The following is a 48,798-nucleotide window of genomic DNA, read 5'->3' as shown; positions in this document are numbered from 1 at the left end:
TTAACACCAATAACCACCTCTTTTTAAAGTTACCTCACTTTTAGGGTGCACTTATTACAACACGTTTAGCTCCAGCCAGCAAATGCTTTTTTGCACCATCCTCATTGGCAAATTTTCCGCTTGATTCGATAACCAAATCAATTTTATGATTGGCGTGTGGCAAAAGTTGCGGATCTTTTTCCTGAGTGAGCAAAATTTCTTTTCCATTTACTATAAGCTTGTGTTGCCCTGATTCAATGGTGGCGGGGAAAATGCCATGCACCGAATCGTATTTTAGCAAATGCGCAAGTGTAGCAGCATCTGCCAAATCATTTATGATGGCAACTTCAAGTTCATCATCGTTTATCATTTGTTTAAAAACTGTGCGGCCTATCCTGCCAAAACCATTTATTGCTATACGCATATCTGTAATTTTAATTTATTAAGATGTTTTCAAAAGTAGTTGAATTTTTCTGATAATTCAGAAGTTGAAAACGAATCAACATAAAATTTGTTGTGCCTGAAAAGATGATATGCTCCCCCTTTGTTTTAATTAGTTGAAATGCGCAACGCATTATGAAGCAACTAAAAACCGAATACCTCAATCAGGCCTAATGTGGTTAACTGCGCATTGCTGGCACCCTTGCTGTAGCTTATTACTGTTTAAAACTTTTACTGCCCTAAGATATTAGACATGAGCATCGTTCTAACTTTGCATAACAATAGAATAAAACCGATGGGAAGTAATCGCTTAGAGCACGAAATAGAGCACGGCAAAAAGTTGCGTGAAGGTGGTGCCGAAGATATTTGGAATTGGGCATCGCCCGCAGGGCAAGTGCGTGCCACACGCAGAGCACAATTGTTAGTAGCTGCTGCCAAAATAAAATCTACCGACAAATGCCTGGAGATAGGCTGTGGTACAGGCCTGTTTACCGGAAAAATATACGATGATACCCGTGCTGATATTACGGCTATCGATATTTCGGAAGATTTGCTTGAAGAGGCTCGTACCAAACATCCGCAAAACAAATTTATTATTGGCGATGCAATGAATCTTGATTTTCCAGATAATAGCTTTGATGTCGTTTTTGGAAGTAGTGTGCTGCACCACCTCGATATGCAAAAGTCGATGTCTGAAATATACAGGGTACTAAAACCGGGAGGACGCATAGCCTTTGCCGAGCCAAACATGATTAACCCTCAGATTTTTATCCAAAAGAATATTCCTTTTATTAAAAAAATGCTTGGCGACTCGCCTGACGAAACAGCCATTGTGCGTTGGTCTTTTGCAACCATGTTGCAAAATATCGGATACAAAGAAGTAGTTATTTATCCTTACGACTTTCTACACCCTATTGTTCCAAAGCCATTGATAAGCATGGTTAATGGCATAGGCAAAGCCGTAGAAAAAATTCCAATCCTAAAAGAAATTGCTGGAAGTGTGGTTATTGCCGGGCAAAAATAAAACTTGCTGCTAACACGTGTGCAATGCTAATTTTTTTCGGCTAAAAAAAATTTTATACAGAGTAAACTACTTCTTGCAGTTGCATGATGGCGAAAAATAAACTTTGCATTCGGGAAGTAAAGATTTTACACGTTGCTGCTCTTTTTCGTCAAATAATATTCCACGTAGTTCCAACACTTTAAGGTTGTAGAGGTTTTTTATTTCGGCCGGAATAATGCTTATCTCGTTATCCCATAAATAAATTTCTTCGAGTTCTTTTATTTGAGTAAGCACCACCGGAATTTCTTCAATTAGATTATTGGTTCAGGTTTAATACTTTTAATTGCGTAAGCGCATTGATGGTAGAAGGAATTACTTTGATTTTATTATTGACCGCATGTAACTCGCGCAAATGTTGCAACTTCGAAATCTCGTTCGGTATGCTTGTTAATTTATTCTTGTTTACAATAAGCACTTCCAGATTAGCTAATTGAAATACCTGCTCCGGAATTTGTGTCAGTTTAGTTTTGCTTAGATCAAGATATTTTGCCGAATCGCGGTTATTTAAAGCATCCTGCAGGTTATCGTATTTGACATACGTGTGGGTAAGTTTGTCTTCTTCTTGCGCATGCACCAAAGGTGCCTGAAGAAAAAATAATAAGATGAATATAATTAGACGTTTCAAATTTACTTTCTCGAAAACAAACGTTTGAAAAATCCGGGACGCTTGGTTACATAAGGAGTTCCTTTGCTTCGCCTGTGTTTTTTCATTCGCTTGCGGGTTTCCTTATCTTGTATGGACATGTTCCTTTTTTGAAATTTCTTTACCGCCTTTAACTCTGCTTCCTTTTGCTTTTGTTTCTTTTTCTCGGCCGCTTCAATTTTCTTGCGAGTTCTGCGGCTTTGGGCATCGGCAGTTTGAGCTACTAGCGTAGTAAGCAGTATGCTTAGCAATATGTATTTTAAAAATTGCATTTTTACTATTGAAATTTGGTGCAAATATTATCCTATTTTTCAATAATCAACTTACTCACATACGTTTTCTCTTCTGCTTTTATTGTAACAAGGTACATGCCTGAGGTAATATTATTTACAAATATAGGAATATCCTGACGGAGGTTGTACACCTGTTTTTGATACAACAATATTTGCCCTTGCATGTCTGTTACAGTAACGGTATACGTATCAGCAAAAAATGTATGCGGAAATTTTATGTAGAAAATTTCTTTTGCAGGGTTTGGGTATAACCCGACCTCCTGCCTTGTACCATTGGAAGTGGTAGTATGAGGCAAAGCCGTGTAGATGGCGCACCCTGCGCTATCGCAGCCTGCACTATCGAGTTTTACAAGCCAGGCATCTTGACCTCCGCTGGTACCTTCAAAACAAAAACCGGCACATATAAATCCGCTATCGCTTGTTTCTATTACATCACGAAAATAGGCATGGTCGTTGCCTTGTGCAAATGACCGCTCCCATTTTAAGTTGCCTACGCTATCCAATAAAAAAATTGAACCCTCATCCAAATTGTTGTTAGCATTGCGGCAACTGCCTGCACTCACTATATCACCAGTACTGATTTCTTTGGCCCACCAAGGGTTGCACATTCCCGCGATAGGCACTTTTGTTTGCCATACTATATTTCCTCCGGTATCTACTTTTATTATCCAAGGGTTTTCTATTGAAGTGCTTGGGTCAAACTGTGTACAAGCCAATAAATAATTTCCATCTTTAGTTGCTGTTATTCCAATACCAATTTCAGTTACAGGCGAGCCAAAAGTTTTATGCCATAGTTTATTACCAAGCGAATCCCACTTTACAAGCAATACATCGCGGTTGCTATTGTTGCCAAACCCAAATGAGCGAGTCCATCCAATAGTGAGGATTGATGCATCGGGGAGCTCGATGGAGGAGTAGGCCGCATCATATTTTGGTCCTCCGAATGTACTTGTCCACAACATATTGCCTTGTTTGTCAATCATCCTAATGTAGCAATCGCCTGTAGTATGAGCCGTATCATTTATTTGGCCTGTGATTAATATTTGGCCATTAATTGTTTTTAAAATATACTGGCCAGCAACAGCAAAACCAATTGGTGAAGGAAAATATCGAATATCAATACTATCCATTTTTTTATTTAAAAAAAATAAAAAATCGTAAAATAAATTGTTGGTTGTATTATAAGCAAAACTCCCGACAACCATAGTATCATTATTTAATTTCAATAATCCATAAGGCAATTCGTAATTAGGTGTATTGTAAATCTTTTTTTTTTGTAATTATTCCTTGGGGTTCTATTTTCAAAATGCTCAATGACCTTGGCCAATATGGGTATCCAGTTGTCATCATTGCATAATTACTTGAGTCAAAAGGAATTATATTAAATAAATTATCTATGCCTTCATGTAAGGTATAATTAAATGATTGACCAATCGTATTTTGAATTGTAGCATAAAAAACCAAGAGGGTTAGCAACCCCCTTGGAATAAATAATATTTTATTCATTACTTACCTACAATTAATTTTTGCGTGCCAACTTTCACCATATTAGCATCTAATGCTTCAATTATGTACACACCATTTTTAAATAATGAAGTTGAGAAATTGAATTCAACTGCGATGTTCTGAACTAAAATAGTTTCAATTTGCTTTCCGGTAATGTCTTTTACATGCAACTCACCTGTACCCTTATGTACATTTGTGATTTTTATATTTACTGTTTCGTTTGCAGGTTGCGGATAAAGTAAAATATCTGATGCTGTTTCACTTTTATCGACATTAAAGGCAATCTTTGGTATTTTGCCTCCAATAGTTTCCGGCATAAATTTTTGTGTTTTGCCAAAATTATTTTTCATATAGCCTTGTGCAATGGCTCCATCCATGTTGTTGTTATTTGAGTATGAACTTAAACTTGCTTTATCTTTTTTGGTTAACTCCAATTTGCCCTTGTTAATTTTTTGTAAACAAATAAGTGTACAAATTGAAAATGGAATTGTATTTTGTATTGCCTTTAATAGTGCCAAATGGTATGCTGCTTGCGTATAATTTTCATTATTAAAATGATGCATCAATAACAAAACATTTTTATTTTCTTGTGTTGAGTTCGCAATAAAATCTATTACCAGCGAATCGTTATACAAACTATCATTCATAATATTTTTGCTAATCCATTCATTGAAAAATTGCTTTTTAAGTTGCGGGGTCGGTTTCGTGTGTCTGTGCAGGTTGGTGAAAACACCAACCTGAGGCAGATGCGGCAGCACTCCACTGTTTTTGCGAATCATAAACACTAAATTTATTCTCCATTTGTGTTTGTTTTTTAATGTTTCTATTTTTCAATAATCAACTTACTTACATACGCTTTCTCTTCTGCCTTTATTGTAACAAGGTACATGCCTGAGGTAATATTATTTACAAATATAGGAATATCCTGACGGAGGTTGTACACCTGTTTTTGATACAACAATATTTGCCCTTGCATGTCTGTTACAGTAACGGTATATGTATCTGCAAAAAATGCGTGGGGAAATTTTATGTAGAAAATTTCTTTTGCAGGGTTTGGGTATAACCTGACTTCCTGCCTTGTACCATTGGAAGTGGTAGTATGAGGCAAAGCCGTATATGTAGCACAACCTACGCTATCACAGCCGAGGCTATCGAGTTTTACGAGCCAGGCATCTTGCCCGCCACTTGCACCCTCAAAGCAAAAACCGGCACAAATAAATCCTTTATCGCTTGTTTCTATTACATCTCGAAAATAGGCGTGGTCGTTGCCTTGTGGAAATGACCGCTCCCATTTTAAGTTGCCTATACTATCTAATAAAAAAATTGAACCCTCATCCAAATTGTTGCTTAGATTACGACAACTCCCTGCGCATACAATATTGCCTGTTTTGGTTTCTTTTGCCCACCATGGGTTGCACATTCCTGTAATAAGCACTTTTGTTTGCCATACTATATTTCCTCCAGTATCTACTTTTATTATCCAAGGGTTTTCTATCATTGTGTTGGGGTTATACTGTGTGCATGCCAACAAGTAATTTCCATCTTTGGTAGCTGAAATACCAATACCGCCCTCTGTTACAGGTGTCCCAAAAGTTTTGTGCCACAGTTTATTGCCAAGTGAATCCCACTTTACAAGCAATACATCGCGGTTGCTATTGTTGCCAAACCCAAATGAGCGTGTCCATCCTAAAGTAAGAATACTTGCATCAGGGAGCTCGATGGAGGAGTAGGCAGCATCATATTTAGGGCCACCAAAAAGTACTTGTCCAGAGCAAATTTCCTTGATCATCAATTTTACTTAAATAACAATCGCCTGTGGTATGGTTAGTATCAGTTATTTGGCCCGTAATTATTATTTGTCCGTTCATGGATTTTAAAATGTATAATCCTATTAAAGAATTGCCGAGAGGTGATGCAAAAAATTTAGTATCTAAACTATCCATATTTTCATTGAAATAAAACAGATAATTTGAATACAAATTATTTGAGTTGTTGTATGCAAAACTACCGGCAACCATAGTATCACTATTCAATTTTATCAATCCGTAAGGAACATCGCAAGCAGATCCATAGCTAATTTTTTTCTTTGTGATGAAACTTTGAGTGTTTATTTTCAAAATGCTTAGTGATTTAGGCCAAAAAGGATATCCACTTGTCATAACCCCAAAATAGGATGAGTCGTTTTCCAAAATATTGAATAATCCATCCACACCTTCATGAATTGTTTTATTAAATGTTTGAGCAGCAACAAAATTAAACGCAAAGCAAAAAACCCAAAGGCAAAAGCCTTTGGGTTTTAATAATATTGAGGTCATCATTTGGCTACTACTAATTTATGAATGCCAATAGTTTCGCCTCTATTATTTTGCACTGTCATTACATATACACCATTGAGATAATTCTCCAATGAGAAATTAATTTCATTGTGTATGTTTTCTAAAACTAAATATGATATTTTCTTTCCTGTTAAATCACAAACATTTAGTGTGCCTTTGCCATCATTTGTTGTTTTTACCATCACAACAACCAAGTTGGAAGCTGGTTGTGGTTTTAAATTAAGGGTTGTCTCCAATGTGCTATTACTTTCAGTGAAGGCAAATCGCGGTATTTTACCACCCATTGTTTCAGGAATAAATTTTTGAGTTTTGCCGAAATTATTTTTCATATAGCCCTGCGCTATAGCGCCATCCATATTCTTATTATTTGAAAGGCTACTAAGTGTGACTTTATCTTTTTTGTTTAGTTCTAATTTGCCCTTGTTAATTTTGGTGAACAAATAAGTATACAAGTTGAAAATTGCACTGTATTTTGTGTTGCCCTTAATTTGATTCAAATGCATGGCAGCTTGCGTATAATTTTCATTATTAAAATGATGCATTAATAACAAAACATTTTTATTGTCTTGTGTTGAGTTTGCAATAAAAGCTATTACCAATGAATCGTTATACAAACTATCGTTCATAATATTTTTGGTAATCCATTTATTGAATAATTGGTTTTTTAATTGCGGATTTGTTTCTTTTTGGTAAGCAAGTTTTAAGTGGTCGCATGGTGGTGGGCAAGGGTCATCGTCTGCACATGAAACTAAATCATCTAACGGATTATTACAATTTTCAACATCCTCAAAATTCCCATTAGCAAGTATTGGGCTAATTAATGCAGGTATAGTTACACTAGGTGTACCATTTGCATAATATTTAAACTCAACAAGTGGCGAGTAAATATGGCTTTCGGCTCCATTGGTATTTACATTAAAAGTATTGCCTGCGCGCACTTCGGTGAAAGGGTCACAGCCGGTACCTTGCGTAGCTAATGTGCCAAGTGTAGGAAACTCGGGGCTTATGGACCAGTCGTAATTATTATCGTAATAGTCGTTGCAACTTATTTGGAGAAAATCGTTATTTAGTTCGGTTTGGGTGGCAACTTCTAAACTGTCAAAGTTATTAAACTTGCCTGCAAGGCCACCCATTTGGTCGGTATTGTGTACTATTAGTCCAAAATTTTTAAATTTTGATGCTCCTATAAAAGTATTGCTCTCTATATTGAATGCAGGGCTGCTAATCATGGCAATGCCATAGGTTGCATCGCTACCTGTGCCTGATGGTATATTAAAAATATTTTCTTTTATCTGATGAAATGCCCTGACAACGCCCGTACACCATACTGTGCCCGTATCTCATTATTTACCACACTTACAGGTGTAAGAACGGCACTGCCATCCACCATTTCGATACCGGTAGTTAAATCGGTAATTGTATTATCTTTAATAATTACTCTGGCATCGTAAGAGCCTACCGCGGTGCCCCTTATATCGGCCGGATAAGCATAGTTGATAGAAAATTGGTTATTGTCTATAAGTAATCCATGTCTATTGTAATCAGAAATGAATGTATTATTTCCAACAGGTCTTTTAAGTGGATCTACAAATTGCTCATAATATTTATCGCGCATGGGACTGCCATTTATAAAGTTGGAATTAAATACGAAGTTAAAAGTAGAACCATTATAATAAGGCGCATAGTGAATACTTCTTCGGTTATTAATAAAGTTTGCATCCGTTACTCTAATATATCCACCACCGTCTGTTTCCCTTGGGTCTAAATGTAAGAGGCCATCACGCTGCCCTGCAGATGCCATCACGCCAATACGTGCATTGGTAATGGTTGCGCCATCTTGTATATAACACACGCCCTGACTACCAAAGCCGCTGTTGCCGTTGGGGTCGCCCCAAACCTCTATACCATCCCACATCGAGTTATCATCGCATCCATTTCCTTGTACCACATCAAGTATTGTATTACCTTGTACATTAAGTTGGCCACCTGGTTGTATATGTATATATGTAGGAATTCCTGTTTGCCTACTATCGGCAAAATATAATGCCCCTGCGTCAATTGTAAAATTAGTACCGGATGGAATATGCAAAATGCCCAGAATTTTTTTTGTGCCTGTTAATGGGTTTGGTAAGGTGGATGCATCTATGGGGGTAATGATTCCGTTATCATATCCGTCATAATCATAGGTCAGATTATTTTGACAATTTGGATATAATTTGGCTAAGTAGGCATCGTCAAAATTGGAACTATAATTTCCGCTTATTACAAAACCACCATCCTCTGCTTCAGTTATTCCATACATACATTCTTGTTTTTTAAAGTCGCCAGGATAATCCTCTGGTGGTTCAGTAGAATTTTCATCAAAAGTTATTTCCCATTCAGGTGTTCCATTCAAAGCAAATTTTTTTACAAATGCATCAGTGTTCCAATAGTCGTCATAAATAAATCCCGGTTGGTTTGTACAAATTTGCGGTCCATTGTTGCATGTCCAGCATTGATCCCAATATTGTGTAGTATAATGCTGTGGCCTTTTTGAAGAAACCGCTGCAAAGCCACCATCGGCAGTAGTTGTTACACCAACCTTGAGGTCGTAGGCATATAACTGGTCATCAACTTGCCCAATACCAAGCGTTAATGGATAATTGGTGGGAGTGCCGATAATGCCAGTATTCAATGGGAACTCACTTACATATCCTTCAGCAATATTCCCAATATTAGTACTTCCTCCGGCTAACCCATAGTCACTTGAGTTGTAGGTTACACCAACAATGATATGATTGTCATCCCGAAAACTAACATCATAGGCTGCGTCATTTAGTGGAGAAAAATTTTCGGTACGCTCGATTGGTGCAACGTAGTTAGTGTTAGCACCTTCCCACATCATTACATTTACTTCAGTACCAGCACCATTTATTTCATCACGCCCCACTGCGACTATGCGTTGGCTTGTACCTGTACCTCTTGCAGCAATACCATATAAATCGCGACCATAATTAACGCCTTGCACTGTAGAAGGAAACTCCTGAATCCAATTTGCATCACCATTAGTTTTTAAATCAACAACTAATGCATTTAATGGATACTTTAAACCTGGATTTTGCCCAATGCCACATACTAATCGGTATGCTGGTAGTCCGTTTGCATCTTCATATTCACATACATCATATACACCATGATAATAATCTAAACCATTTCCATAGAGTCGGTTCCACAATATATTGCCGTTAATGTCAAATTTAACTGCATTTATATGCCATGGAATATAAGGAGTTGGATCTGGCAAGCCGGGACAATCGTAGGTGTAATTATCTAATCCAGGATTATACACCAAGGCTTGCGGTAGCGTATTGGCATTGTAATCAGGTTCGCGCGTACTGGCTGTTATACCAACCGCCAAAAATCCTCCATCAGTAGTTTGTATTACATTTTGAAACCAATTTTGATTCACAACCTTTGTCCAAATATCGTGGCCATATAAGTCTTTGCGCGAAATAAATTGGAAAGCACTTCTACCAGTATAGGTAGGACTAATTCCCGTTATAGGGTAATCATCGAAAATACAATCGGTTCCTCCCGGATATTGCAATTCGGTTAAAATACAACCGTCATTCCGCTCAATGTAAAAGTAATTTGAAAAAGAAGAATAACCAACTGCAATGTATCCTGTGTGTACGCCACTTTCATATACATTTTTATGATTGTACCACCAATCTTCGTTACTATTATCTTTAGTTTGTGGTACTTGTGCTTGAGTTGGAAACGGTGGATTAAATGGATAAAAATCTTCAGTAGTCCATTCAATACCCGGTGGGTGGGTTTGTGCCTGCATGCCTTTATGTAAAAATAAAAATACAATGGCCAACACAACTGATCCGAATAGGATTTGTGATTTGTGATTTGTGATTTGTGATTTGTGATTTCATTTGGTAAATTTTTAAATTGTTGAACTTAGAAAGATATTATTTCATAAAGATAAAGGAAAAATTTATTAAATGTACAACTATTTAACATAATTTGTTTTCAACAATACAATTCAATGGTGCATTATTCTAAAAGTAATACACATTACTTTATTGGAATAAACAATCGGCACGGTTACTTCATATATGGTAACCGATACAATGCAAGAATGATAGTTTAGAAATTCAACGTTGGAATTCATTTAAATTAAGCCTAAAATTTACTTCTAAATACTCAATTTAAATCAGCATTTCAATTCTCTTTCCCCTCGCGCCTTTTAATCAAATCTTCAACTTGTTCTATTTCAAGTTTCTTGGCTATAAGTTTTTTATCGGTATCGAGCAAAAATATTTGTGGGGTGGTGCTAATATCAAAATCATGTCGGAAATTATCACGAAATTTAAAGTCGGCCACATTAATCCAATTCAAGTTTTTTTCGCGCATATATTTTTTCCACTTCTCAACTTCAGCTTCGGTACAAACTCCATATACTTCCAAATCAATTCCGTTTTGTTTTGTCTTATCATAAAAATCGCGCACCTTAGGTACTACCTTTTGGCAATGCCCACAATCAGGATCCCAAAATAACAGAAGCGTGTACTTATTTCGTATATCATACATTGATCGATAATGCTCTAACGAATCTTGCAAAACGATATTGCGCACTTTTTTTCCAAGTAAGATGGGATCGAGTTGTTTGGCACGTTCCTGTATTTTGTACAAGCCGTCATCGCTTAGCCAGTAAGCCTTTGGGCGTTTGTAATAATTGTTTACCATGTGCACAAATACTGCATCAAGACCCATAATCTTGCTGGTTTCGAAATGATAGGTGATAAACCATACGGTATACTTCCACACTTCGGTATCGGCTTCTGCCTTTATTACCATCATATCGGCTTCTTTATTAATGGAGTCAGGAATTTGATAAACCAGTTTATCAAAATACTCCACTAACTTTTGATGATAAATGGGAGTGCGCAACATGCGGGCATCGGCAAAATTTATTTTATCCCAAAAATGACCTTTGTAATAGTTATAGGCAAAATTGCTATCGATACTTCCATCGGGATTAACAGGGGGCTCAGGCACGTCAGGACTTTCGCTATAATTAAATATGGCGGTAAGAAATGCCTGTGGATTCTTTTTCATAAAATCATCTTTATAATTTGCCACATCATCATCAATGGCTTTCATCTGCTCGCGCACGTGCGAAGTTTTTTGCTCTTCGGCACTGAGGGCATTGTAACGGTCGCGCAGGGGTTGTATGGCTTTGTTTTTTGCGCTTATATAGGCAAGGTAATCGTAAAACTGCTTATTGTCCGTACTGCCTTTTACTTTTACCATTTCGGGGCTCAGTGTTGAATCTCCTTCGATAGAAAAAAACTGTTCCTTATCAATCATCACCTCCAGGTATCTTTTGCTGGGCAATACCACCAGATACATACCACCGGGCAAGGACTTGGATCCTTGAAAGACAAAATTACCCGATCGATCAGCTTCACAGCTATCCTGAATGTATTGCTTATCGCCAAAATGATTTGCCAGAAAACATTTTTCGGCAGGAATGCCGCTGAACTTACACGTGATTTTGTAACCTTCCTTAGCTATGCACCATTGCATGGCAAGGGTAAGAATTCCTAAACTGATTAACTTAATTCGCATACAAATTTTAATATTCAAAAAAAAACGTGTCAAAAATAATTTTTGTCAAGTAAAGTACGAATGACAAACTTATGAACATTGGATTAGAATTACTTTCGTTCAGAGTCTCTGGCAAGCCTTTCAAGCACGGCATTTATGATAGAAATAACAATGCTAAACAACATAGCCCACCAAAATCCATCTACCTTAAAACCATCGAGCAAATAATCTGCAATCAATACCAAAGCAGCATTGATAACTAGCAGAAACAAGCCAAAAGTAAAAATGGTTGCCGGCAAGGTAAATAATATCAATGCAGGTTTTACCAACATATTAAGTGCCGTCATAACCACTGCAAACAAAATTGCATGCAAGGGACTATCAACGTGCACATGCGGAAGCAGGTAGCAAGCAGCAATAACAGCAAGCGATTCGGTAATAAGTTTTAGAAAGAATTTCATACTGCGAAGGAAGGGAAAATTTTTAGAACAATAATTTTTGCCTATACTTGCCATACCATTTTAAAACAAATTTAATAAATGAAGCAGACGTATATTTTTTTAGCAGGAATATTGTTAATTAGTTCCTTGTTGCAGGCGCAACCAAAAATTCAATTTCAGATTTATGCAAGCGGATTAAGTGTTCCTGTAGATATTAAATCTGCTGGTGATGATCGGTTATTTGTAGTAGAGCAATCTGGCAAAATAAAGATTATAAAAAACGGTGTAGTTAATGCACAACCTTTTATCAACTTAGCTACCAAAATCGGGTACACTCCTGGTAGCGAGCAAGGTTTGCTTGGTATGGCTTTTCCGCCCGACTATGCTTATACAGGAAAATTCTATGTAAACCTTACTAATCAATCTGGCGATACACGCGTGGTGCGATACAAGGTATCGGCAACCAATCCCGATAGTGCAGTATTGAGTAGCGAGCAAGTCATTATGAGCATCAACCAAGACTATGCAAATCATAACGGTGGCAACCTGGCCTTTGGGCCTGATGGCTATCTCTACATTGGCACAGGCGATGGTGGTTCGTTTGGCGATCCGCTAAATCGTTCTCAAAACATGCTCTCTTTTCTGGGAAAAATGTTGCGCATAGATGTTAGTGGAAACACTGCCGGTTATGCCATACCTGCAGACAATCCTTATGTACCCCTATCTTCGATATTAAATGAAATATGGTCGAGCGGTATGCGCAACCCATGGAAATATAGCTTTGACAAACTAACGGGAGATTTATGGGTGGGCGATGTAGGTCAAAACGCCTGGGAAGAAATTGACATGGAACCAGCCAATAGCCCCGGAGGTTACAATTATGGATGGCGCTGCTACGAGGGCAATCATAATTACAATACAAATGGCTGCCAGGGAATGAGCAATTACGATGGACCCATATACGAATATCAACAGGCAGGAAATGGTTGTTCGGTAACTGGAGGTTTTGTTTATCGTGGAACTAAATTTGGAAAAATGTTTGGCAAATATTTTTTTGGAGATTACTGTTTTGGTAAAATGTGGTATCTCGAAAAAGTAAACAATGCCTGGGTAAGAACCGATATTGGAGTGATACCTGCGGTAACTACTTTTGGCGAAGATAAGCATGGTGAGCTTTACGCTGCTAATTACAACAATGGCAGTGTTTATCACCTAGTTGATACCAGCCAATGTCAACCTACGGCATTTATCACCAATGATTCTGTAATTAATAGCTGTACAAACTCGTACACGTTAGTTGCCCTTTCGGGTCAGGGACTTAGCTACCAATGGTATTACAACGGAGCACCGGTTGTTAATACGGTGCATACACTTGCAGCTACCCAAAGCGGCTCATACTATGCAGAAGTTACTGATTCTGTTACCGGTTGTTCGGCATTGAGTGCAAGTGTGTACTTAAATCTTGGCACAGCAACGCAAGCAACCATTATTGGTTTAGACACGCTTTATTGTAATACCAGTGCAGTTGTTTCAATGCAAGCCATTCCTGCAGGAGGTGTGTTTAGCGGCTCAGGTGTTAATGGCACTAACTTCCATCCCAACCTGGCTAAGCCAGGTTATAACACTGTAACTTATATGTACTACGATACACTAAACAATTGCACCAATACCACAACTGCCAGCGTATTTGTAAGTGGATGTACCGGCATGGCCACCGCCAGCCAGCAAGCGCCCTTTGCAACTATTACCACTGTTGAAAACGGGCTATATCAACTACAGTTTATTAACGAAGTAAAAGAACATGTAACCCTGCATGTATATGATGTAAGTGGAAAACAAATTTTGCAAAAGCATCTACTTGCTGAATCCAAAGTTTTAGTTGATATAAAAAATCAACCTAACGGAATGTATATTTTGAAAGTTACAGACAATGAACAGCAAGCACAATTTAAGTTGATGCGCTAATAAATTACAGAACCATATAGTTTATTGGACTCTGAACAGGCAAACAACCGTATATCGTTATTACATCAGAATTGCAACATGCACCCCTTCTATTTGCGGGGGAATGTGTACTTTCGCGTTTTCTTAAAATCGGGAGATGTTAGTATTAAATGATATTACGTTTGAATTTGGTTCGCGAGCACTGTTTAGTAATGCTTCGTGGCATATAAAACCTAACGAAAAAATCGGATTGATAGGCCGTAATGGCACAGGAAAATCTACCCTGTTGCGGGTTATTGCCGGAGAATATCAACTTAACGGTGGTTCGTTGCAAGGGCGCAAAGACCTTAGCATTGGTTTTTTAAATCAGGATTTGTTGTCGTTTCAAAGCGATGAGCCAATTATAGATGTTGCCATGCAGGCATTTGACAAAGCACTGGCAATTGAAAAAGAAATTGATAAGGTGTTGCATGAAATGGAAACCAATCATGATGACAAATTGCTACACCGCCTGCACGACCTTCAGCACGAATTTGAAATATTAGACGGTTACAATATACGTAGCAAGAGCGAATCGGTGCTCGAAGGATTGGGTTTCACAACCGAACAACTATCGCGCCCGTTACAAACCTTTAGTGGCGGATGGCGCATGCGCGTTATACTTGCCAAAATACTGCTAAACAAACCTGACCTTTTATTGTTGGATGAGCCTACCAACCACCTCGATCTCCCTTCCATACAATGGCTCGAAAGCTACCTGCAGAATTACGAAGGCACCTTTATTGTGGTGTCGCACGATCGCTATTTTCTTGATAAGGTAGTTACCAAGATTGCAGAAGTGTTTTCTGAAAAAATTAATTTGTACACCGGCAATTATAGTTTTTACTTAAAGGAAAAAGCTGAACGCGATGCATTGCAGTCGAACCGTTTTGCCAATCAGCAAAAGTTTATAAAAGAACAGGAGCGATTGATTGACAGATTCAGGGCCAAAGCAAGTAAAGCATCGTTTGCACAATCGCGAATAAAAATGCTTGACCGCATTGACCTTATAGAAGATGTAGAAAGCGACAATGCCGAGATGCGGCTAAAGTTTAACTTTGATGTGCAGCCGGGTAAAGTTATTGCCAAAGGATTGGTTCGCAGCAAAAAATACGATGACCTGGAAGTGTTGCATAATAGCAACATCGAAATAGAACGTGGCGATAAAATAGCATTAATAGGAGCAAATGGACGAGGCAAGAGTACCTTACTGCGCATGATAAATGGCAGCGAAAAGTTTGATGGTCATATAGAAATGGGACATAATGTGATACAATCCTTTTTTGCGCAGCATCAATTAGAATCGCTTGGCCTGAATAACGATCTGATGCAAGAGTTGGCACACCACGCACCTACCGAAACCGACAACACTTTTCGTGCACTGCTTGGCGCTTTCTTATTTGCTGGCGATGATGTTTTTAAAAAGATAAAATCACTTTCGGGAGGCGAAAAATCGCGGGTGGCATTGGCCAAAACTATTCTTACCAAAGCCAACTTCTTGTTGCTTGATGAGCCTACCAACCACCTGGATATGAAAAGCGTAAATATTCTGATAAAAGTATTGCAGGAATATGAAGGTTCTTTTGTAGTGGTATCGCACGACCGATACTTTCTTGAAAGTATTGCAACCAAAATTTGGTATATCGAAAACAAAACTCTTAAAGTATATCCCGGCACTTACGATGAATACGAATACACTCGGCAACAACAATTAAAGCAAGCATCGCAGCAAGCTGAGCAAAAAGTAAAACAAGAAAAAGCTGCAGCAAAAAATAATTCGGGCGATAAGTCGTTAGAAAAAGACCGTAAGAAATTGCAAAATAAATTGCAAAATCAGGTGAAGCAATTGGACGAAAAAATTATAAAGGCTAAAAGTGAACTCGAAGAAATTTCGGTAGATATGGGCCGTGAAGAAAACATGGCAGTTGCCGAAAAAATAAAAGCCTTGAACAGTTTATATGCAATGAAAGAAAAAGAAATTGCGGCACTCAACTCCGAATGGGAGCAAGCCTACACCCAAATGATGGAAATGCAATAAGTACATGGTGCCACTACCTATAAAACTTCTGGTATGCCTTCTGCTTATCTTGCAGTTGGTTAGCGTAGCACAAGATGATTATGCCAACCAACAAACGTTGCGCTATCACAATCACTGTTACAAATCAAATATTAAAACCATCTTGCTCGAAGCAGAAGGTGCCCCACTCAGCTTTCCCATGTATGATATTAACAGTAATGTAAAACTTATAGTGCGCTTTGATGACCTTGATGCCGATTTTAAAAACTACAACTATACCGTAGAGCATTGCGATGCCAACTGGCAACCTAGCAACATACCACAGGACTTATATGTGAAGGGCTTTAACAACGAACCCATATTGAATTACAAGACTTCGTTCAATACACTGGTAAAGTACACGCATTACACCTTTTCGTTTCCTAACGAAAATATGCAGCTACTAATTACCGGAAATTATTTGCTCAAAATAGTTGATCGCGATTATCCTGACAACTTTATTTTTGTTAGAAGATTTTTGGTTTTCGAAAACAGGTTGCAAATAAAGGAAGACATTCACAGACCTGTAAACCCTGAATTTAGAAGAGAAAAACAGGAAATTGATTTTGTAGTTAATACCGCAGGGCTTACACTTCCCAACCCTTACACCGATTTAAAAGTAAAGATATTGCAAAACGATAATTGGAATACAGCGTTAGAAACTCTGCGACCTCTTTACGTAAAACAAGAAGAGTTAGAGTATAATTACGAAAGCGAAAACCTATTTAACGGAGGCAATCAATTCCGATGGTTTGATATACGCAGCATACGATATCATGGCGAAGGTGTAAATACGATTGAATACAACGAAACCGAAAAAAACTATGCGGTACAATTATTTACAGACAATAAACGGAGTGCCGACCGCTATGTATCTGACAACGACATTAACGGCAACTACCTGATAAAATACAACGAAGGCAGCGATGATCATTTGATGGGTGATTATGTATCTGTTACCTTCCGGCTTAAGGTAACAGCAAAGGATGATTGTGGAAATATTTATGTGCATGGCGCACTTAGTGCCTGGGAGCAAGAAGAAAACAACCGTATGAAGTATGACTCGCTTACCAACACCTATACACGCACGCTTCTACTCAAGCAAGGATACTATAACTACCTGTACACATGCGATGGCAACGAGTCTTTACCCTTTGATATAGAAGGCAATCATTGGGAAACCGAAAACAATTACATGATTTTGGTTTATAATATGCAACCGGGCAAACGCTATTACGAATTGCTTGGTGTGCGTAGGTTTAATTCGTTGCGGATTTATTAAACACCGTACCTAAGCAATACCGCGCTATTTGCAAGAGAATTGCAAGTTTCTTTTTGAAAATAATACCTTTGCACTCCGAAAAAAAATTATTAAAAAATAAAAATATGAATTTATTCGAAACAGACCTCATGGAAGACATGAGAAAGACCAGCGAGAAACTTACAAAGGGATATCAGACACTTCAGGAAATAAAAGAAGTAGATGTGGCCATTACTCCTAAAACACTGGTATGGCAGCGCGATAAGGTAAAATTGTATCATTATAATCGCAGCACGGCACCAAAAACAAAAATCCCGGTATTGGTATCATTTGCTATTATGAACCGCCACGATGTGCTCGACTTACAACAAGATCGCAGCTTAATGAAAAAACTTCTGGATGAGGGTCTTGATATCTACATTATGGATTGGGGATATCCAACCAAAATGGATCGCTACCTGACTATGGAAGATTATATATTGGGATATATGAACGATGCGGTTGATTTTGTACGCGAGAAGCACGGCATGCAGAAAATTCATAAAATGGGAATTTGCCAGGCAGGCACATTTAGCACCATCTACGCAGCCTTGTATCCCGAAAAACTTGCTTCGCTTACCGTATATGTTGCTCCATTTGATTTTACCAGCACCAAATGCATGCTTTACAAATGGACCAAAGATTTGGATGTTGATACCATGGTCGATTCGCTTGGTGTCATTCCTGCAGGCATGTTAAATATGGGTTTTGGCATGTTAAAACCATCTATGGACATCAACAAATATTTTGGCATTATGGATTCGCTTGAAGATAAAGAAAAGTTATTAAACTTTTTACGTATGGAAAAATGGAAAGCAGATTGTCCTGACCTCGCTGGCGAAATGTTCCGCAAATACATTAAAGACCTCTTTAGAGATAACAAACTTATAAAGGGAGAATTTGAACTGGGTGGCCGACAGGTTGATCTAAAAAAGGTGACTATGCCTTTTTTAAACATATACGCTACCGAAGACAATATTATACCCAACGAATCAACCACCGTAATAAATAACTACATTGGCAGTAAAGACAAGGAACTCTATGCTTTTCCGGGTGGGCATATTGGGGTATTTGTAGGTGCCAAATCGCAAAAAGAACTTGCACCTAAGGTAGCAAGTTGGGTAATCAGTAAAAAAGGTTGATAACAACGTATATTGTTATAGTTACAAAATGGGAGGGAGTGAATTATTCACTCCCTTTTTTACTTAATGAAGACGTGTATTTCAAATTAGGGACAATATAAATTACGCTACAATGCAGAGAACAAGCAACTATTTTTGCAATTAATAGCTCCATTCCCTACATTTACAATGGCATTATTAATGCAGCAATAAATTAACGAACTACTTAACATGCAGTCTTATGAAATAACACGCACTACTGCTTCTGTTTTCTTGTATATTTCTTTATACAAACAAAGCCCAATATGATACCATCCCCGACCCCTATTTTGTAGCATGGTTAAACAACAATGACTATGCAACTTGCACGGATAGTACAAATAAAATGTTGGGGTGCGTTTATGAATACAGTGAGTGTTGTGTTTCACAAAAATGTATATATCTTTGAATTATTACTATTGAATCTTATGAATGTAATAACAATTGATAAAAAGGATTACGTTGTAATACCGAAAAGTGAATATAAGCAACTAAAAAATAAATTGCAGCCAACAGAAACAAAAAAAATGACACTTGCATAAGGTAAGGCTCATTCATACAAATTGATTGATAAATGGGCGAAGGCAGAGAAGTAACAATAACAGATTTAGCTGCATCGAAAATTGCAGAGGTAGCGTGGTTTTTAGAAAACAAAGGATTGCCTGCCACAGCAAAGAAATTTGTGGATGATGTATTTATAATTTTGAAAGTATTGGTGCTAGAAGAATAAGAAATCGAAACTGCATATATAAAGAATGGCGCGAGGCTGGTTACTTGTGTATCAATTTTAGAAAAAAGTATGTAATTGCATCTTACGATTGGGAGGATGAAATAGTTGTTTGCGATTTTAGCCATGTTGCATTTTTGGTTTAGTGCATTTTAGTTTTTAGTTTATTAATGCGAATATTAAAAGGAAAATCGTGATTCACAGATTAGAAAACGAATTTGTTTAGAGCCATAAAATAACATCCATGCCATGGGCATTTAACCAAAAACTTTCTCGCACGATTGTTGCCAAAAAAAAATATATTTACATCACTTTAAAAAACGTTACCCTTTTTAAAATTGAAAAAATATGAATCAACCATTTACAAAATTATCGCGCGCAAACCCCTTCAAGCCTGTGCCGACCGAAGTGTCGGTAGGTTTCAAATCTATTAAGCGATTAACACGCCAACAAAACATCACCAAATCATTCATCCGCTTTGCGCTTTTTATTTTACTTTTATGTTGCACCACGCAAAAAACACAAGCCCAATACGTAACCATCCCCGACACCAACTTTGTAGTATGGTTAAATAACAACGGCTACGCAGGTTGCATGAATGGCAATATGATGGATACTACTTGTGGGGCGGTGGTGAATGCTACGAATGTTATTTTTTCAAATAAAAATATAAGTGATTTAACTGGGATACAATATTTTGATAATTTGACTTATTTATATTGCTCTTACAACCAATTAACAAGCCTGCCTAACTTGCCAAATTCTTTGACATATTTAGATTGCTTCTTCAACCAACTCACAAGTCTGCCAACCTTGCCAAGTTCTTTAACATATTTATATTGCAGCCACAACCAACTCACAAACCTGCCAACCTTGCCAAATTCATTGACTTTTTTAGATTGCTATGACAATCAATTAACAAGCCTGCCAACATTGCCAAATTCATTGACTTATTTATATTGCGATAACAACCAATTAACAAGCCTGCCAACCTTGCCAAATTCATTGACTAATTTAGGTTGCAGCAACAACCAATTAACCAGCCTGCCAACATTGCCAAATTCTTTGACTGATTTACATTGCTATAACAACCAATTAACAAGCCTGCCAACATTGCCAAATTCTTTGACTGATTTACATTGCTATAACAACCAACTCACAAGCCTGCCAACCTTGCCAAATTCATTGACTTATTTATATTGCGATAACAACCAACTCACAAGCCTGCCTGCTTTGCCCGACTCGTTGTATTATTTATATTGCAATAACAACCCCAATTTGTATTGCCTGCCTAAGCTAAATGCGATTTATGATTTTAATTTCACTAATACCGGTATCCAATGTATTCCCAATTATGGCAATGTTACAAATAGCAATCCACCACTTTCAACACTTCCACTTTGCAACATATTCAATTCTGATGGTTGCCCCTCATACTGGAATATAAGTGGGAACGTTTATGCTGATACAAATTCCAATTGCATTTCGAATGGTCCCGAACCAAAATACTCAAACATAAAATTGAACTTGTATTCTGATGGTTTCATAGAGCAAAGCACTTTCACCAATTTTGAAGGAGTTTATTCCTTTGATACGGATACAGGATTATATACTATAGAAGTTGATACAACTAATTTAGCACTTTTAGTGGTTTGCCCTTCCACTTTTTACGATACAGCGTATATTGAAAGTAACAATCTGCAAAATGAAAATAATAATTTTGCTCTCGGCTGTAAACCCGGCTTTGATGTAGGTGTAAAAACCGTGTTGCGCGATTCCGGCATCTTCCGCCCTGCCAACTTTGCTAATGTAAAAATATTTGCCGGAGATATTAGCAATCATTACGGCCTTCATTGTGCCGCAGGCACAAGTGGTGCGGTGCAAATAATTATCACCGGCCCGGCATCGTATATAGTCACAGTTAATGGCGCACTCACACCAACCTTAAATGGCGATACCCTCACGTACACAATTGCAGATTTTGGTTTGGTTGATTTTGATAATGATTTTCAAATACAAGTGCAAACGGATACGCTTGCACAACTTGGCCAACAAGTTTGTTTTGAGGTAAATGTAACACCAACCATAGGCGACAACATTCCTGCAAACAACACACTCACACATTGCTTTACAGTTGTAAATAGTTATGACCCAAATTCACAATCGGTTTATCCAATTGATAGAATAGAAAATGCCGATGGTAAACTCACCTACACCATACAATTTCAAAATACAGGCAATGCACCTGCACAACATATATATGTGATGGATACACTTAATGCTGCGCTTGATGCAAGCACGTTTGAGTTGTTGGCTTATTCGCACCAACCGCAAGTGCAACTGATAGGAAATAATTTACGTTTCAATTTTCCAAATATCAACTTGCCTGATAGCACAAATGACGAACCCAACAGTCATGGCTATGTGCAGTTTAGTATAAAGTTGCACGATAGTTTGCCACTTGGCACAACAGTAAACAACACAAGTTTTATTTATTTTGATTTTAATCCTCCTGTGCAAACCAATACCGTAACCGATACATTGACCGATTGCGATAATTTGATTGCCAATGCCTGGTTTGCAAAAACATCACTTTGTAAAAACGATACTCTCTTTGCTGCAATGGAATTGCATTATCCATACAACAATATAAAATGGTATGTAGACAATGTACTTTCTGCAAATGGCGATTCGGTTGCTATTTCTAATATTGGCCTTGGCACACACATAATTAAAGTGGTAATAAAAACGCAATACTGTTTATCGAAAACATACTACAACATAACTGTAAACGATTTGCCGCAACCCACACTTGGCAACGATACAACAGCATGTGCAGGTTTGGTTTTAGATGGCGGCACAGGTTTTACAAATTATTTATGGAACACAGGCGCAAGCACACAAACCATAATTGCCACCAACAGTGCAGCGTATACTGTTACCGTAACAGATGCAAATGGATGCAAGGCGAATGATGTAATTGTGGCCACCATAAATCCCAATCCACAAATAATATTTAATGCTTTTGTAATAGACACACTTTGCAAAAATGCCGGCATACAAACCATAAACCCGCCAAACCCGCTTGGAGGCACACTTACAGGCAATGGATTAACCGGTCTCACTTTTGACCCAAGTGCAGTTGCCACAGGCTGGAATTACTTTTACTACGTATATATGGATAGTAACAGTTGCAGCAATGCTGCAACGGATAGTGTGTGGGTTGATGAAGCGATTGGTGAGAGTGAAATAGGAAAATAAAAGCAATCAAAAAGGCAAATTAAAAAAGGCAAGTGCTAAAAAAATGTCTGTTCAAGACCGTGCGGCTGCGCCCTTTAGGGAAGGGGTGAGCGATGGCAAATTATTTACTCTAAAGTATTTGAAACAGGAAATTTAATAGAATTGAATTCAGTAGTAAGGATGTTATTAAATGAAATAATTTTTACAAGATTTTGCCACGGTATAATTGGTCAACCGGAAAAATCAAATCCCAATTCTTACCCCATACCACATTACCCCATTCAATTTTGAATTTCTTGAAGTTGCTAATTTTATTGTATTTATTGTATTGAGGATGAGGCTTCGTTTTTAAAAATTTCTCGAAATCCACTACCCGTACTTTCTTATCATTGAAGGTTAATTGCAATTTATAACCTTCTTTATATATGGCATCAATTATATTTATAATTTTCATACTCCTTTTATTTTCTTTGTTATTTTTTCAGATTTTATCTTCTTTTTCAAGATAAAGAAATCGTTCCACTTTTCTAAAATTTGCTTTTGATATACTGTACAAAATATTTTCGCATCGGATAACTGAGCTAAAGGTAGCTCCTTAAACCCTCTTACTTTTTTAATTTTTAATCCTACGAAAACACCATCTTCATAAATAAATGCTAATTTGTTTTGAAAGTCCTGATATTGTGCGTGTACATGAACTGGTAAGTGTTCATCGCTGTAAAACAAAAAAACAATTCCGAGATATTCATAAAGTTTTGGCATAGCACTTAAAAAACTTCCCACAAATGTAAAACAAAATCAAATTGAAAACCTATCGAAATATATATTACTTTTGGAATAAAGAAATCGTTATTTTATTTTAGTATGCACAACACCTGATTTAATATGAAAAAACACCTACGCTTACTCGCAATAATTTGTTTGTCGACCTGTCAAATAATACATGCACAGAAATATGCAAATACATGGTATTTTGGTAACAAGGCTGGTCTCGATTTTAATGACGGTGCGTCAGTTGCAATTACAAATAGCGCTATGGACCAGTTAGAAGGCTGCAGCAGTATATCCGATGACAATGGAAATATTCTTTTTTACACCAATGGATATACCGTATGGAATAAAAACCATGTGCCCATGGCAAATGGCACCGGACTTGAAGGTGATGAAACCACCACACAATCGGCATGTATAGTGAAGAAGCCGGGGGCTCGAATACAATGTACTATATTTTCACTGCAGGTCCAGAAAACTATGTTACAGGATTTCAATATAATATTGTTGATATGAGCTCCAATGGTGGTTTGGGGAGTGTCATTTTAAAAAATCAGATTCTCTACACTCCTACCACAGAGCGGATTAATGCAATTACTCATGGCAATGGCACTGATATATGGATATTATCGCATGCAAGCATCGGAAATGAATTTGTAGCTTATTTGCTTACAGCTGCCGGATTGAATCCTGTTCCTGTAATATCGAATGTTGGCCCAGTATTCAATACTGCTAATTTAAATAGTCTAGGTTATTTAAAATTTTCTCCTCAGGGTAATCGTGTTGCAATGGCTGTATATGAACCCGATTTTTTTTATGTTTTTGATTTCGATTCGTTGACAGGAATACTTACAAATCCAATAACGTTAAATTCTACAGGCTCTAACGAAGGAGCTTATGGAGTGGAGTTTTCGCCAAATGGTCATGTGTTATATGGCTCGTCATCAAATTTTGTCAAACTTTTTCAGTGGGATTTATCCTCTGGCAATTCGGTTACTATAAACGCCTCGCGAATTGATATACCTGCAACAACCATGGGGGGTTTCTCTTTAGGGGGCATACAACTTGCACCCAATGGCAAAATATATATCGCTCACAATACTAGCGATTGGTTGTCTGTGGTGAACAACCCAAACATTGTTGGGTTTGGTTGCAATTATGTAGATAGTGGAATATATCTACTAGGAAAATTATGTCAATATGGTCTTCCTAATTTGAACCAAAGTGCTTATCGTTCTATTGGTATCGAAAAGTTTTGCTTTGGCGATGCCACGAACTTTAGTGCAAATGATTCCATAAACTATGTTTCATTTGAGTGGAATTTTGATGACCCCGCATCCGGGCCACTCAATGTATCGTATTCGGCAACAACCTCGCATGTTTACACGTCCACCGGAAACTATACAGCTCAACTTATCCGGACAAATTTGGTGCCGCCATTCAGCGATACTACTTTTTATAATCTGACAATAAATGCCTTACCGGTGGTAAATCTTGGCAACGACACCATAGCTTGTGCAAGTTTGGTGTTAGATGGCGGTGCAGGTTTTACAAATTATTTGTGGAACAACGGTACAAGCACTCAAACCATGTTTACAAACAGCAGTGCAACGTATACAGTTACAGTAACCGATGCGAATGGTTGCATGGGAAGTGATGTAATTTTGGCGATAGTAAATCCTAATCCGCAAATTATATTCAATGCATTTGCGATGGACACACTTTGTAAAAATGCCGGCTTACAAACTATAAACCCACCAAACCCGCTCGGTGGCACCCTCACAGGCAACGGCCTCACCGGCCTCACCTTTGACCCAAGTGCTGTTGCCACAGGTTGGAATTACTTTTACTACGTATATTTGGATAGTAACAGTTGCAGCAATGCTGCAACGGATAGTGTGTGGGTTGACAATTGCCTGGGAGTAAATTTATTAGAGGGCAATATTTATTTCATGGTAGCCCCAAATCCCACCAATGATTTTATCACCATCACAACAAATTTGGCAAGTAGCAATTGTATAATTGCATTGCACGATATGCTGGGAAAGGAATTGCTAACTCAAAAACTAAATGCAACCAACACACAAATTAATCTGCAAGGATTGAGTGCAGGAAATTATTTGTTGAAGCTGTTTGATGAAAATAATTTACTTGGTGTAAAGCGGGCGGTGAAGATGAAATAAGAAGTTAAAAATGATAATTCAAAAGATAAGCTTGTGCAAAACCGTGCGGAAGGCTCCCCTTCAGGGGCCGGGGGTGCGCGATGGCTAAATTATTTACTCAGACTATTTGATTGTGAGAATTTGGTTGGTGTGAAGCGGGTGGTGAAGATGTGATTTATGAATCCATTTCACTACTTTACTTTACAATCGTAATTTGTTGCGAAACACTACTGCGTTGTCCGGTTACTTTAACAATATAGTTGCCGGCATATATTGTTCTTGCATCAATAAATGTATTGGTTGCACCTGCATTGATGCTACTTGTTGAAATTAATTTTCCACTTGCATCATATAATGCTACCTGCAATGCTTCGCGATTTAATCCTATTACTTGTATCACAATAAATTCGCTTGAAGGATTTGGCGATACTCGTACCATCAATTTATTTTCATCGTCATCCTTAATACCTATTGTTGGTGAATAAACGGTGGTTAGTTCGTTTACGACAGTTACCTTTCTATTGGCATGTACCCCATAAAATGTAGGGCCTACAAAATATGGATATGCCGAATTCCAATTTGAATCTACGGTAGCAAAATAACAGTACGTGCCCAAAGGATATTCAGGAGTAATACAAAACCTACCATTGTGTGTGTCTAAATATTCTTCTTGATTAGGATGTGCTATGAACTCATAATCTTCTTTAAAATAACCAAGTGGATACGTGGCACTAACATTGGGTCCGGCCGAAACAGTATTGCCATTGGGGTCGATATTACGTACAGTAATATTGCGCAATTGATAACCAGAGCGTATGCGCTCTATGCCACCTGTACCATTTGCATTTTTATAACCATAAGCTCCATAAATTGGAAACCCATCATACGCAAAACCAATAAGAGGCGAGTGCATTGCACTGTTTATTGAGTATAAACCATCCGCATCATATAAATTACATACGGTAGATAAAATATTAATATCCCACTTGAAGGCCGAAGGATTTTGATGATGATGATAATTGCCCATGGCAGGATGCGCTTTCGAACAATCGAAGCCATCCATCTCTGCAGGCACAGCATCTCTGTTCCAATCCATTACTACTCCCATTCCACCTGGACAGGGAGGATTACCGGGCCCTCCACATAGTGCGCTGGAATTGGGATTCCATGCCACGCCATCCCGATAGTCAAACATGGCTACACCATTAATTAATACACCAATATTACCCGGTGTGGTTGGGTTTGGTTGCCCTGTATTTTGCACAGGAGCTAACGGAAATTTGAAAATTGCATTCTGATTACTTGCAACCGAAGGGTTGCCATCTAAAAATGGGCCTGTTGGATAGGCCGGCACACCTGTAGTATGTATATAAACATTATTAGCAGAGTATTCAACTAACTGACAGTTTACTAAAATTCCATTTGATTGTGCAATACTATTCCCTGCCATATAGTAGGTGCCCGTTTGTGTAGTGTTTTGCAGCCAACTTGTTATGGCCGGGCTTAACTGCGCTTTGCATACGGTTACAATGGCAAACATTGCAATTAATAAATTCAATTTTCTCATCATGGTAATTTATTTTTTATCTATTTATTCATTTTATTTAATATTTCCCTGGGGAAATGGTATGAGCTATCTATTAAAAATTGCTTATCGCTTAAAGTTAGTAAAAATGCAATTAAATCTACCTTCTGGTCAGATGTTAATTGGATGGGATGGTTTAATGCCGACTCGAAATCATTTTTATTACTACCGGTGGTTACATAATGATTAATTACATCATTTAATTTTTTGAAACGTCCATCATGCATATAAGGAAATGTAAACTCAATATTTCTTAAACTAGGTACTTTAAATTTTAAAGAATCTGCATTTAGTTTTGTAATCGTGTATCTTCCATAATCATTCAACAACGAATCAATGGGTAAGCCATTACGCATCAGTTGGTTGTTTGTGAACAAAGGTTCGGTATGGCAACTGTTGCAATTATTTCTAAATATATCGTAACCACTTTTTTCCTGACTAGTAAAATTACTTTTACCAAGCATGACACTATCATACTTAGCATTAGCCGATACAAGTGTGAGCATAAATTGAGAAATAGCTTTTAAGGTTAGCTCGCCAGTAACCATCGAATCGCCATAAGCATCGAAAAACAAAGAGCGGTAGAATGCGCTTGTTTGCAACTTATCCACCACATTACTAATGTTTTCATCCATTTCGCTTGCATTGCTAATTGGTGCAAGTGCTTGCATATCCAAATGATTGATTGCACCATCGCGCATAAATTTATCATGCCATGCAAGATTAAACAATGCAGGCGCATTGCGTATTCCTATCTTATCATCAATGCCATGACTTAATGCATGATCTACATGGGCAAAGGCAGAATATGGTGAGTGGCAACTTGCACATGATATGGTATTGTTGCGCGATAAAATAGGATCATAAAACAATACACGTCCCAAAAATATTCGCTCTTTGGTTAATGCATTATTTACAAAATTATATACAGGTTTCGGAAAATGGGGAGGCACTTGAAACAAACTATCCTTAGCGAATTGAAAGGCACAACAAAAAGCAACTATAAGTAACAGAAAAAAAAGATTCAATTTCATTCTGCTATTACATTAAAAGATCTTGCTGCTGCTTGAGCCAACTGCACTGCCACAGGAGAAGGAGACATGATGTGATGTTGAGTTGCAATGTCTATCGCATTTATAAATGTTCCTATATCAAAACCAACATTCAATACTTGCTTGCAATTGACATCCAAACTTACAGGTTGTAGTGCATTAGCCGGTTTTAAATATCCTCCAATATGCAACTGAAACTCGCCATTCTTATATACGCTTAGTAAACTTTTTCCCTCGAGTTTAAAATTAATGTATCCACTTTGCCAAGTCCAATACATACCATTGGTAGGATCTAAATCGCCACCCAATGCTCCCGCTACATTGGTTATGCTATCTATACCAAGGTTGAAATTTATTTGATCATACCTTATTGTATCAAGCATTGTTACCTTGATTGTTGATGCGCCTACGGCCTTGGCATCTATTAAGTGTACACTATTTTTCTCTTCAAAAACCAAATTCCCTTTATGCCTAAACGTAATATTTGCAACATAATATTTTAAAACTTCAACTTGCAATTGGTCTTTGCTGCGCAACACTTGTGGTATCTCTGTTAATTGTATTTTATCCTTACCTAAAGTTGGCACAAAATTAATTTGCACTTGTTTGGTTTGAGCAAAAGCAAATGAGGTGGTTAAGACAATAACAGAAAATACAATCAAGTTGGAGATTCTCATTATACAAATTTGTTGCTCAAATGGTGTATCATTTTTCTGCGAAAGTAAAAAAAGCAATTCAACAATACGGAAGAAAGTAATGTAATTAATGACGCCTAAAAACAAGCTTTGCCAAGTATTAAGTCATTGGCTAGTGTAAATTTCAATAAACACTTTGAAAACATTCTTTAAAAATGAAGTCAACTACTTTTGGGGTTACATTAAGTTAACACCCCTAACTTTACTGCAATAGTAATAAGCGAAGCGGTATTTTGCACATTAAATTTTGCAAGCAAATTTTTACGATGACTATCAACGGTGCTTTGGCTTACAAATATTTTCTCCGCTATATCCTTATTGGTCAACCCTTGCGAAATGTATAGTAAAACTTCCTTCTCGCGTCTGGTTAGTGTAGGTATCGCGTCCGAAACAGGGGATAAATATCCGGCACCAATCTGCTTGCTTATGTATATTTTATTTTTCAAAACAGCTTCAATGGCCTCTTCAATTTCTTCCTTACCTGCACTTTTAATCAAATACCCCGATGCACCATTTGCTATCATTTGCGATACATAACTACGCTGTGCAAACGAGCTAAGTGCTATCACATGTATGGATGCAAATTCCTTTTTTATTTTCCTACACAGCTCTATTCCACTAATATCGGGCAAATTAATATCCACAAAAGCAACCTGTACCTGATTGCATTTTAAAACGGCAATTGCATCTATGGCATTGGATGCAGTGGCCACTAAACTTACATTGCTAATTCTTGCGAGCATATTTCGCATTCCTTCTAGTACCATTTCATGGTCGTCAACCACCATTATATTTATCATTGTGTCTTACTTCTCATTAATAGGTATTTCAATCATAACACTGGTTCCCTTGTTTGGTTTTGAAACGATTTCCATCTTCCCTTTCACATAATCAACTCTCGATTGTACATTGAGCAACCCGGAACCGTTGCCCGGTAACGAAGTGAAGGAAGAAACTTCAAATCCGTTGCCATCATCTTCAATTGTGAGATTCAAAATATTTTCGTTACACGAAATTTGAATAAAAAGGTTTTTTGCTTCCGCATGTTTAATGGCATTATTTGTTAACTCTTGCACAATGCGATACAGAACTATTTCTAACGATTTCTCCAATGATAGATTCGAACACAAATTCACAAATTGTATTTCTATCAACTTACTTTCGTTAATGCCCTGGCAATAATCATGAATTGCTTCGGCCAATCCCAATTGCAATAATGCTTCGGGCATCATATTGTGTGCTACTCTTCGCATTTCTCTAATCGCACTATCCAACTGTGCGATAGATTTTGTAAACAAGTTTGCAGCTTGTTCATGGATAATCATGTTTCCTTTCATTGCTGATAAATTTAATTTTACTCCGCTTAGCATTCCTCCTATTCCATCATGAAGGTCTTTGGCCATTCTATTGCGCTCAGTTTCTTGCCCCAATATCATGTTGCTTACCGCATCCATTTGTTTTTTTTGTTCTAGTTCCTTTATTTTTTTTGTTTGTATAATTTGTTTTTGTCTATAGTTTCTAAAAACTAAAATACCTATTAAGACTACAACAAGAAGGCATCCAACTAAAACATATAATCGAGTTGTCTTTTGCTTATAAGAAGCCGCTTGTAGTAACTTTTCTGTTTCGAGAAGTTGTATTGCCTTTGCCCTCCTTTCTGCCTGATATTGAGTTTCAATTTCATTAAGCCTTATCATTTCGTTCCTGGCCTGAATGCTGTCTTTAATTACTTCAAATTGTAGTAAATATTCATAAGCCTCAGCTGGTTTTTGCAATTGCATACTTGCAATTGCCAATTCTTTTAGAGCAAAACTTTGCTCACGTAACGATTGTACCGCTCGTGCAATTTGCAAATCTTCACTCAACAATGGCATAGCCTTTTGGGGCTGTTGCAAAGCAATATAAGAACGCCCGGCTGCAAGCAGCGCAACCATGCAGGTCTTGCTGCTGCGCGATTGTAATGCATAATCGCGGCCCTTAACTCCATCGTCTATTGCTTGCAAATAATTTTTTTGTAAGTAATTTAACTTGGCACTATATGCATAATAACGTGCATACATTTTAGGTATGTTCAAAGAATCGACCAGGGGTTTTATACCATGTAAAATTTGTGCGGCACTATCAGTGAAACCAGCACACATATAATCGTCAGCTAAATAAACATATGCATCGCCTAGGTTAAGATTTCTAATGCCCAAGCTAAGTTGTGCTTGCACACATTTATTATCATAATATGCTGCCTTTTTATATTGTCCCTGATTGGCAAACAAAGATGCCAGGCCGCTATATAATAATGTGAGAGTTTTATTTTTTTGAACATGAGTAAGTTTCTCTGCAATATCAAGCGCTTTTAGTTTGAGGTCGATAGAAGATACTATATAGCCCTTTTGCTCTTTACCGACCGATAGATTGCTCAACGCATTCACCTTGTTATAAAAGCAATCGTCTGTACTGCATTCTTGAAGGTGTCGGAGTGCCTCATTTGCACAACTATCTGAAGCATCGTAATTTCCAATGCTTAAAAAATAGCTAGACCATGTTATCAGCGTACTGCTTAAATAGAAATAATTATTTTTCTCTTTACTGATAATCATACTCTCACGCAATAACCTTGACGCCAAAACCGTATCGGAGCTTTTGATACAAATACTTGCAAGTACAATCCGGGCATTTAATGCTTCTATGATATTTGTCTTTTCGTTTGTAGTAATAAAAGTTAAAAGGGAGTCCTTCTCTGTAGATTGTGCAACAACATGAAACACGCCAATAAAATGGGCACAAAAAATTAAACTATACTTTATAAAGTTTTTCATTAGCGCCAAAAGTAATTCGTATCCAATTAAAAAAGTACATAAAACAAAAAATCCTGTTTTTAGGAGATAATCAAAAATCACCTTTTTACGGGATTGCTATCGCCTCCCCGAAAGTATACTTTTGACGCATCATTAACCAATTAATAGCTAAAATTATGATGAAAAGAATTCTAAACCTGCTGCCATTGGTAGCAATTGCAATGCTTGGCACTCAAGCAAATGCCCAATGGTCGCTTACTGGTAACGCAGGCACCGATACCATAAATAACTTTATTGGTACTACCGACAGTCGTGCCTTAAAATTTCGAACTAGTAACACGCAGCGCATGGTTATTAGCAATCAAGGCCGAGTAGGAATTGGCACAAACTCACCTGCCACGTTGTTAGATATCAATCCTGCTTCGGGAGGGGCTGCTGTGCAGATAAAGAGCAATACAGCAAGTGCATTTATCTACATGGATAAGAAAAATCCATCAGATGTAAACACAGTAAGCTATCGAACTAATGGCACAGCAAAATGGCAAACAGGCGGTATTAATAATGACAACTATTCGATTAGAAATTTTACCAGCAGCACCACCCCTCTCGTGATAACTCAAAGTGACAATGTGGGTATAGGTACGCTTAACCCAATTGCAAAATTGGATGTTAGAGCAGATAGCGCGAGAATAATAGTTGGTACTCCCGGAGCAACAGGAGGTGGAATATATTTGGGTAATACAAGTCATGGATTTCAAAGAGGATTTCCGGCCTTAAATTTCAACAATGATGTTGGATTGTATACTACTGCCGGAAATTTACATTTATCAACACATAATAATACAATTGGTGATTTTATATTAACGAGTAATGCTCAGGTAGGTATAGGTAACTCTAGCCCTTCTGAAAGATTGGATGTTACCGGAAATATAAAAGCAGCCGGCAATTTAATTGCAGATGGAAGTGCAACAAATGCCGGATTGGCCACTAGCAACAATGTGAAATTTGGTGGTATTATTTCTGGAGAATCAATTGGAAGTAAGCGAACTGCGGGAGGCAATATATTTGGTCTTGATTTTTTTACAAATAGCCTAAAGAGAATGGCCATTGATGTAAATGGAAATGTAGGAATTGGTGTTGATGTACCCACCGAAAATCTTGAAGTAAGTTCATCTTCGGCAGGAGGTACACGCAGTGTGCTAAGAAATACCGGTGCAGGTAATGTTGGTTTTGAATTGCGCTCCACTGCCACACCTTCTACGCAGTTTATTGATTTTGCCGATGGCGCTACCAACAACAATGCCCCTGATTACCGCAACCGTATTGCATCAACTCCTGCAAATTTATCTTTTAGTACTAACCTCAAATCGAATGCTATGGTTATTGGCAATAATGGAAATGTGGGTGTTGGAACTACCTCACCTTCCTTCCTGCTATCTGTAAATGGCCATGCATCGGTTGATGGTATTTTGTATGTGCGTAATTCATCTAATACATCCTTTCAAGGAAGAATACAACATACCGGATCGGCAGGCAACTTACATATCGATACCTATGGAGGTACAAGTGGATTGTTCTTGAATTATTTTAAAGGAGATGCAGTTTACATTGGTAACGGCAATGCGGGATTTGTTGCAAGTTTTCAGGCCAATGGCAATGTTGGAATTGGAACAATAACCCCTGGCTATAAACTTGACGTATGCGGAACGATGCGCGCTACCGAAGTGCGCGTAGAAGCAGGGTGGTGCGACTATGTATTTGATAGCAAATATAAGTTGCGACCTTTAAGCGAAGTAGAATCGTTTATTCAGGAACATAAACATCTGCCTGAAGTAACACCCGGAGCAGAAATAGAATCGAATGGCCTGGAGGTTGGAAAGGTTGCATCACAGATGATTAAAAAAATAGAAGAACTTACCTTGTATGCAATAGAACAACAAAAAATAATTGACAAGTTGCAAAAGCAAGTTGAAACATTGATGGTTACAAAATAATATTTATTGCAAACTAATAAAAAGAATAAAATGAAAAAGATAACGGCACTTATTGCGCTTACTATTTTTACTATAAAAGTAAGTTGCGCCCAAACTTCGGATAATTATGGTGTTGTAGCAACGCAAGTACAAAACATAGTTGGTGCAGGAGTGAAATTTGAACCAATAGAAATTTTTACTTCTTCACAAATTGCGCATACTGCCGAAGGGCAATACCTTCAGCTGAAAGTTGATGAAGCGAAATTACGGCATTTGCTTTTGAGCAAAAAAGAATTGATTGAATTGATTGTTCCTTCTTTTGATGGAAGCAATATGCATCTACTTTTATATCAACATGAAAAGACAGCAGAAAACTTCGAATCAATATTAATTAAAGGCGATGTTCGTGAACGTGCAGCAGCACCTTTATTCACGCTCTATCAAGGCATTATTAAAGGCGATATGAACTCTTTAGTTGCTATTACAGTATTGGAAGATGAAATTAATGGAGTAATCTCAAGCCGAGAAGGCAACATCAACCTGGGAAAAAATGCTATTGATAAATCAAGCTATGTATTATATAATGACAAGCAATTGCATTTGCCCTTAAATTTTAAATGCGGAAACAGCACTGATAGTATCATATCTTATACAAGCGAACAACTCTCCGGAAATAAATTAATGTCACTAAGCTATTGCCAAAAAATAGAATTCACATGCGACTATGATATGTATCTTCACTTTGGAAGCAATGCTGGAGCTGTTATTAATTATGTTATATCCCTATTTAATGTTGTTGGAACCTTATATAACAACGAAGGCATAAATATGTTTGTTAAACCTATAGTTACCTACACAACTCCGGATACATATTGCAGCACTAGCTCTTCATGCGCTTTGACTTCATTTAAATTAAATGGCTTTCTTGCTGGTGCAAATATATATCACTTGTTAAGTAGAGATGTAAATGGCAATGGTGGCAGAGCTGACCTGGGTTCGCTTACATGCGCTGCAGCTGCCTATAGCAATATAGACGGTAGCTTTAATGCCTTCCCTTCTTATAGTTGGGATGCCAATGTTGTTGCACACGAAATGGGACATAATTTAAATTCACAGCATACCCATGAGTGTGCATGGAATGGCAATGCTACAGCAATTGATAATTGCAATATCTATTGGGGTTCAGCAACTTTATTGGGTCCATTACAAAATAACTGCTCAGGGGCTTCAACTTTCCTTTAGGAACTGGAGGTTTCTGTTCAAATGGTCCATCACCTGGTTTAGGGGGGGCACTGTTATGAGCTATTGTCATGGTTGCTCTTCTATCGGAATTAATTTTTCGAATGGCTTTGGCTTACAACCTGGTAATGTAATGCGCAACTTTATTAATAATGCTTTATGTTTTTCCAATTGCAATAATGAATGTCTTTCAACCATCTATGTTGGTGCGCCTGTTTTATCCGGCAACTCTGCAAACTACAATGCATTCAATACGTTATACTCTGGCACCACGCTATACAACGGCAGCAATGTGACCTTTACTGCCACAAATTTGGTCTTGCTTAATCCCGGTTTTGTGGCGCAATACGGTAGTACACTGGTTGCCAACAATACTCCATGCACGCCTTTGCTAAGTTCTGAAAATCTTAAGAGGCACCTAGTAACTTCTGAACCTGATCTAAAAAACGTTGAAGTATTTCCTAATCCGTTTACTCACAACTTTGAAGTGCTATTTTATTCCAATACAAATGAACTTGCTACTATCAATGTGTACACTATGCTAGGAAACAAAGTGAATCTCGCCTTGACAAGACATCTATCGAAAGGATTGAATAAATTTTCGGTTGATGCTGAAAGTTTGTTGCCCGGTATTTACATGCTCGAAATTCGAGCATCCGAAAAATCAAAAATGATTAGAATAATCAAAAACTAACAAAAAAACACTACATGCCTATAGCCCTGATATTGTTATCAGGGCTTTTTTTTATGCTATTCTTACACTAAACCATAAGTAATTACATTAAAGTTATAATCGATTACAGAGCTGAGTGGGTACTAAGCTAAATTCGCAACCAATAAATTAATTTCTGCATTGCTTTTGCTCCCTGTTGAAGGATAGGCACCAATTAGCTCCACTGGTTTATAAATGCCTAACAACTAAACGCTGAAAAAAAGCAATAAAACACGTCCTGGTTGCTTAAAAATAAATAGTATTCTGTTAATTATCAAAAAGACTTATATTACATCACCTTAATAATCTCAACCCCAAAAGACACAAAAAAATAAGTACCTGATGAAAAAGCTCAAAACAAAACATTGTAATAAGATCCTGAAATCACTTCAAACATTAACAAGCAAGTATAGAATTAAGAAAACTTATTTGCGCATCCTACTATTAATTTCAATTAGCTTCATGTCAGTGCAACATACCCAAGCCCAATACGTAACCATCCCCGACACCAACTTTGTAAATTGGCTAAACGCCAATGGCTACGCAAGTTGCATGAATGGAAATATGATGGATACTACTTGCGGAGCGGTGTTGAATACTACAAGAATTCAATGCTATGCCAATAATATAATTGATATTACAGGGATTGAATATTTTGCTAATTTGGATACTTTAGTTTGCGAAAACACCCAAATTACTAACCTGCCTGCTTTGCCAAATACGCTGCTTTATTTACAATGCAATCACAACCAATTAACAAGCCTTCCTGCATTGCCTAATTCGTTGACTCATTTATCTTGCAATAATAACCAATTAGCAAGCCTGCCAGGATTGCCAAATTCTTTGATTAGTTTAGGTTGCATTACTAACCATCTAACAAGCCTGCCTGCATTGCCAAATTCATTGACTTATTTATATTGCTATTACAATCAATTAACAAGCCTGCCTGTATTTCCAAATTCATTGGTTGCTTTATATTGTCATAGCAATTATCTAACAAGTCTGCCTGCATTGCCAAATTCATTGACTTATTTAAATTGCAGTTATAACCAATTAATAGGCCTACCGGCATTACCAAATTCATTGGTTGCTTTATATTGCAATAATAACCAATTAACAATCCTGCCTGCATTGCCAAATTTTTTATATAATATAGATTGCAACGAAAACCAACTCGCAAGCCTGCCTGCATTGCCAAATTCATTGGTTGATTTAAGATGCAATGATAACCAATTAACAAGCCTGCCGGCATTGCCAAATTTTTTAACTTATTTAGATTGCGGCCAAAACCAATTAACAAGCCTGCCTGCATTGCCAAATTCTTTGACTTATTTTCTTTGCTTTGATAACCAACTAACAAGTCTTCCAACGTTGCCTGATTCTCTATATCGTTTATATTGTTTTACTAACCCCAACCTAACTTGTTTACCAAAATTAAATAGAATAGTCCATTTTAATTTTACAAATACTGGAATTCAATGCCTTCCGAATTACGGAGATATCACTATTAGCCTTCCCAATATTTACTCCTTACTTCTTTGCGATTTATTTAATGCGTATGCTTGCGATGTGTATTCGAATATTACTGGCCGTGTATTTAATGATACAAATGCCAATTGCATTTTAGAAAACAATGAATTAATATTTTCAAATATTAGACTTAACTTGTTTGAAAATGGACTATTATCACAATCAACTTACACCAATCAAATTGGCCGTTATTCCTTTGATACGGACTCAGGGTTATTTACTGTGGCAGTTGACACATCTTCTATTCCTGTGATTGTATCATGTCCAACTAATTTTTATGATACTGTTTATATGGCCCATAATGATTCAGTAGTTTTTGATAGAAATTTTGCTGTTGAGTGTAAACCAGGTTTTGATTTAGGTGTAAAAACTATTGTGATAGATAGCGGAATATTCTTCCCCGCCAATTTTGCCCATGTAAAAATACTTGCAGGAGATATGAGCAACCACTACGGCCTCCATTGTGCCGCAGGCACAAGTGGTGCAATGCAAATAATTATCACCGGCCCTACAACGTATACAGGCACAGTTAATGGTGCGCTTACACCGACTGTAAATGGCGATACACTCACCTACACAATTGCAGATTTTGGTTTGGTTGATTTTGATAATGATTTTCAAATTCAAGTGCAAACTGATACGCTTGCACAACTTGGGCAGCAAGTTTGTTTTGATGTAAATGTAACACCAACGATAGGCGACAACATTCCTGCGAACAATACACTCACACATTGCTTCACTGTTGTAAATAGTTACGACCCAAATTTAAAATCGGTTTATCCTGTAAATACAATTGCTGATAAAGATGGTAAACTCACCTACACCATACAATTTCAAAATACTGGCAATGCACCTGCACAACATATATATGTGATGGATACGCTTGATGCAGCGCTTGATGCAAACACGTTTGAGTTGTTGGCATACAGCGTGCAACCACAAGTGCAATTGATAGGTAATATTTTACGTTTCAATTTTCCCAATATCAATTTGCCCGATAGTACAAATGACGAACCCAATAGTCATGGCTATGTGCAGTTTAGCTTTAGGTTGAAAGATAGTTTGCCATATGGTACAAATATTAACAATACCAGTTTTATTTATTTTGATTTTAATCCACCTGTGCAAACCAATACCGTAACCGATACTCTTACCGATTGCGATAATTTGATTGCCAATGCATGGTTTGCAAAAACATCACTTTGCAAAAACGATACTTTGTTTGCTGCAATGGAATTACAATATCCATACAACAATATAAAATGGTATGTGGACAATGTACTTTCTGCAAATGGCGATTCGGTTGCCATTTCTAATATTGGCCTTGGTACACACATAATTAAAGTGGTAATAAAAACGCCATACTGTTTATCGAAAACATATTACAACATAACAGTAAACGATTTACCGCAACCTGCACTGGGTAACGATACAACAGCATGTGCAGGTTTGGTTTTAGATGGCGGCACAGGTTTTACAAATTACTTATGGAACAATGGCGCAAGCACACAAACTATAATTGCAAGCAACAGCGGAGCATATACAGTTACCGTAACAGATGCAAATGGATGCAAGGCGAATGATGTAATTGTGGCCACCATAAATCCCAATCCACAAATAATGTTTAACGCTTTTGCAATTGATACACTTTGCAAAAATACAGGCATACAAACCATAAATGCCCCAACCCCAATTGGCGGCACACTCACCGGCAACGGATTAATCGGTCTATACTTTGACCCGAGTGCAGTAACCAATGGCTGGAATTATTTTATGTACGTATACACTGATAGTAACAGTTGCAGCAACAATGCAACAGACAGTGTATGGGTAGATGATTGCCTTGGAATAAATTCTGCAATTGGAAATATTTATTTTATGGTTACGCCAAATCCAGCAAACGATTTTATCACCATCAACACAAACTTGCAAAGCAACAATTGCACAGCAACTTTATTTGATATTCTTGGCAAAGAATTGCTATCACAAAAAATAAATTCAAATTCCGCGCAAATTAATTTACAAGGATTGAGTGAAGGGAATTATTTGCTTAAAGTATTTGATAGTGATGTATTGTTAGGGGTTGAGCGGGTGGTGAAGATGCAGTAGTAAGTAAAAGCAATCTTCTTCGACCTACAGTGTCAAACGATCATCCACGCTTTTCGCAATGAAAGAGTAACGCATCTTGCCCATATTTTTCAAAGTCTGTTAGTTTGCGGCAAAATATTAAATGTACCTAAACGAATCGCACTTTAGCGATTAGCACAAATAAGAACCTAATAAAGAACAGTCAAATTTGGGAAAGTGCAAATATCCCTATTGCCTTGAACACAACATTACGACTTATGTGTTATGCTTATAAAATAAGCTCTAGGTTTTCTATATGTACAATTTTCACTCATTGCAATCTCGAAAGCAACATCCCTCCGTACAAAAGGATTGAACAACCATTACCCAAAATAAAAATTATTGCAAAAGCGCAGCTTGTCCTTTTGTTGCTTAGGTAAATATTTAGCTTGGTGAAGTGATTTTGGTTTTGTGTTTTTAGTTGACTGACAAAAATGATAGCCAATCTCAGTTGGGAAATTTAGAATAAAAGAAATTCGCCCACCTATCTATTGCAATACGATTCTTTGAAATACCCTTTCACCATTCATTTTTTCGAACTGTAGCAAATAAATTCCCTTTGGTAAATCGTCAAGATTTATAATTTTCGCATTAGAAAAGGATCTAATAATTTTTCCATAAATATCGCATAGCTCAATATGCTTTAAGTCAATATTGATATTTATGGTAATTACACCATTTGTTGGATTTGGAGTTGCAATAATATCGTTCGCACTATTCATTTCGTTTAGCGCATTACAAGGCACAAAGATTATTTGTATAGTATCTCCAAAAACGCACCCATTGGTATCCGTAACAATAACATTATAATTGAGTACTACGCTACCGGGTAATGTAGTAGATGCAGAAACAAATTGAGTGGTATCGCCATTGCTCCAAGCATATGTGGCATATCCGTTTCCGGCATTTAAGGTGATGGTGCTGGTGTTGCATTTAATTGAATCGGCACCTAAATTGATCATGCTGCATTGCTCCATTTCCAAATCATCAAACGATAGATCGTTACCACCTGACGAGCCTGCACTATTTGCATACATTTTTAATCGGATGGTATTCGTAGTAGGTGTAATGATGCCCGATTGATACTGAATCCATACAGGCGCATAAGGAGCAACAATGCTTGCTACATTTGATAACTGCACACTGTTACCATCGGTAATTTCAATTCGCATATCACATTGCGTTCCTGAGAACGTTGTTGTAAGCCAAGCTGATAATTGGATGGCTACATTAGGACACACCGTAATCGTACGATCGTAAACTAACGAGCCAGCTGGTAGCGTGTTTAAAAAATTCAGATAAACTGATTTTAGGCCGTTATGCACTGCAAATGTTTGTGGCGTATTGTGAACAGTTGTTCCGGGAATGATATCCGGAATTACAGTTGAATACTCAAATCCATCGTTTAATTTTTCTTGCCAATTGCATTGAGCTTTTAATTGGCTCATGAATAGCATCGAAGCTAAGATGATAGCAACTGAATATTGTAAAGCGTTTTTCATCTTTATTTTTGAGTTTAGTTTAATAATTTGATAAGTTGTGTTAAGCACGCAAGGTTACCTTCTAATTACATATTTGACAATAAATTTTCTACTACAACGCCCGCTTTAAAATTGCAAAACTTTCGCTATCCAAAAATTCGACTTGTTGCATTTGCAACTTGCTTTTACCATGCGATTCTACAAATTCGTTACTATACAATTTTGCCACAAAGATGCAAAGGCATTGAGAAACACATTGCATAAAAACTTTGGGTTTATGCTTTTGTGGCTATTATTTTTTAAAAATAGTTCAATGCTACAATACGTTTTTGCCGCAAAGACGCAAAGGCACTAAGAATCATAATGCATTAAAGCTTTGCGCCTTTGTGGCTATTTTAATTATTTAACAAAAGAAAACTTGCCATGTGATGTACCACCTCGTGATACTATACGATAAAAATAAATTCCATTGGTTGTGAGCGGTAAGTCAACACCTGTTGATGAAAGTTGCGAAGCAAAAACTTCTTTGCCTTGTGCATCATATATATATAGAAATGATTGATGTTCTATGATGCAATTGCCCTGTAAATTTAAATGTGTGCCATCAAATACTGGTATACAGGTATGGTTATTTTCATTTTGCATAGATGTAATTGCAGTTGTTGCCGAAGGTGTACTGCAACCGTTACTATCCGCAATAATTACAAAATAATTGCCCGTTACTGTTGGTTGGTAACATTGGTTGCTTGATAATAACAATGTGAGATTGCCAGTCTCGTACCATGCATAAGAGTATGCAGGCGATGAGCACATCATGCTACCATTTAAAGTAACAACAGGCGCTGGTGGACTTTGTAACTCAGCAATAAAAAGTGGCAAAAACAAACTATCGCAACCGGCAGCATTGCATGCTTTGAGGCTAATATTAAACTGCCCATAGCTTGGATAATAAATACCTATAGGGTTTTGCAATGTGGAAGTATCTGGTAGCGCACCGGGAAAATACCACTGCCAAGATGTTGGATTATTCAATGACAAATCAAAAAAGTTGATGGATTGTTTATCGCAGAAGATAGTGTCGCTAGTACCTAAATTTACCATAGGAGTAATAGATGAAGTGCTATCACAAAATTTTATTATCCAGTAATCCCAGAGTCCCTGTGAAGCTTGTGTTTTATCACCTCCAATTCCGGCTCCAGTTGAGTTTGCCATTACATAACATCCATCTTTTGTTTGTATTGCAAAACCCAACCCGTCTCCGGCATTATTATTTGTGTGCAATGTTTTGTCCCATTGTTTACTGCCAAATGAATCTGTTTTTACAACCCATGTTTGTTCTGCGCCCAAATTGCTTTCAGTTTTATCTCCACTTATTCCGGATTGCGAACGACCACCCATAATATATCCGCCATCAGTAGTTTGTGTAATATTATCTAAGCCATTTTCAATACCAGTTCCACCAAAGCGTTTATCCCATTGTTTTACTAGTGGGTTTTGTGCGTGGAGGTTTGTTGTACATGCAACGATGAGTAAAATAAGGAGGAGAATGTTTTTTACTACGGCTGTAAGAGATTTTTTTTTGATTGTTATTTTGAGTTGTGTTATAAATAGGTACCAAATGTAAAAATTTTGATCTGTTAATTGATTTTTATTACAATGCTATTTCTAAACACCATGGGTTAAAACCCATGGTACCTTTTGGTTACAAAATATATTGACCTGCGGAATATTTTTGTCGCAACTTTTGATGCACGAGCAACTAGGCAGTAATCTCGTCTCCATTAACAATGTATATCAACAGCAGAAGTTGAAATCCATCGTAATAAAAACTAAACTACTTTTACTTATTCTTAATGGGAATATAAATTTCCTCTTCAGCATTAGTATCATTGTGTATATATGCTGGCCCCAACACTTCAAAATGTGGGCGGCTATCGAGCACATAATTTGATGCCGGCAACCATTGGGTGTATATGTATTGAAAAATTCGCGTGTCGTTGCTATTTCCTTTATAATTAAACACTGCATACAGCCCGCCCGGCAAATTGATAATATCCATTCCTTCGGGTGCAATTGTTGCAGCTTCTGTTTCAACCAATGCCCATTTTTCAAACGCTCGCAATGGATTGAATTCTATAAAATAATCAGGAGGATAAATTTGCAACGAAATAAAGTCTTCATTCCTTCGGCTCTGCACCTCTCCTACTCTAGGTTTAAACTTGCTCCACAATTGCTGGGTAGCATTTGCAACTAAGCTCATCGATTGATGCATGCCAATCAATGTTTTTAATTCCAATAATTTTATTTCAGGAAGGATGTTCATGAGCATATGCATTATGATAACAGCTTTAATCCGCTATCGTCTGTAAAACGGCTATAGCCTTTAGACACTAAATTAATTGTGGAGTTAAAAGCTTCGCCTATAATTTAATTAAAATGGTTCTGCTAATTCAACAAGAGGATTCTTAAATCGCTATAGCGATTTACAATAACTAACAAATGCTTTAATATCCTACAGAAATATTATCTGGGTTGCTCTCTTGTGGTTGCACACTTAATACAGCTATGGGGCTACGATTGATAACAGTATTAGCAAAAGTACCAAGCGAAGTTCCGGTAATGCTAAACTCCTGCTCAGTCATCATCACAATAAGGTCTGCTTCAATGCTCTTGGCAAAATTTATAGTATCGTCACCTTGATTTCCTTCAGTGGTGTAATGGGTTTCGGAAATGAGGTTGTGCTCAGTCAGAAAATCTTCTACTTGTTCAATGCGTACAACAAATTTGCGGTGACTATCTTCAACATCTTTTTTAGGTTTAAATGCGAGAATATGAACTTTAGATTGATATATGTTGGCCATGGCAACACACATGGGCACCTTGTGGCGTGAGTGTGCCGAATCATCTATGGGCAATACAATGTTATTAAAACCCATTTTGTTAGCATGTGCCTGAACCGAAATAACCGGACACTCAGCCTCAGCAATAACCCGAATGGTGTTGGTGCCGGTTACGCTCTTTTGAGGCCACTGCTTCCGTGAGTACCCATAACTATAATGTCGGCATGCCATTGCTTGGCACTACTGGCTATCTTTTTATATATACGACCAATCTCGGTTCCAACTAAAATGGATACCCCTGAATCCTGATGTAACTTCACTGCAAGTTCCTGCAACTTTTCGTTCGATTCGGCTTCAATCTTTTTTTCGAATCCACTAAACGCATGGCTTATGGCTGATGTAAACGATACCGTTTCTATAATATGTAACAGCTTAACTTCTGCTCTAAGAAATTTTGCCATAAATATACCATGCTCTAATGCCAGAGCTGCAGTTTCCGAAAAATCGTAAGGGATTAGGATCCGGTTGATTTCAAATTGTGCCTTGTTCATAAAGTTAATATTTGAAAACAAAACTATGGATATTATTTAAACAAAAAAACTTAGTAAAAAATAATTCTGCTTTTATTTCCATTCACAGTCTAAATAACTGTTTTCACCTAACATGCAATGAAAGTGCGAATATTCTCAAATCAGACAAAAAAATGCCGTATTCAATAACTATAACGATGGGTTAATTTCCATTAATAGCCTTCTGATGTGTTCAATATCGTTGCTAAGTACCCTGTCTTGTTCATTATAACTTACCACGCTGCGCACTTGCTGGTGCAATTTCTCTATATAAGGAGCGGAACGCAAAGGTCGTCTGAAATTAAGGGCCTGAGCAGCATTGAGCAATTCGATAGCAAGTATGGTATAAAGATTATGAACCACCTGAGCGACCTTTACTGCAGCATTAGCACCCATACTTACATGATCTTCCTGCCCATTACTGCTAACAATAGAATCGACCGATGCAGGTGTGGATAATTGCTTGTTTTGCGAAACGATGCTTGCAGCCGTATACTGTGGAATCATCATGCCGCTATTAAGGCCGGCATTGGCAGTAAGAAAAGGAGGCAAACCCCGTTGCCCCGAAATTAGCAAATAAGTTCTGCGTTCGCTTATACTTCCTAACTCGCTTAAGGCAATGGCAAGAAAATCGAGGGCTAGCGCAAGCGGCTGCCCATGAAAATTTCCTGCGCTTATTATCAAATCAGCATCGGGAAAAATGGTAGGATTGTCGGTAACTGAATTAATCTCGTTAAAAACAACCGAGCTTACATAATTTATGGCATCGCTACTTGCTCCATGCACCTGTGGTATACACCTAAACGAGTATGGGTCTTGCACATGTTTTTTAGCTTGATTAATAATTTCACTACCCTGCAACAGTTGCCTCATGGTAAGCGCAACTTGTATTTGTCCGGCATGCGGCCTCACTTCTTGTATGAGATGATGAAAAGGTTCGATGCGCCCATCAAATGCCTCGAGCGACATAGCTGCAATTTGATTGCACCATTGCAACACTCGCTGTGCGTGTATAACACACCATACCGCATAGGCACTCATAAATTGGGTGCCATTGAGCAGTGCCAGTCCTTCTTTCGATTGCAAACGTATAGGGTCATAGTTACAAGCCTTATTTACGATGGCTGCATCTTGCAATTTGCCCTGATAATAAACTTTGCCCTTATTAATTAACGGTAAACAAAGATGGGCCAAAGGGGCAAGGTCGCCACTTGCTCCCAGCGAACCCTGGGTAAATACCTGAGGCAAGATATCGTTGTTGTAGTAGTCAATTAATCGTTGTACCGTTGCTACTGTTACACCTGAGTTACCATAGCTTAAAGCCTGAATTTTCAGCAACAACATTAGCTTTACGATTTCCGGAGGCGCTTCGCTTCCGGTACCACATGCGTGCGACATTACCAGATTCTCCTGCAACTGCTCGAGCTCATTGCTATTAATTGTTTTATTGTACAAAGAGCCAAAACCGGTGTTAATGCCATACACAACCATATCAGGTTGCGCAATTTTTTTATCAAGAAACTCGCGGCATTTTGCTATTTTTTGCCGGGCACTATCTGAAAGCTCAAGCGGAATTTTTCCTTCAATAATCGAGATGATTTTATTGAAATCAAGATGGTGGGTACTGATGCTATGTTTTTCCATTTAAAAAAAGAAAAAAATGTTGTCTGGTTGCAATAGTACAAAAACTAATTTGTGAAGAAAGTGGTTTCGAAAATACATTAAAACACAACACCTGCTATATTAAAAGAACTAAGCTTCCTTTACAACAAGTTTATTGGGCAATACTTCAATTACAATAACCGCTTTGCCAACATCAATAAAGCTAATCTGACTAAGTGCTTCGTATTTTTTATCGTTAATAAGTACAGTGCCCATAGGCCTCATGGCCGATATGGTGGTGGCAATGTCACCAACTTTTACTTCGTTCTCTAAGTAGTTAATGGCCTTGGCATGATTTACAGTGCGCAGACTAAACCGATTCCATGTCTTGCTTGTAAAAGCCCACCACAGAAATCCTCCTGTAGAAACGGCTGTGGTAAGCAGCGTAATATGTCCTGCTGTTACTCCATGATTTTTTGTACATGAGCGACAGTCCAAATATCATGATAATGGAACCAATAATTCCAACAATGAGGCCTGGCAATAGGATAATCTCAAGTACAAGTAGAATGGCTCAAAATAAAATGATTCCAACAATGGTAAGCATAATAGATAATTTTTTTCAAAGGTGGCTAATCAATCTTTAACAAGCAATAAGAAGTATTATTTTTTACCTAACACAAAAAGACTTAGGTTTGTAACAATCTTAATACAAGAAAGTCAAACAACAGCATAGATTTGCATTATGAATCGCGAAGATTTTAGATTAGCCATAGACAGTATTAAATCGCAGGCGTTGCGTGCATGGCTAACGGCCGGCATTATTGCCATTGGCATTACGGCACTGGTAGGCATTTTGACCAGCATCGATGCGCTTAAAAATAGCCTCAGCAGCAGCCTCAGCAGCATGGGTAGCAATGCTTTTAATATTGATAATCGCGAACGGGGTATACGAATGGGCAACAGGCGAAAGGTTAAGCGTAATGACCCAATTACTTACCGGCAAGCTGTTATGTTCAAACATACCTACACATTCCCTTCCGACATTTGCCTCTCAGCTATGGCGAGTTCTATTTCCACCTTATCTTATAAAAACGAAAAAACCAACCCCAATATATTTGTGTTTGGTGGTGATGAAAAATACCTGGCTATCTCAGCGCTTGAAATTGAAAAAGGCCGAAACTTTAGCACCTTTGATATGATGACTGGTGCCAATGTGGTTATATTAGGAAAAGACATAGCAACTAAATTATTTAAAAAAGCCAGTGCCATTAATAAAGAGATAAGTGTAGGAAGCCGCAAATACAGGGTTATAGGAGTACTTAAAGAAAAAGGCAGCTCGATGGGCATGAGTGCCGATAAGAATTGTTATATCCCCATAAGTACACTAAAAGAGAATTATGCTACTTCAAAAACTTCATATACGGTAACCGTTAGGCTGCAGAATGTGAAGCAAATGGATGGATCGATAGGCGAAGCAATTGCGCTAATGCGCAACATTCGTAAAGATGAAATAGGCAAAGATGACTCGTTTGCTATTTCGAAAAGTGACGGGTTAGCAACCATGCTAATTGAACAAACGAGCAATATTCAGTTGGCAGCAATTTTTATTGCATTAATAACCTTGCTTGGTGCAGCTATAGGTTTAATGAATATTATGCTGGTTTCGGTAACTGAGCGTACCCGCGAAATTGGCATTCGCAAAGCATTAGGAGCAAATCGTGCGGTAATTACACGTCAGTTTTTACTTGAGGCAATAATGATTTCGCTACTTGGCGGACTAATGGGAATTATATTAGGCATAGCCATGGGCAATGGTTTGGCATCTATGCTCGATACAGGTTTTATCATTCCTTGGAACTGGATATTGGCCGGAGTAATCATTTGCTTTTTTACCGGGCTCATTAGCGGTTTGTACCCAGCTATTAAGGCTTCGAAACTTGACCCCATCGAAGCCCTTCGTTACGAATAATTTTTTTTATAAAGTAGATGGTAGCTCTTGTAATGCCCTACTTCGGTAATTTACTTGTTGCTTTCCTTAGCCTTGCCTCAAAGTATTTGCAATAAAATTGTATTTCGCATTTTTCACATTTCGGTTTGCGAGCCAAACAAATGTAACGACCATGCAATATCAACCAATGATGTGCGATATGTATTTTATGTTCGGGAATGTATTTTACCAATTGCTTTTCGGCAGCCAATGGCGTGCGGGCATTGATGGTGAGCCCCAACCTTGCACTTACCCTAAACACATGCGTATCTACTGCCATAGCAGGTTTATTAAATACAACAGAGGCAATCACGTTGGCCGTTTTACGTCCAACCCCGGGCAAGGTGATCAGGTTTTCAACTGTATCAGGCACCTCCGAGTTAAAATTGCTTATTAGTTTTTGTGCCATCGCTTGCAGGTGCTTTGCTTTATTGTTAGGATAGCTAATTGATTTAATTAGCGAAAAAATATCTTCGACAGAAGCAGAAGCAAGTGAGTTTGCATCGGGATACTTAGCAAACAAATGCGGGGTAACCATATTTACACGCTTATCGGTGCATTGCGCACTTAAAATTACAGCCACCAGTAATTCGAACGGGCTTGCATAAAATAATTCGGTTTCTGCTTTGGGATGATGTGTTTCAAACCAGGCAAGTATTTTTTCGTAACGTTCTTTACGCAACATGATGTACTAATTTTACCGAACGGTTTTTTCTATTGTGTGCTCCTGCTTCCAAATATCTTACTTCCTATTCGAACCATATTACTCCCCTGCGCTAGAGCAATCTTGTAGTCTGATGTCATTCCCATGCTTAAGGTATCAAAAATATGATTTGCTTGCGCAAACTTTTCCTTATAATCTGTATAACAGGAATACATAAATTTAAATTCGCGCTCTATTTACTATATT

At 37.6% G+C, this 48,798-nt stretch carries 42 protein-coding genes and 1 pseudogene (1 of these 43 running past the window's edge); 14 read left to right on the top strand and 29 right to left on the bottom strand.

The genetic code is table 11. From position 1 onward, the window contains the following. Positions 1 to 40: 40 nt before the first annotated feature. Positions 41 to 403, bottom strand: a complete 363-nt coding sequence (locus IPO27_16340) for a hypothetical protein (GenBank protein MBK8848008.1) — start codon at positions 401 to 403, stop codon at positions 41 to 43. 312 nt (positions 404 to 715) lie between these two features. Here IPO27_16340 and IPO27_16335 point away from each other — a divergent pair, with 312 nt between their 5' ends. Next, positions 716 to 1,444: a class I SAM-dependent methyltransferase gene (locus IPO27_16335; protein MBK8848007.1), complete on the top strand. Its 729-nt coding sequence runs from the start codon at positions 716 to 718 to the stop codon at positions 1,442 to 1,444. Positions 1,445 to 1,510: 66 nt separating this feature from the next. Here IPO27_16335 and IPO27_16330 read toward each other — a convergent pair whose 3' ends face one another. From IPO27_16330 to IPO27_16275, 12 genes are all read right to left on the bottom strand, one after another. Next, on the bottom strand, positions 1,511 to 1,717 hold the full coding sequence (locus tag IPO27_16330; GenBank protein MBK8848006.1) for a leucine-rich repeat domain-containing protein: 207 nt from the start codon (positions 1,715 to 1,717) through the stop codon (positions 1,511 to 1,513). A gap of 22 nt (positions 1,718 to 1,739) precedes the next feature. Next, positions 1,740 to 2,108 (bottom strand): leucine-rich repeat domain-containing protein, encoded by a 369-nt coding sequence (locus IPO27_16325; protein ID MBK8848005.1) that lies wholly within the window; start codon positions 2,106 to 2,108, stop codon positions 1,740 to 1,742. Between the two features lie 2 nt (positions 2,109 to 2,110). After that, the gene (locus IPO27_16320) at positions 2,111 to 2,398 is read right to left on the bottom strand and encodes a hypothetical protein (GenBank protein ID MBK8848004.1); all 288 of its coding nucleotides are present in this window, start codon (positions 2,396 to 2,398) and stop codon (positions 2,111 to 2,113) included. 32 nt (positions 2,399 to 2,430) lie between these two features. After that, entirely contained in the window at positions 2,431 to 3,549 is a 1,119-nt protein-coding gene (locus IPO27_16315) for a T9SS type A sorting domain-containing protein (GenBank protein ID MBK8848003.1), read from the bottom strand. 118 nt (positions 3,550 to 3,667) lie between these two features. Further along, on the bottom strand, positions 3,668 to 3,925 hold the full coding sequence (locus tag IPO27_16310; protein MBK8848002.1) for a hypothetical protein: 258 nt from the start codon (positions 3,923 to 3,925) through the stop codon (positions 3,668 to 3,670). Then, entirely contained in the window at positions 3,925 to 4,572 is a 648-nt protein-coding gene (locus IPO27_16305; GenBank protein MBK8848001.1) for a T9SS type A sorting domain-containing protein, read from the bottom strand. The genes IPO27_16310 and IPO27_16305 overlap by 1 nt, the downstream gene beginning before the upstream one ends. A 176-nt stretch (positions 4,573 to 4,748) precedes the next feature. Next, positions 4,749 to 5,714 (bottom strand): T9SS type A sorting domain-containing protein, encoded by a 966-nt coding sequence (locus IPO27_16300; protein ID MBK8848000.1) that lies wholly within the window; start codon positions 5,712 to 5,714, stop codon positions 4,749 to 4,751. Further along, positions 5,668 to 6,243, bottom strand: a complete 576-nt coding sequence (locus IPO27_16295) for a hypothetical protein (protein MBK8847999.1) — start codon at positions 6,241 to 6,243, stop codon at positions 5,668 to 5,670. Before IPO27_16295 ends, IPO27_16300 begins: the two co-directional genes overlap by 47 nt. Next, complete coding sequence (locus IPO27_16290) at positions 6,240 to 7,490, bottom strand: T9SS type A sorting domain-containing protein (protein ID MBK8847998.1); 1,251 nt, start codon at positions 7,488 to 7,490, stop codon at positions 6,240 to 6,242. Before IPO27_16290 ends, IPO27_16295 begins: the two co-directional genes overlap by 4 nt. 59 nt (positions 7,491 to 7,549) lie before the next feature. Continuing rightward, entirely contained in the window at positions 7,550 to 10,090 is a 2,541-nt protein-coding gene (locus IPO27_16285) for a hypothetical protein (protein MBK8847997.1), read from the bottom strand. 383 nt (positions 10,091 to 10,473) lie between these two features. Then, positions 10,474 to 11,883, bottom strand: coding sequence for a DUF5106 domain-containing protein (locus IPO27_16280; GenBank protein MBK8847996.1), 1,410 nt, complete (start codon positions 11,881 to 11,883; stop codon positions 10,474 to 10,476). Positions 11,884 to 11,972: 89 nt separating this feature from the next. Then, entirely contained in the window at positions 11,973 to 12,323 is a 351-nt protein-coding gene (locus tag IPO27_16275) for a phage holin family protein (GenBank protein ID MBK8847995.1), read from the bottom strand. 78 nt (positions 12,324 to 12,401) lie between these two features. On the opposite strand from IPO27_16275, the gene IPO27_16270 reads away from it, so the two are divergent. The 6 genes from IPO27_16270 (at position 12,402) to IPO27_16245 (ending at position 22,789) form a co-directional block, all read left to right on the top strand. Continuing rightward, complete coding sequence (locus IPO27_16270; protein MBK8847994.1) at positions 12,402 to 14,267, top strand: PQQ-dependent sugar dehydrogenase; 1,866 nt, start codon at positions 12,402 to 12,404, stop codon at positions 14,265 to 14,267. 136 nt (positions 14,268 to 14,403) lie between these two features. Then, positions 14,404 to 16,323, top strand: coding sequence for an ABC-F family ATP-binding cassette domain-containing protein (locus tag IPO27_16265; protein ID MBK8847993.1), 1,920 nt, complete (start codon positions 14,404 to 14,406; stop codon positions 16,321 to 16,323). A 4-nt stretch (positions 16,324 to 16,327) separates the two neighbouring features. Beyond that, positions 16,328 to 17,623 carry a DUF5103 domain-containing protein gene (locus tag IPO27_16260; protein MBK8847992.1) on the top strand — a complete coding sequence of 432 codons (1,296 nt, stop codon included), beginning with the start codon at positions 16,328 to 16,330 and terminating at the stop codon, positions 17,621 to 17,623. 104 nt (positions 17,624 to 17,727) lie between these two features. After that, the gene (gene phaC / locus IPO27_16255) at positions 17,728 to 18,783 is read left to right on the top strand and encodes a class III poly(R)-hydroxyalkanoic acid synthase subunit PhaC (protein MBK8847991.1); all 1,056 of its coding nucleotides are present in this window, start codon (positions 17,728 to 17,730) and stop codon (positions 18,781 to 18,783) included. A gap of 592 nt (positions 18,784 to 19,375) precedes the next feature. Then, positions 19,376 to 19,531 carry a hypothetical protein gene (locus IPO27_16250; GenBank protein ID MBK8847990.1) on the top strand — a complete coding sequence of 52 codons (156 nt, stop codon included), beginning with the start codon at positions 19,376 to 19,378 and terminating at the stop codon, positions 19,529 to 19,531. A 345-nt stretch (positions 19,532 to 19,876) separates the two neighbouring features. Further along, entirely contained in the window at positions 19,877 to 22,789 is a 2,913-nt protein-coding gene (locus IPO27_16245) for a leucine-rich repeat domain-containing protein (protein MBK8847989.1), read from the top strand. Positions 22,790 to 22,970: 181 nt separating this feature from the next. Here IPO27_16245 and IPO27_16240 read toward each other — a convergent pair whose 3' ends face one another. Next, complete coding sequence (locus IPO27_16240) at positions 22,971 to 23,222, bottom strand: DUF2442 domain-containing protein (protein MBK8847988.1); 252 nt, start codon at positions 23,220 to 23,222, stop codon at positions 22,971 to 22,973. Next, positions 23,219 to 23,551, bottom strand: coding sequence for a DUF4160 domain-containing protein (locus IPO27_16235; GenBank protein MBK8847987.1), 333 nt, complete (start codon positions 23,549 to 23,551; stop codon positions 23,219 to 23,221). The genes IPO27_16240 and IPO27_16235 overlap by 4 nt, the downstream gene beginning before the upstream one ends. A 102-nt stretch (positions 23,552 to 23,653) precedes the next feature. Here IPO27_16235 and IPO27_16230 point away from each other — a divergent pair, with 102 nt between their 5' ends. Then, entirely contained in the window at positions 23,654 to 24,055 is a 402-nt protein-coding gene (locus IPO27_16230; protein ID MBK8847986.1) for a hypothetical protein, read from the top strand. Beyond that, on the top strand, positions 23,986 to 25,722 hold the full coding sequence (locus IPO27_16225; protein MBK8847985.1) for a T9SS type A sorting domain-containing protein: 1,737 nt from the start codon (positions 23,986 to 23,988) through the stop codon (positions 25,720 to 25,722). Before IPO27_16230 ends, IPO27_16225 begins: the two co-directional genes overlap by 70 nt. A gap of 175 nt (positions 25,723 to 25,897) precedes the next feature. On the opposite strand, the gene IPO27_16220 is transcribed toward IPO27_16225, so the two are convergent. The 5 genes from IPO27_16220 to IPO27_16200 form a co-directional block, all read right to left on the bottom strand. Next, on the bottom strand, positions 25,898 to 27,271 hold the full coding sequence (locus IPO27_16220; GenBank protein MBK8847984.1) for a YHYH protein: 1,374 nt from the start codon (positions 27,269 to 27,271) through the stop codon (positions 25,898 to 25,900). 17 nt (positions 27,272 to 27,288) lie between these two features. Next, entirely contained in the window at positions 27,289 to 28,320 is a 1,032-nt protein-coding gene (locus IPO27_16215) for a cytochrome-c peroxidase (protein MBK8847983.1), read from the bottom strand. Further along, entirely contained in the window at positions 28,317 to 29,015 is a 699-nt protein-coding gene (locus IPO27_16210) for a hypothetical protein (protein MBK8847982.1), read from the bottom strand. Before IPO27_16210 ends, IPO27_16215 begins: the two co-directional genes overlap by 4 nt. A gap of 200 nt (positions 29,016 to 29,215) precedes the next feature. After that, a complete protein-coding gene (locus IPO27_16205; GenBank protein ID MBK8847981.1) occupies positions 29,216 to 29,833 on the bottom strand; it encodes a response regulator transcription factor in 618 nt (205 codons plus the stop codon). Positions 29,834 to 29,839: 6 nt separating this feature from the next. Continuing rightward, positions 29,840 to 31,846, bottom strand: coding sequence for a sensor histidine kinase (locus IPO27_16200; GenBank protein ID MBK8847980.1), 2,007 nt, complete (start codon positions 31,844 to 31,846; stop codon positions 29,840 to 29,842). A gap of 155 nt (positions 31,847 to 32,001) precedes the next feature. Between IPO27_16200 and IPO27_16195 the strand changes: the two genes are divergently transcribed. From IPO27_16195 to IPO27_16180, 4 genes are all read left to right on the top strand, one after another. After that, positions 32,002 to 33,819, top strand: a complete 1,818-nt coding sequence (locus IPO27_16195; GenBank protein ID MBK8847979.1) for a hypothetical protein — start codon at positions 32,002 to 32,004, stop codon at positions 33,817 to 33,819. Positions 33,820 to 33,849: 30 nt separating this feature from the next. After that, a complete protein-coding gene (locus IPO27_16190; protein ID MBK8847978.1) occupies positions 33,850 to 35,040 on the top strand; it encodes a hypothetical protein in 1,191 nt (396 codons plus the stop codon). Positions 35,041 to 35,095: 55 nt separating this feature from the next. Then, positions 35,096 to 35,731, top strand: coding sequence for a T9SS type A sorting domain-containing protein (locus IPO27_16185; protein MBK8847977.1), 636 nt, complete (start codon positions 35,096 to 35,098; stop codon positions 35,729 to 35,731). Between the two features lie 480 nt (positions 35,732 to 36,211). Beyond that, a complete protein-coding gene (locus IPO27_16180; protein MBK8847976.1) occupies positions 36,212 to 39,388 on the top strand; it encodes a T9SS type A sorting domain-containing protein in 3,177 nt (1,058 codons plus the stop codon). Positions 39,389 to 39,894: 506 nt separating this feature from the next. On the opposite strand, the gene IPO27_16175 is transcribed toward IPO27_16180, so the two are convergent. The 7 genes from IPO27_16175 to IPO27_16145 form a co-directional block, all read right to left on the bottom strand. After that, entirely contained in the window at positions 39,895 to 40,908 is a 1,014-nt protein-coding gene (locus IPO27_16175; GenBank protein ID MBK8847975.1) for a T9SS type A sorting domain-containing protein, read from the bottom strand. Positions 40,909 to 41,286: 378 nt separating this feature from the next. Next, on the bottom strand, positions 41,287 to 42,285 hold the full coding sequence (locus IPO27_16170) for a T9SS type A sorting domain-containing protein (protein MBK8847974.1): 999 nt from the start codon (positions 42,283 to 42,285) through the stop codon (positions 41,287 to 41,289). A gap of 442 nt (positions 42,286 to 42,727) precedes the next feature. Then, positions 42,728 to 43,216 carry a GyrI-like domain-containing protein gene (locus IPO27_16165; GenBank protein ID MBK8847973.1) on the bottom strand — a complete coding sequence of 163 codons (489 nt, stop codon included), beginning with the start codon at positions 43,214 to 43,216 and terminating at the stop codon, positions 42,728 to 42,730. A gap of 175 nt (positions 43,217 to 43,391) precedes the next feature. Next, positions 43,392 to 43,958: a universal stress protein gene (locus IPO27_16160; GenBank protein ID MBK8847972.1), complete on the bottom strand. Its 567-nt coding sequence runs from the start codon at positions 43,956 to 43,958 to the stop codon at positions 43,392 to 43,394. Then, complete coding sequence (locus IPO27_16155) at positions 43,898 to 44,278, bottom strand: universal stress protein (GenBank protein ID MBK8847971.1); 381 nt, start codon at positions 44,276 to 44,278, stop codon at positions 43,898 to 43,900. The genes IPO27_16160 and IPO27_16155 overlap by 61 nt, the downstream gene beginning before the upstream one ends. A 168-nt stretch (positions 44,279 to 44,446) precedes the next feature. Beyond that, complete coding sequence (hutH, locus tag IPO27_16150) at positions 44,447 to 45,940, bottom strand: histidine ammonia-lyase (GenBank protein ID MBK8847970.1); 1,494 nt, start codon at positions 45,938 to 45,940, stop codon at positions 44,447 to 44,449. 108 nt (positions 45,941 to 46,048) lie between these two features. Further along, positions 46,049 to 46,396 carry an NfeD family protein gene (locus IPO27_16145; GenBank protein MBK8847969.1) on the bottom strand — a complete coding sequence of 116 codons (348 nt, stop codon included), beginning with the start codon at positions 46,394 to 46,396 and terminating at the stop codon, positions 46,049 to 46,051. Between the two features lie 247 nt (positions 46,397 to 46,643). Between IPO27_16145 and IPO27_16140 the strand changes: the two genes are divergently transcribed. Next, positions 46,644 to 47,870: an ABC transporter permease gene (locus IPO27_16140; GenBank protein MBK8847968.1), complete on the top strand. Its 1,227-nt coding sequence runs from the start codon at positions 46,644 to 46,646 to the stop codon at positions 47,868 to 47,870. A 37-nt stretch (positions 47,871 to 47,907) separates the two neighbouring features. Here the strand turns inward: IPO27_16140 and nth are convergent, their stop codons facing one another. Together nth and IPO27_16130 are read right to left on the bottom strand one after the other, a co-directional pair. After that, positions 47,908 to 48,573, bottom strand: coding sequence for an endonuclease III (gene nth / locus IPO27_16135; GenBank protein ID MBK8847967.1), 666 nt, complete (start codon positions 48,571 to 48,573; stop codon positions 47,908 to 47,910). Between the two features lie 29 nt (positions 48,574 to 48,602). Further along, positions 48,603 to 48,798: pseudogene (locus tag IPO27_16130) on the bottom strand (YggS family pyridoxal phosphate-dependent enzyme) (it continues 489 nt past the right edge of the window).

This window comes from Bacteroidota bacterium (assembly GCA_016714535.1).
GTDB lineage: Bacteria > Bacteroidota > Bacteroidia > AKYH767-A > OLB10 > JADKFV01.
Note: the sequence above shows the minus strand (reverse complement) of the source record. Positions and strands in the feature narration are given on the sequence as shown.

Excerpts from the sequence above, each read along its gene's own strand:
- IPO27_16315 (MBK8848003.1), bottom strand. The coding sequence starts at position 3,549 with ATGGATAGTATTGATATTCGATATTTTCCTTCACCAATTGGTTTTGCT.
- IPO27_16200 (MBK8847980.1), bottom strand. The coding sequence starts at position 31,846 with ATGAAAAACTTTATAAAGTATAGTTTAATTTTTTGTGCCCATTTTATT.
- IPO27_16215 (MBK8847983.1), bottom strand. The coding sequence starts at position 28,320 with ATGAAATTGAATCTTTTTTTTCTGTTACTTATAGTTGCTTTTTGTTGT.
- IPO27_16275 (MBK8847995.1), bottom strand. The coding sequence starts at position 12,323 with ATGAAATTCTTTCTAAAACTTATTACCGAATCGCTTGCTGTTATTGCT.
- IPO27_16230 (MBK8847986.1), top strand. The coding sequence starts at position 23,654 with ATGAAAAAACACCTACGCTTACTCGCAATAATTTGTTTGTCGACCTGT.
- IPO27_16310 (MBK8848002.1), bottom strand. The coding sequence starts at position 3,925 with ATGAATAAAATATTATTTATTCCAAGGGGGTTGCTAACCCTCTTGGTT.
- IPO27_16180 (MBK8847976.1), top strand. The coding sequence starts at position 36,212 with ATGTCAGTGCAACATACCCAAGCCCAATACGTAACCATCCCCGACACC.
- nth (MBK8847967.1), bottom strand. The coding sequence starts at position 48,573 with ATGTTGCGTAAAGAACGTTACGAAAAAATACTTGCCTGGTTTGAAACA.
- IPO27_16140 (MBK8847968.1), top strand. The coding sequence starts at position 46,644 with ATGAATCGCGAAGATTTTAGATTAGCCATAGACAGTATTAAATCGCAG.
- IPO27_16220 (MBK8847984.1), bottom strand. The coding sequence starts at position 27,271 with ATGATGAGAAAATTGAATTTATTAATTGCAATGTTTGCCATTGTAACC.
- IPO27_16320 (MBK8848004.1), bottom strand. The coding sequence starts at position 2,398 with ATGCAATTTTTAAAATACATATTGCTAAGCATACTGCTTACTACGCTA.
- IPO27_16155 (MBK8847971.1), bottom strand. The coding sequence starts at position 44,278 with ATGAACAAGGCACAATTTGAAATCAACCGGATCCTAATCCCTTACGAT.
- IPO27_16195 (MBK8847979.1), top strand. The coding sequence starts at position 32,002 with ATGATGAAAAGAATTCTAAACCTGCTGCCATTGGTAGCAATTGCAATG.
- phaC (MBK8847991.1), top strand. The coding sequence starts at position 17,728 with ATGAATTTATTCGAAACAGACCTCATGGAAGACATGAGAAAGACCAGC.
- IPO27_16285 (MBK8847997.1), bottom strand. The coding sequence starts at position 10,090 with ATGCAGGCACAAACCCACCCACCGGGTATTGAATGGACTACTGAAGAT.
- IPO27_16225 (MBK8847985.1), top strand. The coding sequence starts at position 23,986 with ATGTACTATATTTTCACTGCAGGTCCAGAAAACTATGTTACAGGATTT.
- IPO27_16210 (MBK8847982.1), bottom strand. The coding sequence starts at position 29,015 with ATGAGAATCTCCAACTTGATTGTATTTTCTGTTATTGTCTTAACCACC.
- IPO27_16160 (MBK8847972.1), bottom strand. The coding sequence starts at position 43,958 with ATGGCATGCCGACATTATAGTTATGGGTACTCACGGAAGCAGTGGCCT.
- IPO27_16175 (MBK8847975.1), bottom strand. The coding sequence starts at position 40,908 with ATGAAAAACGCTTTACAATATTCAGTTGCTATCATCTTAGCTTCGATG.
- IPO27_16260 (MBK8847992.1), top strand. The coding sequence starts at position 16,328 with ATGGTGCCACTACCTATAAAACTTCTGGTATGCCTTCTGCTTATCTTG.
- IPO27_16270 (MBK8847994.1), top strand. The coding sequence starts at position 12,402 with ATGAAGCAGACGTATATTTTTTTAGCAGGAATATTGTTAATTAGTTCC.
- IPO27_16185 (MBK8847977.1), top strand. The coding sequence starts at position 35,096 with ATGAGCTATTGTCATGGTTGCTCTTCTATCGGAATTAATTTTTCGAAT.
- IPO27_16170 (MBK8847974.1), bottom strand. The coding sequence starts at position 42,285 with ATGGGTGGTCGTTCGCAATCCGGAATAAGTGGAGATAAAACTGAAAGC.
- IPO27_16300 (MBK8848000.1), bottom strand. The coding sequence starts at position 5,714 with ATGATCAAGGAAATTTGCTCTGGACAAGTACTTTTTGGTGGCCCTAAA.
- IPO27_16340 (MBK8848008.1), bottom strand. The coding sequence starts at position 403 with ATGCGTATAGCAATAAATGGTTTTGGCAGGATAGGCCGCACAGTTTTT.
- IPO27_16265 (MBK8847993.1), top strand. The coding sequence starts at position 14,404 with ATGTTAGTATTAAATGATATTACGTTTGAATTTGGTTCGCGAGCACTG.
- IPO27_16240 (MBK8847988.1), bottom strand. The coding sequence starts at position 23,222 with ATGAAAATTATAAATATAATTGATGCCATATATAAAGAAGGTTATAAA.
- IPO27_16250 (MBK8847990.1), top strand. The coding sequence starts at position 19,376 with ATGGGCGAAGGCAGAGAAGTAACAATAACAGATTTAGCTGCATCGAAA.
- IPO27_16190 (MBK8847978.1), top strand. The coding sequence starts at position 33,850 with ATGAAAAAGATAACGGCACTTATTGCGCTTACTATTTTTACTATAAAA.
- IPO27_16245 (MBK8847989.1), top strand. The coding sequence starts at position 19,877 with ATGAATCAACCATTTACAAAATTATCGCGCGCAAACCCCTTCAAGCCT.
- IPO27_16335 (MBK8848007.1), top strand. The coding sequence starts at position 716 with ATGGGAAGTAATCGCTTAGAGCACGAAATAGAGCACGGCAAAAAGTTG.
- IPO27_16290 (MBK8847998.1), bottom strand. The coding sequence starts at position 7,490 with ATGATTAGCAGCCCTGCATTCAATATAGAGAGCAATACTTTTATAGGA.
- IPO27_16205 (MBK8847981.1), bottom strand. The coding sequence starts at position 29,833 with ATGATAAATATAATGGTGGTTGACGACCATGAAATGGTACTAGAAGGA.
- IPO27_16280 (MBK8847996.1), bottom strand. The coding sequence starts at position 11,883 with ATGCGAATTAAGTTAATCAGTTTAGGAATTCTTACCCTTGCCATGCAA.
- IPO27_16165 (MBK8847973.1), bottom strand. The coding sequence starts at position 43,216 with ATGCTCATGAACATCCTTCCTGAAATAAAATTATTGGAATTAAAAACA.
- IPO27_16295 (MBK8847999.1), bottom strand. The coding sequence starts at position 6,243 with ATGATGACCTCAATATTATTAAAACCCAAAGGCTTTTGCCTTTGGGTT.
- hutH (MBK8847970.1), bottom strand. The coding sequence starts at position 45,940 with ATGGAAAAACATAGCATCAGTACCCACCATCTTGATTTCAATAAAATC.
- IPO27_16305 (MBK8848001.1), bottom strand. The coding sequence starts at position 4,572 with ATGAATGATAGTTTGTATAACGATTCGCTGGTAATAGATTTTATTGCG.